This is a genomic window from Isoptericola sp. S6320L (assembly GCF_023015685.1).
GTDB lineage: Bacteria > Actinomycetota > Actinomycetes > Actinomycetales > Cellulomonadaceae > Isoptericola > Isoptericola halotolerans_A.
Genome location: NZ_JALKAT010000036.1, coordinates 1 through 41203 on the forward strand (window position 1 = coordinate 1; position 41203 = coordinate 41203).

Below are 41203 nucleotides of genomic sequence, written 5' to 3' on the forward strand. Positions count from 1 at the left end.
ACCGCACCGAACCCAACCAGCCCAGCACCGGCCCCGCGTAGTCGACGTCCTCCGCGACCAGGTGCCCGGCGCCCTCGAACCGGTGCACGCGGGCGTGCGGCAGCCGGCCGACTAGGTCGTCGAGGTAGCGGTCGGAGAAGATCGGGTCGCGCGGCCCCCACAGCAGCAGCACCGGCACCTGCAGCGCGGCGACGCCCGCCGCGATGCGGTCGAGCTCCGGCCGGCTCGGGTGCTCCGCCGTCGCCGGGATGTCCGCGACGAACCCCTCGATCCCCCCGCGGTCGGCAGCAGCCCGGTACGGCAGCCGGTAGGCGCCCGCCACGTCCGCGGGCAGGCGCGGGTGGGCCAGCGCGAGGGTGGTCTCGAGGAACGCCCGCGTGGTGCTGGTCCCCAGCCGGTGCACGGGCGGCGCCAGCGCGAGCCGCAACGCCGCCGGGATCGGCACGCCGTCGGGCTGGTGCACCGCCGTGTTGAGCAGCGCGACACCGGCCAGCAGGTCGGGGTGGTCCACGGCCCAGCCGAGGGAGACCACGCCGCCCCAGTCGTGCCCGAGCGTGACCACCGGGCCGTCCAGGCCGAGCGCGTCGGTGAAGGCGCCCAGGTCCGCCACCCGCTCCGGCAGCGACCGCGCCCGCCCGCTGCGGGCCGACAGCCCCATCTCGAGCTGGTCGACGGCGACGACCCGCCACGCGTCCGGCACGCCGCCGGGACGCTCCCCCGTCGCCGCGGCCTCCGTGACGGCCGTCTCGGTCGCGAGGTTCAGCAGGTCGCGCCACAGGTAGGACCACGTCGGGTTGCCGTGCACGGCCAGCACCGTGCCCACCGGCTCGATCCCCCGTGCGGCCAGCTCCGGCCCGTTGTCCAGGTAGTGCCACTCGGTCACCGGCCCGCGCGCGGCCGGACCACCGCCGTCGGACGCCGGAACGCCCGCCGGGGTGCCGCCGTCGGGCACGCGCAGCACGTGGCTGAACCGTGGATCGAGGCCGGGCAGGCCCGGCGGGACGGTGCCGGCGCCCGAGCTCACCACGCAAGCTCCATCATCGCCGTGTTGATGCCCGAGCCGACACCCATCAGCAGCACGCGGTCGCCCGCGGAGAGCGAGTCCTGCTGCTCGACCAGCGTGAGCGGCACGGACGCCGGCCCCACGTTGCCCAGGTGGCCGAACGTGGTCGGCACCGCCGACCGGTCCAGGCCCACGGCCTCCACGATCGCGTTGGTGTGCACGCGCGAGACCTGGTGGGTGATGTAGCGGTCCATCCCGCCCCAGCTCCAGTCCGCCGTCGCGTCCTTCCAGGCGTCGACCACCAGCTCCAGGCCACCCTCGAGCAGCCCCTGGGCGTCGGTGAACATCCCCTCCGTGCTGCCCACGCACAGCAGGTGGTGCTGCGTCGCGGCACGGGTCACGCCGCCCAGCACGCGGTGGCCCTCCGGGTGCTCGTCGGCCCGGCCCAGCACCGCCGCCGCGGAGCCCGAGCCGAGGGTCAGCGACGCGAACTCGGCCATGAAGTCCTCGCGCCCGACGTCGTCCCGCAGCAGCCGCTCGACCGTCACGTCCTGGATGTCGTCGGCGTCCTCGCCCGCCACCACCATCGCGTACCGCACCTGCCCCGACTCGATCATCCCCGCGGCGATGCTCATGCCGTTGATGAAGCCCAGGCAGGCGTTCGCGACGTCGAAGTTGACCGCCGAGCTCGGCAGCCCCAACCCGTGGTGCAGCCCGACCGCCACCGACGGCTCCAGGTGCTTGCGCGTCACGGACGTGTTGATGAGCAGGCCGACGTCGTCCGGCTCCACGCCCGCGCTGCCGAGCGCCTCGATCCCGGCCGCCACCGTCGCGGTGTTCGCGTCCTCGCCCGGGCCCCAGTTGCGCCGGGCCTCGACCCCCGCGACCCGCTCGAGCAGGCTGGTCGGGAGCTTGAGGCGCGACAGGGCGGGCGCCAGGCGCTCCTGCACGTCGGCCGAGGTCGTGACCCGCGACGGCAGCCGGCTCGTCACGGACAACAGCGCGACGTTGGCGAACCTGGTGGTGGCGTTTCCAGACACTCGAGCTCCAGACATCCGGCCGCGCAGTGCGCCGGAACGACGACGATTCGCCGGCTCCTGGGGCAGGACCCGGCGCGACGGGCATGTCGACACCCGCCCTTGAGGTTAAGACGCTCAGGCCCTCCTTGCCGTTCCGGCCGCACTGTGGATCTCGACACGTCACCCGGGCGGCGTCCCGGCGGACGGACGCCGGTGCCTACGCTGAGCGGGTGACCAGCCTCCCCCCGTTCGCCTCCGACAACTACGCCGGCACCCATCCCGAGGTCCTCGCCGCGGTGGCCGCCGCCAACGACGGGTTCGCCGTCGCCTACGGTGACGACCCGTGGACCGCCCGGCTCGACGCCCGCGTCGCCGAGGTGTTCGGGCCCGGCGCGCTCGCGTACCCGCTGATCAACGGCACGGGCGCCAACGTCGTCTCCCTCATGGCGCTGTCCGAGCGCTGGGGCGGCGTGGTCACCTCCGACGTCGCGCACGTCAACACCGACGAGAACGGCGCGCCCGAGCGGGTCGGCGGGCTCAAGATGCTGCCCTGCCCCTCCGTCGACGGGCGGATCGAGCCGTTCCACGTGGAACGGTGGGCCGGGCAGCGCCACGACGTGCACCGCGCCCACCCCGGCGTGCTGTCCCTGACGCAGTCCACCGAGCTCGGGACGGTTTACCCCGTCGAGGCGCTGCGGGCGCTCGTGGACACCGCGCACGGGCTCGGCATGGCCGTGCACGTCGACGGGTCGCGGCTCGCCAACGCCGCCGCCGCGCTCGGCTGCTCCCTGCGCGCGCTCACCACCGACCTCGGCGTCGACGTCGTCTCGCTCGGTGCCGCCAAGATCGGCGGCATGATCGGCGAGGCCGTCGTGGTGCTCGCGCCGCAGGACGCGCCCGTGGTGCCCGGCTCCGGGTACGACGGCGGAGCGTTGCGCGAGCGCGCGGCCGCTGCGGTCCCGTTCCTGCGCAAGTCGACGATGCAGCTGGCGTCCAAGACGCGGTTCGTCTCGGCACAGCTGCTCGCGCTGCTCGGGGAGCCGGGAGCGCCCGTGGGGGGCGGGGCGGCGGCCGCGCCGGTGACGCCGGGACCTGCCGGGGCGGGCGCCGGTCCTGTGGGTACGGGGGCGGGCGCCGGTCCCGCGGGCGCAGTAGCGGGCGCCGCCGCCGAGCCGCTGTGGTGGCGCAACGCGGTGCACGCCAACGCGATGGCCGCGCGGCTGCGGGCCGGCCTGGAGTCGGCGGGGGTGCTCGCCCCGGCACCTGCCGAGATCGGTGCGGCCGGGGCGGGTGCCGCGCCCGAGGGGGGTGCCGCCGTCGGCGGCGTGCGCATCACGCGGCCCGTCGAGGCGAACGCCGTGTTCGCGACGCTCCCCAGGGCGGCGGCGGACCGGGTGCGCGAGCAGGCACGGTTCTACGACTGGGCCCCGGGCGAGACGCCCGATCGCGTCGAGGTCCGCTGGATGTGCTCGTGGGACACGCCGCCCGAGGCGGTCGACGCGTTCGTCGCCGCCGTCGCCGACGCCCTCGCCCGGTGACTGATCAGCGCGAGTGGAGGCCAGTGCCGATTCGGCCGGGTCGCGAGGCTCGCGTTACCGTCGTGCTGACAGGCCGCGACGGGGCGGCCCGCCCGCATGACCAGTCCAGGAGCCGCCATGACCACCGAGCACACCACCGGGTTCACCGCCACCGCCACGACCCACGTCGCCGAGCCGCCGGAACGGGTCTGGAACGAGCTGATGCACCCCGGGGCCCGCTGGGTCCTCGGCGCCAACATCGAGACGGACTTCCGGCCCGGCAGCCCCATCACCTTCGAGGGGCACTTCTTCGGCCGCCCGTTCGCCGACAAGGGCCAGGTCATCGCCGCTGAGCGCCCGCACCTGCTGCACTTCACGCACTACTCGCCGCTGAGCGAGCTCCCCGACGTCCCCGAGAGCTACCACGAGGTCCGCATCACGCTCGTGGCCGACGACGGCGGCACCCAGGTCACGGTGGAGCAGCACAACATCGACACCGCCGACCACGCCCACCGCTCCGAGCAGCACTGGCGGGAGGCCCTGTCCACGCTCGCGCACCGGGACTCCGCGCCGACCTCGGGACCGTGATCCGGCGCCGGACCGTCACGCTCGTCGCGCTCACCTGCGCGGCCGTCACCGCCTGCAGCAGCCCGGGGAGCCAGCCCGCGCCGACGCCCGCCCCCGAGCGACCCGCGACGGGCAGCGCGGCCGGCCCCTCGCCGTCGGGCACCCCGGGTGCGCGGCCGTCGCCCGGCACGGAACCCACCACGGTGCCCGACGGCGGCACCCCGGACGCGGAGGATCCTGCGGCCGGGTGGAGCCTGGAGCGCAAGGTGGGCCAGCTGCTCATGGTGGGGACCCCCGCCGAGGCGGCGACGGTGGGCGACGCGACGCGGACGGCCATCGAGGAGCACCACGTGGGCAACGTGTTCCTGCACGGCCGCAGCGGGGCGGGCGTCGAGGCGGCGCGCGCCCTCGTGGAGTCGGCGACCGGCCTGGCACGCGACGCCGACGCGACGCCGATGCTCGTCGCGACCGATCAGGAGGGCGGATCGGTGCAGGTGCTGCGCGGGCCGGGATTCTCGGAGCTTCCGCCCGCGACGGAGCAGGCGACGTGGGATCCCGACCGGCTCGAGGACGAGGCGACCGCGTGGGGCGCCGAGCTCGCGGACGCGGGCATCAACCTCAACCTGGCGCCCGTGATGGACCTGGTGCCGGCGGACAACCAGTCGGCCAACGCCCCGATCGGCTACTTCTCGCGCAACTACGGCAACACCGCGCGCTCCGTGGTGCGCTCGGCGACCGCGTTCTCCGCCGGTATGCAGGCCTCCGGCGTGGAGCCCGTGATCAAGCACTTCCCCGGGCTGGGGTACGTCAGCCAGAACACGGACACCACCGAGCGCGTCACCGACGACACGGTGACCGCGGACTCGGCCTCGGTCGAGGTGTTCGCCGAGGGGATCGACGCCGGAGCCCGGTTCGTCATGCTCTCGAACGCCGTGTACACCCGGATCGACCCGGAGAACCCGGCGACGTTCTCGCCCGCGGTCGTGGATCTGCTGCGCGACGAGCTGGGATTCGACGGCGTCGTCGTCACCGACGACGTCTCGGCGGCCGCGGCGGTGGAGAACCTGGCCCCCGCCGAGCGAGCGGTGGAGGCGGTCGACGCCGGAGCGGACCTGATCCTGGCCTCCGCCGACCCGACGGTCGTGCCCGCGATGGCCGAGGCGCTGGTGGCCCGGGCCGAGGAGGACCGGGAGTTCGCCGCGACGGTGGACGCCGCCGTCGGGCGGGTGCTGGCCGCGAAGGCCGAGCTCCGCGGCTGACGCCCCGGACGAGCGCGCGGGCCCGGGGCAGGTGCGACGGTGCGCTCCTGCCCCGGGCCCGCTCGCCGGGCGTGTCCGGCGTCAGGTGGCCGGGCTCAGAGGCGCGGCGTCCCCACCGTTCGGCCGCCGACCACCGTGCTGCTCGGCGGCACGAGGACGCGGTACTTGTAGCGCTTGCCGGAGGAGAACTGGTAGGTCACCTGACCGTTCGACTTCAGCCGGACGATCTTCTTCGTCTTCCAGGTGCCGTTGGCCTTGTACTGGATCTTGACCTTCTTGCCGGCGTAGGGCTCCCAGGCCTTCGTGGCCGTGTACTGCTTGACCCCGACCTTGACGGTCTTGCGCTTGCCGTCGGCCCTGACCTGGATGACGTGGCCGTACTTGAGCTTGCCGGCGATCGCGGACTTCATCGTGAACTTGCCGCCCGAGACGCTGGTGTCGCGATAGGTCTCACCCTCGTACACGACGCGGACGTTCTTCACCTGGAACGTGCCGCGGCCCCAGGACGACTTCGCCTTGATGTAGCCCGTGAGGCTCTTGCCGCCGGAGTAGGCGTAGCCGAGGTCCACCTTCGAGGCGACCTTCTTGCTGCCCCGGTAGACGTCACCGTAGATGTCGGCCCAGCCCGTGAGGGTGCCGACCCTCGCCCTGGTGGTGAACTGGTAGTACTTGGTCTTCGCGGAGATGGCGGCGCCGTCGTAGCTGGGCTTGACCGACACCGAGGTGACGTCGATCGGCGAGCCGGCCGCGGCAGCCGGGGCCACCAGGGTGCCGAGCAGGAGAGACGCGGCCGCCACCGAGGTGGCGGCGAGCCGGAGAAGTGCGCGCATGGAGATCCTTCCAGAAGGTCGATTCCGATGTCGGCCCCGTGACGGGCGTCCCCCTGGGTGCGCGCGGTCGTGCAGGCAGGTCGCCGACCCACCGGAAGAACCTGGTCCCACGCGCAGCTCGGTCGACGGCGTCGGACCCGGCTCCTGGCGCATGCACCATCGGCGAGGCCTGCGGCCTGACGCGCAGGATCATAGACGGACGCGAGCACGCCGTCGGCCCACGTCCCACGCCTCGGCGCGTCGTGGCGGGGACCTGGCCGACGAGGCGCCGTCGGCCGGTCAGGCGCTGCTAGCTGTGGCCGCCCGCGGCGAGGAAGACCAGGCCGGCGCCCACGGCGCCCACGACCGTGCCGAAGCAGAGCAGGGCGCCCACGAGCCGGGCCGGCGACGGCCGCGCGATGACGACCGGACCCTTGGTCTCACGGGGCGTGCCGCTGCTGCGCTCCGGGGCTTCCGGCGTCTCCGACGTCCCGGCCACGAGACGCAGGCCGAGCGCGAAGAGTGCGGGGATTCCCGCCCCGATGAGGAGGCCCGCCACGACCACCTGGCCGAGGGCGCTCCACTCGACGAGACCGTTCATCACTGCTCTCCCTTGCCGCTGGTGCCCGGACCGCCCGGGGTCGTCGCCGAGATCACCGGGGTCATGGCCGAGGCGAGGCGCTCCTCGACGACGGGGCCGACCTGCGGCTCGCCGACCTCGCCCGTGGTCGCCACCGAGGTGCGCAGTCGGGCGCCCTTGGCCTCGTCCCACTCCTCGTTGACGTTGCTGTGGTCGACGGGCTTGCGCCGGGAGGCCACCCAGATGGCGATCGAGGTGCCGACCAGGAGCGCGAAGACCAGGAACGTGCCGAAGAACCCGCCGATGACGTGCTGGATCCAGTAGCAGACGGCGCCGACGATGCCGGCGGCCGGCAGCGTCAGGCCCCAGGCGGCGAGCATCCGGCCGGCGACGCCCCAGCGCACCTTCGCGCCGGGCATGCCGACGCCGGAGCCCAGGATCGACCCGGTGGCCACGTGGGTGGTGGACAACGAGAAGCCGAAGTGGCTCGAGAGCAGGATCACCGCGGCCGACGACGTCTCCGCGGCCATGCCCTGGCGGCTGTCGATCTCGACGAGGCCCTTGCCGAGGGTGCGGATGATCCGCCAGCCGCCCAGGTAGGTGCCCAGCGCCATGAAGAACGCGCAGGAGATGATCACCCAGAACGGCACGCTGGAGTCCGCGGGAACGGCACCCGCGGTGATGAGAGCCAGCAGGATGATGCCCATCGACTTCTGCGCGTCGTTGGTGCCGTGCGCGAGCGAGACGAGCGAGGCCGAGCCGACCTGGCCCCAGCGGAAGCCGCGCGAGGTGACGTCCTGCGAGACGCCGCGGGTCAACCGGGCCACGAGGAAGGTCCCCACCGAGGCGACGCCGATCGCGATGACCGGTGCCAGCAGCGCGGGCAGGAGGACCTTGGACAGCACGCCCGACCAGAGGACGCCGGCGGTGCCTGCGGCGGCCAGGACGGAGCCGATCACGCCGCCGACGAGCGCGTGCGACGAGCTCGACGGCAACCCGAGCAACCAGGTGAGCAGGTTCCAGACGATGCCGCCCACGAGTCCGGCGAACACCACCTCGAGGCTGATCGCGCCGGCGTCCACCAGGCCCTTGGCGATCGTCGCGGCGACCGCCAGGGACAGGAACGCGCCCGCCATGTTGAGCACGGCGGACAGCAGCACGGCCACCTTGGGCTTGAGCGCGCGGGTCGCGATGGAGGTGGCCATCGCGTTGCCGGTGTCATGGAAACCATTCGTGAAGTCGAAGGCCAGAGCGGTCACGACGACGAGCACGAGGAGGAGCGTCTCGGTCACGGGTCCCATGGTGGGGCCCGCGCTCGTCCGATTCGGTCCGTCAGGTGGCTTCCAGGTGAACTGTTCGGTGAGAGTTCACCTGATGTTCACCTGTGGTTCGAGTGCTCGAACCTGGCGCTCGAACGGCTCGGTCGGTCAGACGTGGTCGGCGAGCCCCAGCGTCTCCAGCGTCCAGGCGTGCTCGAACGCGATCTCCTCCCAGCGGGCGTAGCGCCCCGACACCCCGCCGTGGCCCGCGGACATCTCGATCTTGAGCAGCGCGGGCGCCCCGGCCGCCCGCAGGCGCGCCACCCACTTGGCCGGCTCGACGTACAGCACGCGCGTGTCGTGCAACGACGTGACCGCCAGGATCCGCGGGTAGTGCGAGGCGTCGTCGGGCACGTTCTCGTACGGCGAGTACGAGCGCATGTACGCGTACACCTCCGGGTCGGCGAGCGGGTTGCCCCACTCCTCCCACTCCACGACCGTCAGCGGCAGCGACGGGTCGAGGATCGAGGTGAGCGCGTCGACGAACGGCACCCCGGCGAGCACGCCCGCGAACATCTCCGGCGCCAGGTTCGCCACCGCGCCCATGAGGAGCCCGCCGGCGCTGCCGCCGTCGGCCACCATGCGCTCCGGCGTGGTCCACCCCGTGCCGACCAGGTGCTTCGCGCACGCCACGAAGTCGGTGAACGTGTTGCGCTTGCGGTCCAGCCGGCCGCCCTCGTACCAGGCGCGCCCCATCTCGCCGCCGCCTCGCACGTGCGCGACGGCGAACACGACACCGCGGTCGAGCAGCGACAGGCGGGGCACGCTGAAGTACGGGTCCATGCTGATCTCGTAGGCGCCGTAGCCGTAGAGCAGCAGCGGGGCCGGGTCCGCCCCGGTGCCCGCGGCGTCCAGCGTGACGGCGTCCCGCTTCCACACGAGCGAGATCGGCACGCGGGTGCCGTCCTCGGCCGTGGCCCACTCGCGGCTCTGGGCGTAGTCGCCCGGGTCGTAGCCGCCGAGGACCTCCTGCCGCTTGCGCACCACCCGCTCGCCGGTGGCCAGGTCGACGTCGTAGACCGTGGCCGGCGTGACGAACGACGTGCCGTGCACGCGCAGCGCCGGCGTCGCGAACTCGGGGTTGGCGCCCAGCGCCGCGGAGTGCAGCGGCTCGTCGAACTCGAGCTCGCGAGCGGTCCACGGGACGCCCGGCACGAGCCCGTCGAGCGCGACGACGGCGACCCGCGGCGTGGCGTCGCGGCGCACGCCCAGCACCACGTGCGTCGCGAACGCGTCCACGGACTCGAGGCGCACGTCCGGGTCGTGGGGCACGACGACGGCACCTGCCGCCGGGTCCGCCGGCCTGGCACCCGGTGCGGGCACGTCCGCGGCGACCAGCTCGAAGTTCTGCGCCCGCTCGTTGTGCAGGATCAGCAGCGCCGGGCCTCGACCCGGCAGCACGGCGGCCTCGACCGTGTACTCGACGCCCTCGCGGCGCTCCCACACGACCCGGAACTCCCCCGTCGGGTCGTCCGCCTCGAGGATCCAGGACTCGCTCGTGTTCTTGGAGCCCAGCTCGATCTGCAGGAACCGGTCGTCGCGCGAGAGCCCGACGCCGACCCAGAAGCGTTCGTCGGGCTCGGAGAAGACCATGACGTCGTCGCTCGCCGGGGAGCCGACCTCGTGCCGCCAGATCCGGTACGGCCGCCACGCGTCGTCGACGGTCGGGTAGAAGACGTAGCGCCCGTCCGGGCTGATGACCGCGCCGGGGAACGTCTGCTCGATCGTGTCCGGCAGGTCCGCGCCGGTCACCAGGTCCCGCACCCGCACGGTGTAGCGCTCGTCGCCCGTCGTGTCCACGGCGTACGCCAGGCGCGTCCCGTCCCCGGAGACCGCGAAGGAGCCGAGCGAGAAGAAGTCGTGGCCCTCGGCCTCCGCGTTCTGGTCCAGGAGGAGCTGCTCGCCGGCGGGCACCTCGCCCGGCGTGAGCGCCGGCGGGGTCCAGTCCTCCGGCCCGGAGACCGGCACGCGGGCGTTCAGGGGGTACTGCCTGCCCTCGACGGTGCGCACGTAGTACCAGTGGCCGCCCTGGCGGACCGGCACCGACAGGTCCGACTCCAGGGTGCGGTCCTTGATCTCCTGGAAGACCCGGTCGCGCAGGGGCGCCAGGTGCGCGAGCTGCGCCTGCGTCCAGGCGTTCTCGGCCTCCAGGTGGGTGATCACCTCCGGGTCGTCCTTGGCGCGCAGCCACTCGTACTCGTCGACGAACGTGTGGCCGTGGTGCGTGCGCTCCGCCGGACGGCGGTCGGCGACCGGTGCGCTCACGGCGGGACGGACGAGGTTCTCGGGGGCGGCGGGCTCGGTCTGGGCGGCGGTGGCGTCGTCGGGCACCCGGCCAGCCTACGGCGCGGCGCGGACAGCGGGGCTGGGCCTCCGCCGTCCGGCCCGGGCCGGACGATGGTCACGTCTCTGCAACGGTTTCCGCCCGTTGCACCGCCAGACCCGCACGTTGCCCCGATATCGCCCGTTCGCGTGATGCGCGTGTGACACGGGGGTGTCGTCCACGTCACAGTGCGCCGTTACACTTCCCGCACGTTCGTACCGCTCGCCGGTCAATGGGGGCTTCAGCATGCCTACATGGTCGAGGTCGGTGCGGCCGGTCCCGGGGTGACCCGGGGCATCTGACCATGACCCGACGGAGGACCCCGTCCGATGACAGCGGACCGACCCACCACCACGAGCCGATGGAGCCGCCTGCTCGCGGCGATCGCGCTCGTGCTCCTGCCGGCGATGCTCGTCGCACCACCAGCGACGGCGAGCACCGACGAGCCACCCTGCGAACCCGACAACGAGACAGCCTGCATAGCCGTCCTGGTGCTGAACGCGGACAACGACCGCATCAGCGACGTGGCGATCACCGTCGCCGGAGCCGGATTCACCGCGGACCTGACCACCAACGCCGACGGTCCCGCGACCGTCGCCGCCCCCGAGGTCGGTCAGTACACGGTCAGCATCGACCCGGCCACGCTGCCCGACGACCAGCAGCTCCCGGAGGGCGCCGAGACCGAGGTGACCGTCACCGCGCAGTCCGGCGGCACCGCTCGCGCCGCGTTCCGGGTCGGGCCCGGCGCCGAGGCGCCGGCCACCCCGTCGGGCGAGGCGTCCGACGGCGCCCCCGCGGACTCGACCACCACCGACGACGGCGACGGAGTGGCGGCAGCGCCCGAGGGCGACGCGTCCGAACGGGCGCTCACCTTCGCGCAGGTGTGGCAGCAGATCGGCTCCGGGCTCCGGTTCGGGCTGCTCCTCGCGCTCGCCTCCATCGGGCTGAACCTCGTGTTCGGCACGACCGGGCTGTCGAACTTCGCGCACGGCGAGCAGTTCGCGCTCGGTGCCGCGGTCGGCTTCATCACCATCAACCAGATGGGTATGTCGATCTGGGTCGGCGGGCTCCTGACCCTGGCGGTCTGCGCGCTGACCGGCCTCGCGCAGGACTCCGCGATCTGGCGCCCGCTGCGCAAGCGCAACGTGCCGGTGATGCAGCTGATGATCGTCTCCATCGGGCTCTCGATCACGCTGCAGTACGTCATCCAGCTGATGATCGGCGGCGGCTCCGAGCGGATCCTCTCCCGGAACCCGCAGCCGCTGACGATCGCCGGCATCACGCTCAGCACCGCGTCCTGGCTGTCGATGGTCGTCGCGCTCGTGTGCGTCCTCGGCATCGCGTGGTTCCTCACCCGCACCCGCATCGGTCGGGCGACGCGCGCCGTGTCGGACAACCCCGCCCTGGCCTCGGCCACCGGGATCGACCCCGACAGGATCATCCGCATCGTGTGGATCATGGCGACCGGTTTCGCCGCGCTGGCGGGCCTGATGTGGGGCGTGTCCTTCGGCTCCTTCAACTGGCAGCTCGGCGTCCAGCTCCTGCTGCTCATGTTCGCCGCGGTCACCCTCGGCGGACTCGGCACCGCGCTCGGCGCGTTCGTCGGGTCGCTGCTCATCGGACAGGTGGTCGAGCTGTCGAACCTGTTCATCCCCAGCGACCTGCGGTACGCCTCCGCGCTGGTGATCCTCATTCTCGTGCTCCTGTTCAGGCCGCAGGGCATTCTCGGCCGCCGCGAGCGGATCGGCTGAAGGGAGACGCATCATGGAAGAATTCCTCCGCATCCTCACGCAGTCGATGGGCGAGCTGCTCGCCCCGACGACCGCGGCCTACGCGATGGCCGCCATCGGCCTCAACCTGCACTTCGGGTACACGGGTCTGCTCAACATGGGCCAGGCAGGCTTCATGCTGCTCGGCGCCTACGGGTTCGGCATCACCCTCACCACGGGTGGTTCGTTCTGGCTGGCACTGCTGGTCGCGATCGCGGCCGGCGTGCTGTTCGCCCTCATCCTCGGTATGCCGACGCTGCAGCTCCGCGGCGACTATCTGGCCATCGTGACCATCTCCGCCGCGGAGATCGTCCGCTGGTTCGGCCGCTCCACCCTGTGGCAGGAGTGGACGGGCGGCGCGTCCGGCCTCCAGGGTCGCTACTACAAGGAACCGTTCCAGGAGCTCTCGTTCCTTCCTGAGGGCAGGTTCGCCCTGGGCCCGCTGGAGTACATCAACACCGGTTCCGACTCCTGGTGGACGCGCATCGTGGCCTGGGGCCTCGTCGCCCTCGTGCTCGTGTTCGTCTGGCTCATCACCCGCAGCCCGTGGGGCCGCGTGCTCAAGGGCATCCGCGAGGACGAGGACGCCGTGCGCGCGCTCGGCAAGAACGTCTACTCCTACAAGCTGCAGGCACTGGTCATCGGTGGTGCCATCGGCGCGCTCGGTGGCGTGATCTTCGCGCTGCCCGCGGCGATCGTGCCCGACTCGATGGGTCGCACCATGACGTTCTTCGTCTGGACGATCCTGCTGCTGGGTGGCGCGGCCACCGTGTTCGGGCCCGTGCTCGGATCGATGATCTTCTTCGCGGCCTACATGTTCATGCGCACCGGCATGCGGGCGCTGGCCGAGAACACCGGCGTCGGTGACGTCATCACGACCACCAACGTCGAGCAGATCGGCGGCATGCTCGTCGGTGTGACCCTGATGCTGCTGGTCATCTTCCGACCACAGGGCATCCTCGGGAACAAGAAGGAGCTGGCGTTCAATGTCCGTTGACGACACCACGACAGCTGCAGCCGAGGTGCTGCGCTCCGTCGAGCACGTCCCCGGCGCGGCCAAGCCGAACCCCCTCGTGGTGGCCGACCACGTCACCCGGAAGTTCGGCGGCATGACCGCCGTCGACGTCGACCACCTCGAGGTCCAGGAGGGCGTCATCACGGCCCTCATCGGGCCCAACGGCGCCGGCAAGACCACGCTGTTCAACCTGCTCACCGGGTTCGACCGCCCCAACACCGGCGAGTGGAGCTTCCAGGGCAAGTCGCTCAGCGGCAAGAGCGGCGCTGCCGTGGCGAAGGCCGGCATGGTCCGCACGTTCCAGCTGACCAAGGCGCTGTCGCGCCTGACGGTGCTGCAGAACATGCTGCTGGCCTCGCCGTCGAACCCCGGCGAGAAGCTCGCGCTCTCCTGGCTGCCGTTCCTGTGGAAGAAGCACGAGGCCGAGACCACCGCCAAGGCGATGGAGATCCTCGCCCGGTTCAAGCTCGACACCAAGGCCGCCGACTACGCGGGCTCCCTGTCGGGCGGTCAGCGCAAGCTGCTCGAGATGGCTCGCGCGCTGATGACCGACCCGACGATCATCATGCTCGACGAGCCCATGGCCGGCGTGAACCCGGCGCTCGTGCAGTCGCTCCTGGGACACGTCCAGGCGTTGCGCGACGAAGGCATGACCGTGCTCTTCGTGGAGCACGACATGCACGCGGTGCGCCACATCTCGGACTGGGTCGTCGTCATGGCCGAGGGCCGCATCGTGGCCGAGGGGCCGCCCGGCAGCGTGATGAAGGACCAGGCCGTGGTGGACGCCTACCTCGGCGCCCACCACGACACCGACCTCGGGGACGACGCCCTGCTGGACCCCGAGGTCCTGGCCCGGCTCGAGGCAGAGGAGGAGAAGCGATGAGCGCCACCACCACGGCTCCCGGCGAGAAGATGTCGGCTGCCGGCGTGCCCCAGAAGGACCTGCTCCTGCACGCCGACAACCTCGTCGCCGGCTACATCCCCGGCGTCAACATCCTCGACGGCTGCTCGCTCGAGGTCGCCAAGGGCGAGCTCGTCGGCATCATCGGCCCCAACGGCGCCGGCAAGTCGACGCTGCTGAAGGCCCTCTTCGGCCTGGTGAAGGTGTACTCCGGCACGGTGACGCTGGAGGGCAAGGACATCACCGGGATGAAGGCGAACCAGCTCGTCGCCAACGGCGTCGGGTTCGTCCCGCAGAACAACAACGTGTTCCCCTCGCTCACGGTCGAGGAGAACATGCGGATGGGGACGTACCTCAGGCCGAAGATCTTCGACGAGCGCTGGTCGTTCATCGGGGACCTCTTCCCCGTGCTGCACGACCGGCGCTCGCAGCGCGCGGGCGCCATGTCCGGCGGTGAGCGGCAGATGGTCGCCATGGCCCGCGCGCTCATGATGAACCCGTCGGTGCTGCTGCTCGACGAGCCGTCCGCAGGCCTGTCGCCCGTCCGCCAGGACGAGACGTTCCTGCGCACCCGGATGATCAACAAGGCCGGCGTCTCGGTGATCATGGTGGAGCAGAACGCCCGCCGCTGCCTGCAGATCTGCGACCGCGGTTACGTGCTCGACCAGGGCAAGGACGCGTACACCGGCACCGGCCGCGAGCTGCAGGCGGACCCCAAGGTCATCTCCCTGTACCTCGGCACGCTCGCCGAGGACGTGGACGACGCCGCGGTCGCTGCCGACGCCGCGGAGGCCGAAGCCGAGGCCCAGGCCGTGCCGGTGTCGGAAGCGGAGCCGGAGTCGGAGTCGGAGGCCCCGGCCGCCGACACCCCGACCCCGCCGAGGTAGTAGCGGCCACGCCGAGGTAGTAGCGGCCGCGCCGAGGTAGTGCGGCGCGACGGCGGACGTCCCGGGACACCGGGGCGTCCGCCGTCGTCGTTCCGCGGCCCGACGACGGCGCACCCGCGCGTGCGTTCTGCGCGGTTCGGCGTTCCCCGGTAGGCATTCGCCCGCCGAGGTAGTGCGGGCACCGCCGAGGTAGTACGTGCACCGGCGAGGTAGTCGGCCATCCGCCGACGTAGTCGGCCTCACGCTGCCCGACGGCGCCTCAGCGCAGCCCAGTAGGCCGCGCGCACGCGCGCTCCCAGCTCGTCGAGGTCTGCCAGGTCCTCCCAACGGACGCGGATCACGATCCAGCCCTCCTGCTCCAGCGCCCGCTGGCGCGCCAGCTCGGCCCGCCGCGCTGCCTCCGGATCGCCGTACTCACCGCCGCTGTACTTGACGTCGCCGTCGAACTCCACCGCGACCTTCAGGTCCTCCCAACCGAGATCCACGTAGTAGGTCCCCGACCTGGTCGGCGCTTCGATCTGGCACTCCGGCCGCGGGAGGCCGGCATCGACGGCGGCAAGCCGCGCGACCGACTCCCCGGGTGACCCTGCTCGGGGGTCGCACAGCTCGAGGATGCGCCGCGCCTGGACGATGCCGCGCTTTCCCTTGGAAGTGGACATGAGCAGGTCGACCTGGCGAGGGTCCGCCCCGCACCGGAACAGCGAGTCGCAGACCACCAGGGCGGCCGCCGTCGGGAGGGTACGGACGCAATCGACCAGTGTGCGCTCCTTCGTCGTCACCGGGACGCCGCTCACCCGGTCGCGGTCTCGCTGCGGCAGGCTCGTGTGGTGCCGTCGGACGATCGACGCCTCGTCGCTGTCGACGTGCGGGTTCACCGCGTGGGTGACATGCACCAGTCGCGGCACCCGGTACGTCCAGGCGCCGTGAAGCAGCGCGGCGGTCGAGTGGGAGAACCATGCTGACCCGCCACCGTGCGCCAGGACGCGCCGGACCTCCCGCATGATCGACTGCTCGTACTGCTCGTGGTCGCCACCTGCCGTGGCGTCGCAACTCTCGATGTAGAGCGAGCGCCCCAGGCGCTCGATCCGCCCCTGTGCGACGTGCCTCGACAACGCCTCGCCGTCGGTGTGCGTGATGTCCAGAGCAGGGGGCGGCGCCGGTGCCTCTGCCCGGTCCGCCGAGTGCATCGCACGCACCGGCGAGCCCGGGGCTCTCATCGTGGCCAAGATCCGGGTGATCCGCCGGATCGCTGCGGTGTGGATCTCTTCGCTCATGCGGCGAGGCTCGCGCGACACGGCCCACCGGCGTACCGCCGTCGGACCCTGAGGTGGACGGTGCAACCTGGGGGTGCGGTCGGAGCGACGTCTCGCCACGGCGCGACCGCAGCGCGGCCGCACTACCTCGGCGAGCGGGGCACTACCTCGGCGAGCGGGACGCTACCTCGGGGGACGACGACGGCGGCCCGGTCATCGCGTAGATGACCGGGCCGCCGTCGCACCTCGCCGACCCGGGGGTCAGCCGTGAAGCGTCACTCGATCGAGCCCTCGATCTCCCGGACGAAGGAGTACTCGTTCGAGTCGTCGTACTCGTAGATGCCGATGAACGCGGACGACGGGTCGTTCGCCTCGTTCAGCGGGCCGGTGCCGGACATGCCCTGGTAGTTGATCTCTTCACCGGCCTCGAGTGCGGCGACCGCGTCGGCGAAGGAGCTCACTTCCGTGCCACCCTCGGACCCGGAGACCGCACGGATGTTGTCGGCGATGGTCCGGCCGTCCGTCGCGCCGCCCTTGACCGCGGCCAGCGCGGCGAGCATCGTCGCGTCGTACGACTCTGCGGAGTAGGAGAAGTCGGCGAGCTCGCCGCCCTCGTTCTCCGAGTACCAGGTGGTGAGGCGCTCCTTGAAGTCGTCCTCGGCCTGGGCGCCGGGCAGCGTGCCCTGGACACCGGCCAGCGTGCCCTCGTCGAACTGGTCGCCGTAGTTGGACAGGTTGCCGTCGCAGAAGTACGTGGTCCCGTCGAACTCCCAGCCCTGCGCCACGAGCTCGTTGACGATCGCCACGGTCTCCTCGAAGGCGATGATGACGATCGCGTCCGGCTCGGTGGCCAGCGCAGCCGTCACCTGGGCACCGAAGTTGGTCTCACCGGGAGGGAACTCCTCGCCGCCACCGGTGGCGCCGTACACGACGGAGCCGCCGCCGGCCTCGATGGCCGACTGGGTGTGGTCGCGCAGGCCGGTGCCGTAGGCCTCGTTCTGCACGAGCATCGCGACGTCCATGTGGCCGCCGTCGAGGATCAGCGAACCGAGGGCGGCGCCCTGGACGGTGTCCGGCGGGGCGGTGCGGGCGAAGAAGTCGCCGTAGCCGGAGAGGTCGGCCGCCGTGTTGGCGGGCGAGATCTGCATGACCTCGGCCTCGGCGAACGTGTCGACGACCGACAGGGAGACGCCGGAGGATGCGGCACCGATGACGGCCGAGACGCCGTTGCTGATGAGGTCGGTCGCCGTCGAGCTGGCCACCGACGGGTCGGTGGTGTCGCCGGAGTCGCCCCACTCGACGGAGACGTCGTTGCCGAGCACGCCACCCGCCTCGTTGATGTCGGCGACGGCGAGGCCCACGCCGGCGATCTCGGGCGGGCCGAGGAACGCGAGGGTGCCCGTGACCGGCAGGATCGTGCCGATCGTCAGGGGCTCGGCGTCAGCCATCTCCTCGTCGGACATCTCGTCGGCGGTGGACTCGCCCTCCGGCTCCGTGTCGGAGCTGCAGGCCGCCAGGCCCAGGCTGAGGACTGCCGCAAAGGCGATGCCCTTGGCAGCCGTCATGCGTCGATTCATGTGCTTCCCCTTCGGGGTCGGACTTCCCTACGGCCACTCAATGCCGCATGTAGTGGCGCTGAACCTAACCCGATTGTGTGACGGCGATGTGTCAGATGCGCCACATCCGATGGATCGTGACGAACCTGTTATGTGCCTCACATCGTCGGGCCCGGCCACGGCGGTCGGCCCCCGTGCTCAGGCGCGGAACTGGGTGAAGTCCGCGGTCGCCGGGTCGGATCCGGTGCGACCGGCCACCCCGGAGTCGAGGCCCGACACGGCCGCCATCTGCTCCTCGTTCAGCTCGAACGAGAACACGTCGATGTTGGCGGCCTGACGCTCGGCGGAGAGCGACTTCGGGATGACGATCGTGCCCTGCTGGACGTGCCAGCGCAGCACCACCTGGGCAGGCGTCACGCCGAGCGCGGAGGCGGTCGACTGGACCGCGGAGGCCTCCAGGTCGGCGCCGCGGCCGAGCGGCGAGTAGGCCTCGACGGCGATCCCGTGCTTGCGGCACGCCGCCTGCACGTCGAGCTGCTGGAAGGTGGGGTGCACCTCGATCTGGTTCACCGCGGGGACGACGTCCGACTCGCTGACCAGGCGGTCCAGGTGCTCCGGCAGGAAGTTCGAGACACCGACGGCCCGCACCGCGCCGTCGGCCAGGAGCTTCTCGAACGCCCTCCAGGTCTCGACGTAGAGGTCCTTGCTCGGCACCGGCCAGTGGATCAGGTAGAGGTCGACGACGTCGAGCCCCAGCGCACGCCGCGAGTCCTCGAACGCCCGCAGCGCCGAGTCGTAGCCCTGGTCCCCGTTGCGGAGCTTCGTGGTGACGAACAGCTCCTCGCGCGGGAGGCCGGACGCCCGCAGGGCGGCACCCACACCGTCTTCGTTGTAGTAACCCGCGGCGGTGTCGACGTGGCGGTAACCCCGCTCCAGCGCCTGCTCCACGTTGGCCTGCGTGCCGTCGTCGGGCACCTGGAAGACTCCGAGGCCGACCTGCGGGACCGTGACACCGTTGTTCAGGGTGATACTGGGAACAGTCATGCACAACATTGTGTCTTGTGCTGGTGCGATGGCGCGCGCTCGCGTACGGTTGAGCCTGTTGCAGTGTGTTGCTCGTACCGGGACGGTCACCCGTCCTGCGTCGACGAGGTTGTGTCGTCAGGATTGACGCAGCCAGTCGGCGGACCTTGGTCTTTCAAGAGTTGACGACGAACACCGTGATGAGCGCCCCCGACAGTCGGGGTCGCCGACTCTTGAAGGAGTACCCCATGGCCACCGGAACTGTGAAGTGGTTCAACAGCGAAAAGGGCTACGGCTTCATCGCCCCCGAGGACGGCACCGCTGACGTGTTCGTTCACTTCTCCGCGATCCAGTCGCAGGGCTACCGCTCGCTGGAGGAGGAGCAGAAGGTCGAGTTCGACGTCACGCAGGGCCCGAAGGGCCCGCAGGCGGAGAACGTTCGCCCCGTCTGATCTCGCGTGTGACGGTCGCCTGACGGCGGCCCTCTCCTCGTGCGAACGGCCCGCACCCGTTGCCTCACGGCAGCAGGTGCGGGCCGTTTCTCGTCCCCGCCGAGGCCCGAGCCCGTCCGCCCGGCCGGGAACCCCGGCGTCGTACCGGTCGTTCCACCGACATGGGCTTCCTCGACCGACTCCTCGGCAGGTCACGCGACGAGCGTCCCGACATCCCCGGCATGACCGGAGGCGGGACCCCGCGGGGCTACCAGTCCCCCACCCAGGCCTACCAGGCCGGGTCCTCCCAGCAGCGGCCGACGACGGCACGCAGCACGACGCCGTCCGGCCCGGCCGCGTCGGGCCCGGCCACCGAACGTCACCCTGACGACGTGGCGATCGACCGCTACCGCTACCTGCTCCGCACCGCCCCGCCGGACGCCGTCGAGCAGGCGCACGCCGAAGCGTTCTCGCAGCTCACGCCGGAGCAGCGGCAGCGCGTGCTGGCCGAGGTCGGGGCGACGGTGCCGGCGTCGGAGCGCGCCACGTCCGACGACCCGCAGGCCCTGGCCCGGATGGCGACCCGCGCGGAGATGCGCCACCCGGGCACGCTCGAGAAGACCTTCCGCGGGCAGGGCGGCGCGGGAGCGCCCGGGTTCGGCGCGATGGTCGGTTCGAGCCTGCTCGGGACGGTGGCCGGCGTCGTCATCGGCTCCGCTGTCGCGAACGCGATGTTCGGCCCGATGTTCGGAGACCCCACGACACCTGTCGCCGAGGATGCGGCGGCCGGTGGCGACGCCGGGGCCGAGGGTGGCGACGCCGGGGCCGAGGGCGCGGATCCCGGTAACACCGAGGCCGGGGCGGACGCGGGTGGTGCCGAGGCGGCCGGTGACGAAGGGCTCTTCGGTGGCTTCTTCGGAGGCGATGGCGGCGGCCTCTTCGGAGGCGACGGCGGCGGGTTCGACGGCGGGTTCGACATCTGAACGGCAGCCGCACTACCTCGGCGTGCGCCGCACTATCTCGGCGTGCGCCGCACTACCTCGGCGCGTGACCCACTACCTCGGCGTCAGCCGTACTACCTGGGCGTGAGGAGGCGGAGGAACGCGCCGAGCTGTTCGAGATCCCGCACGGACGTCGGCAGGTAGTCCGTCAGCCGTGGTGAGCGGACCACGATCGCGCACCACTGCCCACGCGAGACGGCCACGTTGACCCGGTTCCGGCTCAGCAGGAACCCCATGCCGCGTGGCACGTCCTCCGGGGACGACGCCGCCATCGACAGGATCGCCACCGGCGCCTCCTGCCCCTGGAACTTGTCGACCGTGCCGACGGGGACGTCCTCGAGGCCGGCGGCCTCCAGCGCGCGCCGCACCACCCAGACCTGCGCGTTGTAGGCGGCGACCACGATGACGTCCGCCGGCCCGAGCTGCCGCTGCGCACCGCCCGCGGCCTCGACCCAGCTCCGCCCGAGGACGGCGCGCACCTGCCGCACCACCTCGTCCGCCTCCTCCCGGGAGGCCACCGCGCGACCCTCGTGGGCCACGAGCACCTCGTGCACCCCGGGCGCGATGCCCTCGAGGGATCGGCCGCGCGCGGTGGCGTGGGCGTGCAGCCGGCCGTCGTAGGCCAGGTCGGAGACGCCTTCGCACAGGTCCGGGTGCATCCGGCGCGAGGCCGGCAGGAAGTACCCGAGCCCCTCCGGGAGCGTCTCGTGCCCGTCGGCGAGCCATCCGAGCGCCGACCCCCCGACGGCGGGGTCGGGGTGAGTGCCCTGGGTGACCTGCGGGAGCTGTTGCGGGTCGCCGAGCAGCAGCAGCCGTGAGGCGGCGCGTGCCACCGCGACGGTGTTCGCGACGGCGAACTGGCCCGCCTCGTCGATCACCAGCAGGTCCAGCCCGGAGTCCGGCCAGCGCTCGTGCGCGAAGTCCCATGCCGTCCCGCCGACTACGCAGCCGTCTCCCGCCTCGCCGGCGGACGCAGAGAACCGCTCCAGCGGCTCCGGCGACATCGCCTGCCAGGGCACGTCGTCCGGGTCCCCCGACGACGACTTCTTGGCGACCTGCTCGGCCGGCACGCCCGCCCGGAGGACCCCGCGCAGCAGGTTGCCCACCACGGCGTGCGACTGCGCCACCACGCCGATGCGCCAGCCGCTGCGCACCAGCGCCGCGATGACGTGCGACGCCAGGTAGGTCTTGCCCGTCCCGGGCGGCCCCTGCACCGCGAGGTAGGACCGGTCGAGCCGGCGCACGGCCTCCTCGACCGCCGCCACGACGTCGGGCTCCCCGTCAGCGGCGAGCGCCGGCACCGGCAGGCCACCGGTGACCCGCGGGACCCGCCGCTGGAGCAGGTCGGTCATGGGGCCGGGCGGCAGCCGGTCGGCCATCGCCACGCCGTCCGCCTCCCCGGCCTGCCACGCCGCGAGGGCAACTTCTGCCGCCTCCGCGGTCGCAGCCTCCTGCGGCTTGGCCTGGACGAACCCGTTGACGGAGATCGCCGACGGCGCCTCCGCGTACGGCTCGTGTCCGCGGCCCACGGCCTCCCGCACGGTGAAGACGTCTCGCTCGCCGCCGTCGTCGGACACCCGGCGCACCGCGGTGATCTCGACCCTGCCGTGGCAGCCCCGCACCGCGCGCGGCCCGAGCTCCCCGACGGCGGCGGGCCCGGGCGCCTCGTACAGCAGGAACGCGCCGACGCCCACCCGCAGCTCCGAGCCCTCGACCGCCGGGCAGGTCAGCTCGAGCACGCGCGACGGCGTCCTGCGGCCGGGCTCGACCTCCCAGTCGCGCAGCACCCGGCACGCCGCCACCACCGATGCCGACCGGCGGCCCGGCCACTCGTCGGGCGGCAGCTCGAGCCGCGCGAAGTGCGCGTGCCAGAACGGCTTGCCCTCGCGCCGGTGGTACCCGACGCTCGCGCCGAGCAGGTTGAGCGCCCGGACGGCCGCGACGTCCCCGGGATCGTGCGGGTGCGCGTGCTCGACGGCGGCACGGACGTCGGCCTCGAGCCGGTCGCGGGCGGCACGGGCGTCGTCGACCGCGATCTCCTCCGGGACAGCGAGCGGGGCCGCCACCGGCACCTGGACCGGCCCCACCACGTCGTCGTGCGCGCGGCGCAGCCACTCGAGCAGCCGGAGGGTCGAGAGGCAGTCGTACCGGTTGTAGTCGAGGATCTCCGCCCGCCGAGCGGCGGCCTCGTCCCGGGCGCCCGCGGCGACGAGGTCGCAGTACTCCGCGTACTCCACCACGGAGGTGGCCGCGTCGGTGACCCCGGAGCGCGCCGCCTCGTCGCCCATGTAGAGCGGCTCGAGCTTCTTGATGGAGCGCGAGCGGTGGGAGATCCGCAGGCCGGCCCGCACCGTGGCGTACAGGTCCACGAGCACGCCGGCCCGCAGCAGCTCGTCGACCTCCTCCTCGTAGACGCCGTGCCGCGCGGCGATCGAGAGCAGGTGCGTCCGCTCGTAGGCGGCGTAGTGGTAGATGTGCATGTCCGGCCACCGGCGGCGACGCTCGGCCATGTCGTCCACGAACTCGACGAGCGCGCGGGCCTCCTCGGCCAGCGAGTCCGCCCACAGGGCGTGGAACGCCGGCTGACCCTCGGCGTCGAGGTCCCGGGTGACCCAGCCGAACAGGTAGTCGATGCCGGACGCCGCCGGGGCACCCGCGCCGTCCGACGGCGTCCACAGGGGGTCGCCCTCGAAGTCGAAGAAGACGTCGCCCTCGCTGGGCGGAGGCAGTCGCTCGACGGAGCGCGGGTCGGTCAACGCCCACCGCAGCTCGTCGGGGCCGTCGTCGGTCTCGATCTTCACCGACCCGTGCCCGGACTCGCTGCCGAGCTGCAGCCCGGCCTGGAACCGGAGCCCGGCGAACCGGTCGGCGCTCATCCCGTCCGGCGGCGACGTCGCCGCGGCGAGCGCCTCCATCGTGGTGATGCCGGCCTCCCCCAGCCGGGCACGCTGCGTCCCGTAGACCCCGGCGACGAGCAGGACGTCGGAGTGCGCCTCGGCCGCCGCCGCGCAGTCCGGGCACTGGCCCAGCCGACGGCAGGCCGTGTGGCCCGGCGCGTCCCACTCGACCGGGGCGTCGGCGGCCACGTGCCGTTCCACCACCTCGAGCAGCCGTTCGCGACGCGCCCGGAACACGGGCAGCACCTCGGCGAGCAGGTGGTCCGTGACCTCCCCGGTACCCAGGACCAGGTGGGCGTGCGGCGTCGGGTCGACGCCGGCCGCGAGAAGCTGGTCGGCGTAGGCCGCGAGCTGCAGCACGGCGCGGACCTTCTCACGCCGGGCCAGCTTGGTGTCCCACACCGCGTAGCGGGGCCCGCCGTCGCGCACGAGGAAGTCCGCCCGGCCGTGGAACCGGCCGTCGAAGAACGACGCCTGGAAGACGACGTCGGCGCCTCGCCCCAGGGCGGCGAGGGTGCGTGCGTGCGCGGCGACGAGCTCGTCGTGCTCCATGTGGCCCGGCGGCGCGATCGCCACCACACCACCAGGGCCGTCGCCCGACGCCCAGCCGAACCGGTCGACGAACTCGTCGAGCACGGCCCGCTCGTGCGACTCACCCAGCGCTGCCGTGCGTTCGAGCATCTCGTCGCGCTCGCGCCGTCGTCCGGGCGTACGACCGAGCACCTCGTCGAGGCGCCGCAGCAGCGCGTGCTCGCACTCCGCGGCGACCACGAGGTCGCTCGCCGAGTGCACGAGCCGCGGCTCCGCGGCCCCCGTCGGCGGTACCTCAGCGCCGTCGCCGTCGCTCAGCAGGAACATGTGTCAGGTCTACCAGTGGCCCCCGACATGGACCTCGGGCGGTCGCGTCCGCCATAGTAGGGGCCGCGCGATCTCGAAGGAGTCCCATGTCCGTGCGGTTCAACCCCCCTCCAGGCTGGCAGGTCCCTCCCGGGTTCCGGCCCGACGCCGGCTGGTCTCCCGACCCTTCCTGGCCCCCGGCACCGCCGGGCTGGGAGTACTGGATCGAGGAGCCGACGGCGGCCGCACCCGCTCCGTCGTTCGCCCCCGCCGCCTCCGCCACGCACGACGTCGGCGCGACGACCGTGATCGCGCCGGTCGCGACGGCGTCGCCGGCGTCCGCACCCGCACCCGCCGTTCGGCCCGCCGCACAGCCACCGGCGCCCGCCCCGGCCGCACCCACAGCGCCGCCGCCCGGCCCGCCCGCGGGAGGACCGCACCCGGTCGAGCACGCCACGACGCCGGTGCCGCCCCTCGGCACGCCCGCGCCCGGCCGTCCGGCCGGCAGCCCCGCGCCGACCCGGGGTGCCGGCGACGGTGCCACCGGGAGGCCGGCCCGCCGGCGGCGCCCACCGTCCCTGATGGTCGCGGGTGTGGCCGTGGCCTGCCTGGCGCTCGGGATCATCCTGGGCGTCATGTTCTCGATGGTGCAGACGTCGGACGCCCGGCAGGCGGTCGCCGACGCGACCCGGGAGGTCGAGGCGGCCGAGGTCGCCCAGGAACAGGTCGAGGCCGACCGCGCCGCGCTCGAGGAGCGCGCCTCCGCCCTCGACAGCCTCGAGAAGGACCTCCAGAAGCGCGAGACGGCGATCGCGGACCGCGACGCCGAGCTCACGAACCGGGAGAACCAGATCGCCGACGCCGAGCAGCAGGCTCAGGAGCAGCAGGCTCAGCAACAGCAACAGCAGCAGCAGGGCGGCGGCCAGTGGTGGTACTGGGACTGCAACGGCGCGCGAGACGCCGGTGCGGCCCCGATCCAGCAGGGCCAGCCCGGCTACCGCAACGGTCTGGACCCCAACGGCAACGGCGTCGCCTGCGAGGCCGGGGAGTAGCCGGTTCAGCCCGGTGGCAACCCGAGCGTCCGGAGCAGGTCGGGGACGGCGTCCGGGTCGACGTCGACCTCCAGCTCGTCGTGGATGGTCTGCCAGTCGGGGCACAGACTCTCCTGGAGCGCCCACTCGATCGACGTCTGGGCAGGCTCGATGCACGCGAGCACCCCAAAATCCTGGGGAGTCTGGAACTCCAGCTCGAACGGCCGCTCGCCGTCCCCGCAGGTCGCCCGCCCCTCGCGATCATCCTCGTGATGCGCCTGCTCGTGGTGATCTTCCGCGGCGCCGACGCACCTGCACCCTCGAAGTAGTACCTCCGGTACCCGAGATGTCCACGCGGGGATCCAGCACCGGAGGTACTACTTCGCGAGAGCCTATGGCTCGAGGCGCAGCGAGGAGACGATGGCGGCGACGTCCTCGTCAGGCAGGGCGGCTGCGTCAACGGACAGGCTGTACCCGTCCCCGCTGTCCGCGTCGCGCACCAGGATGACGAGGGTGAAGAGCTCCGTCCCGGGCTCAGGGTCCGGCACCCGCACGACGACGAAGTCCGCGCCCGGAACGTCTGCCGTGAAACGGCCACCAGACGATGCGGATGCTCCGGGAGCGGTCGGTGGCAACCAGCGCGACGCGTCCGCCCCCGCGACACCCTCCAGCAGCGGCTGGCCGGTCTGGCCTCCCAACCAGAGCGCGTCACCCTCCCAGAAGGGCGGGCCGTCGTCCTGCTCGTCCCACGACGGTGGCGCAGCGAAGCGTAGGCGTCCTAGCGTGTGCTCCACCCAGTCCTCGGGAACCTTCACCGACGGGAACGGCGGCAAGTAGTCGGTGACCACCTCGCCGGTGGCAGTCGGCCACTCGCCGTCGAGGCTCAACGACTCCAGAAGCCCTGTCAGCGTCGACAGGTCACCCTCCGCGTCCGCGAGGTAGAAGGACAGGATGTACCAGGTACCGTCGGCCACCTCGACGGAGATGTACGCGTCATTGCCCGTCGCTTCGAAGCGGATCTCGAGGTAGGCCCTCGCGGCGCCGTCCAGCGCGATCTCGTGGACGGTCGCAGGCAGCGGCTCCGACCGGATCGACCCCATCGGCTCCTCGCTGGTACTCACCTGGAGGCGGCCGTGCTCTGCTTCGGCTTCGGCGACAGGATGCGGGAACGTGATTCCTTCGATGTGCTGGTCCGGCTCCCACCATGGAGGCATCGCAAAGGTCAGCTCGCCGACGGAGTACTCGTTCCACCCCACTGGCACGCCGGTGGCCACGCCCGCCACGAGCCCGTCGATGTCCTGCTGCGTCAGCCGCCCGACCGGTTCGGGTGTCTGCTCCTCGACCAGGTGCGACTCATCGATCCGGAGGCTGGCGAGCAGGTCCTGGAGCAGTGCTGAGTCATCTCCGGTCAGGGCAAACCCCTCGTACTGCGTACCGTCCGGCGCCTGGACGTAGATGTCCACCATGCCGACGCTGTTCTCGGCTGTCCAGGCCCCCTCAGCTCCTGGTACGTCGAGCTCGGCAATGTCGGCACGCTCGTCGTCGAACCAGTACGGCGTGCCGACAGTTGCCCACATGCGGACCTCGCTCGGTTCCGCCCCGTCCGCCGTGCCCTCGGGCTCTGCTGCCCACACCCCGTCCGTGCCGCCGACCATTCCCCAGCCGGCTGGGACTCCGACGACGAGCGCCCCGACGCTCTCGTCGGTCCAGCCGTCGGGAAGGCTGGACGCCGGCTCCTCGGGCGCCGGGATCACCTCGTCCGGCACGGTCGTCTCGTCCACGCCGGGTCCGCCCACCTGCGGCCCCGGACCGACGAGCTGCTCCGGCAGCCACCATGCCCCACCGATCACCAGGGCGAGCGCCAGCGCGCCCACGCCGCCGGCTCGCACGACCCGCCCCGTCCGGACCCGCCGCACCGCCGTCGCCGCCACGGCCTCAGGGTCGAATCTTTCCGGCAGGTCGACCCGCGCGGCGGCGCCGCGCATCTCGTCGAGCTCGTTCATCGCACGTCCTCCCCCGTCGTCCCCATCACTCGGCGCAGCGCAGCCAGCCCGCGCGAGGCGGCGCTCTTCACCGCGCCGCACGAGATGCCCAGATCGTCAGCGGTCTGCTGCTCGCCGCGATCCAGCAGGTATCGCAGCACCACGACGCGTCGCTGCTGCGGGGGCAGGGCCTGCAGCGCCCGCACCAACCGGTCGCGTTCGACGACGGCCGCCCCGTGGTCCGGGGCGCTACGGGCCGCAGCGCCGGACGCTCCGGCGGTGCCGCCGTCGTCGGGCGTCGCGCGGAGCACCTCCTTCTTGGTGCGCCGCCATGCGTCGATGCGCGCGGTCGAGACAACCTTGCGTGCGTAGGCGAACGGGTCGGACTCGACGCGATGCCAGCGTCGGTACGTGCGTTCCAGCGCGGTCTGCATGAGGTCGTACGCGCGGTGCTCGTCGCCGCAGAGCACGTAGGCGATGCGGTACAACGCCCCGCTGCGATCTCGCGCGAACGCCGTGAACTGTTCGGCGGCGCTCGCCCCGGCAGCGAGGTAGTCCCCGCGTGGACCACCGCCCAGCTCAGCCGGGACACCGTCGGACCGGCGGCCACCGTCGGCACCGACGAAGGGGGCCCCGAGCGGGACCTCGATCATCTCGCCCACGTGTGCTCCTGCTTCCTGGGTTCCATGCACCCTAGACGCAGCAGGAGCCCCGGAGGTTGCCTGCGCGGGAGCCTCGGATCACACTCCGAACGCGAGCGTGTTCACGCCGACCGTCCCCAGCACGCCGAACACGACGCCCCACAGGATGATCGAGACGATCTGCCAGCCGATCACCGCGTTGCGCGAGGCCCCGAACGAGACCATGGCGGCGGCGGTGATCTGGCTGGGCAGCACCGTCTGGCCGAGCAGGCTCACGCCCGGCACCCCGAAGCGGTCGAACCGCTCGCGCAGCTTCGCGCGGCGCGGCGAGTCCGGCTTGTCCCGCCGCGCGACGGCGGCGGTCCGCACGCGGGAGGTCGTCAGCACGAAGATCAGCATGGAGATCACGTTGCCGACGATGGCGGCCGCGATCGCGACCACGGGGTTCACCCCGGCGAGGATGCCGAGCACGGAACCGCCGTAGGACTCGACGAACGGGATCGCCCCGGCCAGCATCACGCCGACCCACTGGAGCAGCGGAGGCAGGGACTCGGTGAAGGACTGCAGGTTCTCGATCATCAGGTGCTCCCAGGTCGTGGCGTGCGGACGTGATCCCATCTTCGGGGCGCTCTCGCGCGATGGGCAGTGCCTGGGTGCACCGGTTCACGTGGCCCCCTCACGGGCCTGCCATGACATCCGTCATCACGGCTCGCCCCGACGCCCGCGGGCCCGCGTCTTACCGTCTCCTGACGGCTGCCTGCCTGCGGTCTCCCGGCGCGCCCGTCGACCCGCCGCCGCCCTAGGCTGGGCGGATGGTCCGGGTCCTCGTGGTCGACGACGACGCCACCGTCGCCGACGTGGTGGTGGCCTACCTGGAGCGCGCCGGTCTGTCGGCCGAGCGCGCCGTGGACGGCCTCGACGCCCTCGCGGCCGCGACCACCCGCCCACCCGACGCCGTCGTGCTCGACCTGATGCTCCCCGGCCTGGACGGCATCGAGGTGTGCCGGCGGCTGCGCGCGGACCGCCCCGGGCTGCCGATCCTCATGCTGACCGCCCGCGGCGAGGAGGAGGACCGGATCGCCGGGCTCGAGGTCGGCGCCGACGACTACGTCACCAAGCCGTTCAGCCCCCGCGAGCTGACGCTGCGCGTGCAGTCCGTGCTGCGCCGCGCCGGCGCGCTCGCGCCGCACCCGGCCGGGCCCGGCAGCGCGCCCCCCGAGCCGCCGTCGGGCACCCTGCGCGACGGCGACCTGGAGCTGGACGTCGCCGCCCACCGGGTGCTGCGCCGCGGCGCGGAGCTGCCCGTCACCGCCCGCGAGTTCGACCTGCTCGCCTGGTTCCTCGCCCACCCGGGCCAGGTGCACGACCGCGAGACCCTGCTGCGCGAGGTGTGGGGCTGGGAGTTCGGGGACCGCTCTACCGTGACGGTGCACGTGCGCCGGCTGCGCGAGAAGGTCGAGGCGGACCCGTCCCGGCCGGTCCGGCTGGTGACCGTGTTCGGCGTCGGCTACCGCTGGGACACCGGCAGCACCGGGAGCACCGCATGACGCCGCTCGCCGGCGTCGCGCTCGCCGCCGGGGTGGCGGCGGCCGTGGGCGCTCTCGGTGCGGCGGCGGTCGTCGCGGTGGGACGACGCCGGCCCTCCGTCGCGGCGGTCCTGGCACCCCTGGTGGTGGTCGCCTCCGTCGCGGCCGGCGTGTACGCCAGCGCGCGGGCAATGTTCCTCTCGGAGGCCGACTCCGTAACCGTGCTGTGGCTGCTGCTCGCCACGGTCCCGGTGGCGCTCGGCGTCGGGGCGGCCCTCGCGGTGCGCACCCACCGGCTCACCGCCGAGCGCACGGCCGCGCTGGCCGCCCGCCGTCGGGACCGCGAGGTCGAGGAGCGGCGGCGCGAGCTCGTCGCCTGGGTCTCCCACGACCTGCGCACGCCGCTCGCCGCCGTCCGGGCGCTGGCCGAGGCGATGGAGGACGAGGTGACCTCCCCCGCCGACGCGGCCGCCGGGATCCTCGCGGAGAACGGCCGCATGAGCGACATGGTGGACGACCTCCTCGCGCTGTCGCGCCTGCAGTCCGGGACGCTCGAGCTCCGGCGCGAGCCGACGGACGTGGGCGACCTCGCGTCGGACACCCTGGCCGCGGCGGGGACGCTGGCGGGCGCCGCCGGCGTCCGGCTGACCGGCGAGGTCACCGAGCAGGTCGTCGCGGACGTGGACGCCCGCGAGGTGTCACGGGCCCTGGGGAACCTGGTCGGCAACGCCGTGCGGCACACCCCGCGCGGCGGCACGGTGTGCGTCCGGGTCTTGACGGGCGGGCCTGGCGAGGACGCCGTCGTCGTCCAGGTGACCGACGCCTGCGGGGGCATCCCCGACGCCGACCTGCCCCGCGTCTTCGAGGCCGGCTGGCGCGGCACCGCCGCCCGCACGCCCGGCGGGGGCGGCGCGGGGATCGGGCTTTCCATCGTGCGCTCCGTCGCCGAGGCGCACGGCGGCCGCGTGGACGTGGACAACGTCGTCCTGCCCGACGGCGGACGCGGCTGCCGCTTCACGCTCACGCTGCCGCGGTAGGCCGCGCCGCGCGCTACCCGACGACGACCTGCGCCGTCGTGCCGTCCGCGTAGGTGACCTCGGCGCTCGTCGCGAGCGCGGACCCGCCCGGTGCCCACACCGCCCACCAGCCGTCGGTGACGGAGGCCTCGACGGCCTCGCCGGTGGTCAGGGTCAGCTCGACGGCCGTGACGTCCTCGCCCACCTGGCCGAACGCGGACGTCAGCGCGCCCTCCGTGCCGTCCCCCTCGGACCACGAGGCCGTCCCGCTCTGCAGGGTCGTCAGCTCGCGCGCGTCCGGTGCGGGCAGGTCGACGCCGGCGGCGCTCGAGGTGACGACCATCGGGGGCTCGCCGTCGGTGCTCGTGACGAAGCACTCGGAGTAGGCACCGTCCCCGGCCAGCACCACGTAGGTGTAGTCGCCGCGCACGTCGGTCAGCACCGGCTCGACGGGCGACTCCTGCACCACGGGGCCGTCGGGGCCCTCGACGATCTCGGCGGCGCCGGTGCCGCACTGCTCGGCGCGCAGCTCCTGCTCCGCCGCGGGCAGCGCGGCGGGCACCGGCGTCCACGACGCGTACGCGGCCGGGGAGTCGAGGGTGACCGTGGTGACCACGACGGCGACCGCGACGGCGGCCGCGGCGCTCGCGACGGCGGCCGCGCGCCCCGGACGGCGAGCCCCCGGACGACGCTCTCCCGCGGGGGCGACACGCGACTGCGCGAGGATCTGCGCCAGGGCGTCGTCCTCGGCGCTGCCCGGGGCGTGCAGCTCACGCGCGGGGTCCAGCTCGGCGAGGTCGGCCAGCATCGGGGACCTCATCGCGCCTCCTGGAGCTTCTGCAGGACCTCGGCCGTCTCGCTGGGCACCTCGGAGAACGCGAGCAGACGCTTGCGGGCCCTGGTGAGGCGCACGGAGAACGTGGTGGGCCGGCAGCCGAGCACGCGGGCGGCCTCGACCGTCGTCAGCCCGTCCCAGGCGACCAGCGCGATGACCTCGCGGTCGCCGTCGGAGAGCAGCTCCCACGCCTGGCGCAGGTCCGCGCGGTCCGCGGCGACGTCGTCGGTCCCCTCCTGGGTCGGGGTGGGCTGCTGCTCGATGCGCACGGTGAGCGCGCGCCAGCGGCCGTGCGTGCGCAGGTGCGTCGCCAGGACGTTGCGCGCCACCCCGAAGAGCCAGGGGCGAGGATCGGCCGGGACGTCGTCGAGCCGACGCCACGCCACGAGGAACGCCTCGGAGACGACGTCGTCGACCAGCTCGGGCGCGACGCGGCGCGCCACGAACCGCGTGACCTGCTCGTGGTGATCGACCCACAGCCCGGTCAGCCGCTCCTGCGCCTCGGCGTCCTCCACGCTCCGCAACCTTCTTTCACCCATCACCCTGTCATTGCCGGCAGGGCTGCGATGCCTACACGGTAGGGCACGATCTGTTGCGGTGGAGGGCCCGGCCGGTACGCTCTCACCCAACTCGTGCACGCCGGACCACCACCCGTCAGCGTCTCCCGGGCCCGACGTCGAGGCGACGACGCCCCGGACGACGCCGGAGACGACGCGCTCGACGACGCCCGACAGGGCGAGGAGAACGACATGAGCCGATGCAGGACCGTCCACCGCCGCGCCGGCGTGCTCCTCGGCGCCGCCGCCCTCGTGCTGGGGCTGGCCCTCGCGCCGACGTCGGCACCCGCCGCCGTCGCTGCGAGCGAGAACCTGCCGGGCGTGCCGGAACCGGGCAGCCCCGACCACGTCTGGGAGTCCTGGGCGGCGGAGGAACGGGCGCAGGCCGAGGCCACCGACTGGGACGCGGACGCCGCGACGCGTGGCTGCGAGCTGCAGGAGGTGGAGATCTCCGACGAGGTCGACGTCGACTACAACCGCGCCATGGGCGCCCCCGACGACCTGGCCACCCACCGCGTGGACCTCGTGGAGGACTGCTCGTCCCCGGAGGCGGAGCGCCTCATGGGGACGGCCGAGGACGGCGCGGCCGACGCCCCGGCCGGCGACGTCCGGACCCTGGCGCTGTCGAGCGGCACGTCGTGCAGCAGCACCCACGGCCCCGGCACCGCCTGCGTGTACAAGAGCAGCGGGCGGATCTACGCCTCGTGGAAGTACCGGGGCTCCGGCAGCGTCTCGGGGTTCCTGCGGATCTACCAGATCTCGTCGTCCGCCTCCGGCTGCTACCGCGGCAGCACCTGGCTGACCGGCCCGTCCTCCACCTGGAGCAGCGGGATGACGCGCAGCATCTCCAAGACGAAGACCACCAGCACCGGGTACTCGGGCCACATCTGGAAGAAGGTCACGTTCGGGCACACCGACTGGGGATCGGCCTGCTCACGCCTCTGACGGGCGCTGCCGACCGGGGCCGCGGCCTCAGAGCACGTGCGCGAGGAACTCCTGCAGCCGCGGCTCGCTCGGCCGGTCCAGCACCTCGGCCGGGGGCCCCTGCTCGACGATCGCGCCGTCGTCCATGAACACCACGTGGTCGGCGACCTCCCGGGCGAACCCGATCTCGTGCGTCACCACGACCATCGTCATGCCCGACGCCGCGAGGTCCTGCATGACCGTGAGCACCTCGCCGACCAGCTCGGGGTCGAGCGCCGAGGTGGGCTCGTCGAACAGCATCAGCTCGGGGTCCATCGCCAGCGCCCGCGCGATCGCCACGCGCTGCTGCTGGCCGCCGGAGAGCTGCGCCGGGTAGTGGTCGACCCGGTCGGTCAGCCCCACCCGGTCGAGCAGCTCGAGCGCGCGGGTGCGTGCCGCGCGCTTCGACAGGCCGCGGACCTGCACCGGCGCCTCCATGACGTTCTCCAGCGCCGTCAGGTGCCCGAACAGGTGGAACCGCTGGAAGACCATCCCGATGCGGGACCGCTGGGCGGCGATCCGCGTGGGGTGCAGGCGGTGCAGCACGCCCTGCGCGTCCTCGCGGTAGCCGAGCAGCTCGCCGTCCACGTGCACCGAGCCGGCGGTGATCTGCTCCAGCTCGTTGAGGCAGCGCAGCAGCGTGGACTTGCCCGAGCCCGACGGTCCCAGGATCACCGTCACCGAGCCGCGCGGGACGGCGAGGTCGACGCCGCGGAGCACGTGCAGACCCTCGGCGCCGTGGCCGAACACCTTGTGCACGCCGCGGGCCTCGACCATAGGGGTCGCCTGGACGTCGCTCATGGGGTCACCTCGGCAAACGGGTCGTCACGGGTGGTGCCGGCCGCGCGGATCGCGGCCTGCCTGCTCGGCCGTCGGTTCCGCCGTCGGCCGCCGGGACCGCCGGCGACCCCGCGCCCGTAGTACCGCTCCAGGTAGTGCTGGCCGACCATGAGCACGGAGGTGATCAGCAGGTACCACAGGGCCGCCACGATGAGCAGCGGGATCGGCTCGAACGTGCGCGAGCCGATCGCGCTGGTGGCGTAGGTGATCTCCAGCGTGAACGGGACGGCGACCACCAGTGAGGTGGTCTTGAGCATCGAGATCGTCTCGTTGCCGGTGGGCGGCACGATGACGCGCATCGCCTGCGGCAGCACGATCCGCCGCAGGATCTTGCTCTCCGGCATGCCGAGGGCCCGGGCCGCCTCGGCCTGTCCGGCGTCGACCGACCCCAGCCCGGCCCGCACGATCTCCGCGAGGTAGGCGGCCTCGTTGAGGGCCAGCCCGACCAGGGCCGCCCAGAACGCCGTGATCACCGTGCGGGTGTCGAAGACCAGCAGCTCGGGGCCGAACGGCGCCCCGAGGCTCAGCCGCGGGTACAGCACCGAGATCAGGCCCCAGAACACGAGCTGGGTGTAGATGGGGGTGCCACGGAAGAACCAGATGTAGGTCCAGGCGACCCACCGCATCACGGGGTTGTCGCTGCGGCGCATCACGGCGAGCAGCACGGCCAGCACGACGGCGATGGCCATGGACCCGAAGGTCAGCACGAGGGTCCAGCCGACACCGCGCACCACGTTGACGTCGCGCAGGTACAGCCAGACGGTGTCCCACCGGAAGTTCGGGTTGGTGACCAGGGCGTTGACGACCATCGCGGCGAGCACGAGGACGATCGCCCCGGACACCCAGCGGCCAGGCCGGGGCACCGGCCGGGCGCGCAGCGCTTCGGGCAGCGCGGTCTGGGCGGGCACGTCAGACGCCGGGGTCGAGCTCGGCGGTGGCCAGCGCGCCGTCGGCGTTGCCCCACTCCTCGAGGATCGCCGTCAGCGTGCCGTCGTCCATGAGCTGCTGCAGCGCGGCCTGGACGGCCTCGGCCAGCTCGGTGTCGTCCTGCGCCACGACGACGCCGTACGGGGCGGCGTCGGTGATGTCGCCGAGCGTCTCGAGCTCGCCGTCCGCCTGGTCCACGGCGTACGCGGTGACGGGCGAGTCGGCATACATGGCCTGCACCTTGCCGCCCACGAGGTTCGTGGTCACGTCGGCCTGCGAGTCGTAGGGCAGCACCTCGACGGCCTCGGAGCCGGCGGCCTCGCAGTCGGCCGAGACCGTCTCGAGCTCGCCCTGCTGGACGGTGCCGGTCTGCACGCCGACGACGACGCCGCACAGGTCGGCCGGGTCGATGCCGTCCGGGTTGCCGGCCGCCACGGCGAGCTGGGAGCCCGCGTCGAAGTAGCTGACCATGTGCGCGACCTGCAGGCGCTCGGCATCGATCGTGAAGCCCGAGACGCCGACCTCGTACTTGGTGCCGACGGCGGGGATGATCGCGTCGAACGTGGACGGCTCCACCTGGGCCTCGAGCCCGAGCGTCGCGGCGACCGCGCCGGCGATGTCGACGTCGAACCCGACCGGGGTGACGCCGTCGGCCGCGACGAACTCCGCCGGTGCGTAGGAGAGCTCGGCGCCCACGGTCAGCACGCCGTCCTCGGCGACCTCCGCCGGGACCAGGGCGGCCAGCTCGGTGTCGGCCTCGACGCCGGAGACGTCGAAGCCCTGGACGGCGGCGCCGTCCTGCGCCGCGGCGTCGCCCGACGCGGACCCGAGGTCCTCCGAGGCGGTGGTGCAGCCGGTCAGCAGGGCGGCGCCGAGGACGCCGACAGCGAGCGCGGACAGGGACGTGACGGTGCGGGCGCGCATAACGGTCTCCGAAGGGTCGCGGGAGGGGACGACGCCGGGACCCGGTCGGGCGGTCGGCGTCTATGCAGGAGTATGCATACCTATTCCTACGGCGACCAAACCGGCGGGGCATGAGGTGCGTCACGCCGGACGCACGCGCGCGAAGATGCCGACGTCGGCCTCAACCGGCGCGCGCGGCGATGTTGTAGATCGTCTCGCCCGTCGGTTGTGTGCCAACGCTCACGGTGTCCATGACCAGAGGCTTCCGTTCCGACGCGGTGCCCACCTCCAGCAAGGGCGTAAAGATGTATACATCAGCGCCGGAGCACTCAACCTCGACGTCGGCCCGCAGCTCCTCACCTTCCAGCGTCACAGCTCCGGTGATCCCGATTCCTGTGGACTCGTTGTCAGCGACCGCCTGCGTAGGGTTGCTCTCGCCGGACGTCTTGAAGTGCTGGGTGAAAGTCCCGCACTCAGGGGCGGTGAGCGTGGCATCGCCTATTGCCTCAAACGCTCCCTGGCGGTAGGGCCTGATGCGGACGTCGCCCACGTCAAACGACCGTCGATCCCCGTCGATGCCCATCACAACCTCCGAAAATGAGGTCTCCGAGTCAACGGGGATCGTCATGCTGAGGTTTCCTAGCTGACGCTGCCCCAACCCTTCGAACTCGCCGGCCGTGCCTCGATGGATCTCGAGGTGGTCAATGTCGACCTCGGGACGACCGGCGAGCTCTACCCACTCCGTCGACTCCCAGATCGCGTCGTCCGGGGGCGCGACGAAGAGCAGGTTCAGCGGGAATCCGCCGTCGTCGCTTTCGATGACATCCGCTGCGGTGGTGGCGAACGCGACGGATCCGCCGTCATCCACAGGCTGCGGTGCGATCTCGTCCTGACCGGGTACCGAGCACGCGCAGACCAACGAGGCTGCTGCCACGAAGAGAAGGGTCGCCACGGATGTTCTCACCGCGCCAGGCTTTGATGACATAGGCGTACTTCTACTTGTACGTGACAGTCAGGTACTGCTCTCCACGCACCGGCGAGTAGAGGTACGAGTACTTCCACTTGGAGTAGGACGTGCCGACGTACGTTCTCGACTTGACGTAGTAGCGCCGGTAGTCAGACTTCAGCGTCAACTTCGAGTACCGCTTCTTGTTTGCGGGAATCGTCCCGCCAACCGACCAGGTCGCCGTGTAGGACGCCGTCACACCGAGCGTTCCGGAGACGGACTTGGCGGAGACGCCGATCGAGGACGTCAGGCTCGCGCCTACGGTCGTCGACCTGGACCAGTTGTAGCTGCCTGCCTTGGCCCAGGTACCCGTGAGGTGTCGCACGAACTTCTTGTTGATGTAGACCGGGCCGGACACCTTTCGGGTCTGCCGCCCCGCTCCACCGACGCACGCGATGCATCCAGGGATGCTAGCGGGTGAAGCCTCCACCGTGGCGGTGGATTGCGTGCGGACGGGGTCCGCAGCAGCCGAGCCGGCGGCGCCCGTGCCGAACACCAGAGCCGCGGCAAGAATTACCGCAGCGCCTCGCTTGACACCATTCATCTCGCATCTCCTTGTGTAGTTGTCTCGGTCAGGAGACACGAGGACCGGCGTCCTCCAGAAGCTGAGATTAATGGCACCTCGACAGAGGGGCCACCGGAACTCGAGAGCTCTACGTGTCGTGCTCGATGATCCCCGCGTCCTGGCGGTGGTCGTCCAGGCCGCCCGGCGGGAGGTCGTCGCGCTCGGGACGGGCGCGCAGCGCGACGATGCTGACGATCAGGCCTCCCCAGATGATGATCATGGCCACGGCCATCATGAGGATCGCTTCGGTGGTCATCGGACGGCACCCTTCTGCTCGGCGGCCGAATCGACCGGGTATGACGGCCACGCGGTGAACTCCTCACGGCTCCGCCAGCGCGGAAGGGTGAACACGATCGCACCTAGGAGCAGCAGCGCCACCGACCCCCAGCCCGCGTACAGCAGGTACGTGGTGTCGTATCCCTCGTACGGCTCGTTGATCCGGGTGACGATGTACTGCGCGAGCATGACGATCAGCATCACCGGAACGATGGCACCGACGCAGACGTACCACCAACGACCGACCGGCATGGTCGAGACCGCGTTGAGGTGGTACCGCAGCTCCGGACCCTTGCGGTAGAGCCAGATCACGAACACGCACATGAAGATCGCCGAGGCGACGATGCCGATGTTGTTGACGAAGGCGTCCACGGTATCCAGGAGGACAAGGCCCGTCGTGGTACTGAAGCCGAACACGGAAACCGTGCCGAGCACGACGCCCAGCCCGATCGTCGCGGCATTTCGGGACAGCGCGAACTTCTCCTGCAGGGCGGCCGAGACCACCTGCAGGATCGACACCAGAGACGTGAACCCGGCCATCACCAGTGACCCGAAGAAGAGCGCGCCGAAGAACGCGCCGGCAGGCATCTCCGAGACGATGGCCGGGAAGGTCACAAAGGCCAGGCCGACGCCGGCGATGCTCAGGTCTGCCACCGCCGTTCCTGACTCGGCCGCCAGGAAGCCGATAGCCGCGAATACCCCGAGACCGGCGAGCAGCTCGAACCCGGAGTTCGAGAACGCCACGACCAGTCCCGGTCCGGTCATGTTCGAGCGGCGACGGCGGTACGAGGCGTAGGTGATCATGATGCCGAACGCCACCGAGAGCGAGAAGAAGATCTGGCCGTAGGCGGCGATCCACACGTCAGGATCGCCAAGTGCGCCCCAGTCCGGCGTGAACAGCAGGTTGAGGCCGTCGACGGCGCCGTCCAAGGTCAGCGCACGCACCACGAGTGCGGCGAAGGCGACGATCAGCAGCGGGATGAAGACGACGTTGGCACGCTGCACTCCCTTGACCACGCCGGCCGCCAGAACGGCGATGACGACCAGCCAGACGAGCACCAGCGGGATGAGCACGGCGGCGACGAAGTCGAACGTGAGCACGGTGTCCACACCCGCACCCTTGGGCAGCTGCAAGTGTTCTCCGAAGAAGAACCCCTCCGGGTCGTCGCCCCAGTCCAGGCCGAACGAGTAGACGAAGAAGCTCGCGGCCCAGGCGACCACGGCGGCGTAGTAGACGGCGATGAGCACGCAGATCATCACCTGGAACCAGCCGAGGCTCTCCAGCCACCCCTTCACCCGGCGGAACGCCTGCGGCGCGCCCCCGCGGAACCGGTGGCCCAGCGCGTAGTCCAGGAAGAGGATCGGGATGCCCGCCGTCAGCAGGGCGACGAGATACGGGACCATGAAGGCGCCCCCGCCGTTCTCGTACGCCACGCCGGGGAAGCGCCAGATGTTGCCCAGCCCCACCGCCGAACCGATCGCCGACAGGATGAAGCCGACCTGCCCGGTGAACTGCTCGCGTGGTGCCGCAGTCGTGTTGTCAGTGCTCACGAGTCCCACAGCCTCCGCGTCGATCGCCCTCGAGTCAAACCACGTCACCTGCGATCATGCGCGATGCCGCACGCACAGGCAACGTGTCGGCACTCCGGCCGTCAGCCGAGCAACCGGCCGAGGTAGCCGCCCTGCAGCCGCCCGCCCGGGTCGAACCGCTCGGTCAGCGCCTTGAAGTCCCCGAACCGCGGGTAGAGGGCACCGAGCTCGGCCGGGTCGATCGCGAAGACCTTGCCCCAGTGCGGCCGGGCGCCCAGCGGCAGCAGGAGGTCCTCGATCGCGGGCAGCACCGCCGCCACCTCGGCGCCGCGCGGGTGCCAGGTGAAGTGCAGCGCCACGGAGTCCTCGTCGAACGGGCTGAGCCACAGGTCGTCAGGGGCGACGGTGCGGATCTCGCAGGTCTGCAGCAGCGGCGCGACCCGGGGCACCAGCCCGAGCATGCCCTCGATCGCCGCGACCGCGTGGCGCCGCGGCAGCAGGTACTCGGTCTGCAGCTCGGCACCGGACGACGGCGTGAACTCGAGCCGGAAGTGGCTCAGCCGCTCGTGCCACGGCCCCGGCACGCCGAGCTGTTCGGTGCAGGCGGCGGCGTCGACGCCGGGCAGCGGGTGCACCGGTTCCGTCGCCCACCGCAGGCCCGGCACCGCCGCGGGGCGCTCGCCCACGGTGCCCGCGGGCACCAGCGACTTGAACAGCACGTGGCGCACCGCCGCCGCCTCCCAGCTGGTGAAGAGGCTGACGGAGTAGGCGGCGCCGCTCACGGCGTCGAAGCTGCCGAGGACCGTCTCCCACGGCACGTCGACGGCCACGTCCTGGCGGACGTCGAAGCTCGGCATGGTCTCCAGCTCGACCCGGGTGACGATCCCCAGCGCACCGAGCGAGACGACGGCGCCCGGGAACACCTCGGGGTCGTCGGCCCGGCTGACCCGGCGCAGCTCGCCCGCGGTGGTCATGATCTCGAGCGCCACGACGGGGCCGGCGAGCGACTGGTTGCTGTCGCCGGACCCGTGCGTCCCGGTGGCGACGGCCCCGGCCACGGAGATGTGCGGCAGCGAGGCCAGGCTGCCCAGGCCACGGCCCTGGAGCTGCAGCGCGCGCGAGACCTCCCCGTAGCGCAGCCCGGCGTTGACCGAGACGACGCCGGTGGCGGGGTCGAGGTCGACGGCCGGGCGTCCGTCGTCGAGCCGGTCCACCTGGACGTGCGTACCGGGTGTGTCGGCGATGTCGTTGAACGAGTGCCGCGACCCGAGCGGTCGCACCGGGCCCGCGGCGGCGAGCACCGTCGCGAGCTCGTCGAGGGTGGACGGGCGCGCCAGGGTGTGCGCCGCGTAGTCGAGGTTGCCTGCCCAGTTCTGCACCCGCCTAGCCTGCCACGGCTGCGTCCAGGTACGCCGCGAGCGCCGTCGCCGCCTGCCGGACGGCGGCACGCTCGGACGGCTCCGGGTCGCGCTGCCACTGCACCTCGACCTCGCCGTCGTGCGGGGGCCGGGCGGGCCAGCGCCAGCGGGCGGCCAGCAGCCCGTCCACGGCGACGGTGTGGACGAACGCGCCGATGCGGCCGGGTTCGGGCGCTCGCGGGTCGCCGAGCACGCCGCGCGTCTCCCGGTAGGAGGCCAGGACCTCGTCGTACCCGCACAGCAGGTCCACCACGGGGCCCGACGGCGGCGCCGCGGCGGGGAGCGCCACGTCCTGCTGCGGGACGGTCGGGCGGGTGGCGGCGTCGTGCAGCTCCGGCGTGCTGACGAGCGCCGCGCCGTCGAGGCCGTCGCGCCCCGGGACCAGGACGGCCTCACCGGTGTCGAGGAGGACGGCGAGCCCGGCGCGCAGCTCGGCGAGCGTGAGCCCGCACCACTGCCCGAGGTCCTTGGCCGTCGCGTAGGCACGGCCGGGCAGGTACCGCCGCCACAGCTCCAGCACGGCGGCCTCGCGGTCGAACCGTCCGCCGAGGGGCCCGTACCCGTGCGGGACGCGCTCGTCGAAGGTCACGTACGTGTGCTGACCCTGCGCCGTCGGGCCGCTGACGACCACGCACCGCAGCTCGGCGTGCATGAGCACGTGCGTGACCACGATGCCGGGGGCGTCGTCGGCGACCAGCCCACGCGCGACCAGCGCCGCGGCGAGCTCGGGGCGGGTGCGCGCCCCGAGGGCGACCTCGTCGGCCACGGCGTCGATCGCCGCCGTCGGGTCGCCGATCCCCCACTGCTTCTCCGTGGAGGCCATGGTGCGCGCCACGCGGGGTGCGGTGAGCTCGAGGAGCCAGCGGGCGTCGTCGGGCCGCACGAGGTGCCAGGTCGGGCGCAGGACGTGGGTGCGCAGGAACGCGCCCTCGTCGAGCGCCCGGAGCGCCGCGGGCTCCGTGACCTGCGGGGCCTCGCCGGTGCGCGCGCCGGGCGCCAGGCGGCGGCTGAGCCCCCAGAGCGTCGGGCGCAGCTCCTGCCCCTGCACGGCGAGCAGGTGCCCGACGGCGGACGGCAGGTCGGGCAGGTCCGGCTCGCGCAGGCGCTGGGCCCGCAGACGGGCGGCGCGGACCGTGACGGCGTCGACGCTCATGCCGGCATGCTGCCACCCGACCCCGACATCCCGCCGCTGTGGTGGGCGCGATCTCTGGGCCGGAGATG

The 41203-nt window shown here is 72.5% G+C and carries 38 protein-coding genes; 13 read left to right on the forward strand and 25 right to left on the reverse strand.

The features are described 5' to 3' along the window. Both MWU57_RS15395 and MWU57_RS15400 read right to left on the reverse strand, forming a co-directional pair. The coding region (locus tag MWU57_RS15395) for an alpha/beta fold hydrolase (RefSeq protein ID WP_246910345.1) at positions 1-1027 on the reverse strand (1027 nt) is incomplete at its 3' end. Further along, positions 1021-2058, reverse strand: a complete 1038-nt coding sequence (locus MWU57_RS15400) for a 3-oxoacyl-ACP synthase III (RefSeq protein WP_106265936.1) — start codon at positions 2056-2058, stop codon at positions 1021-1023. The genes MWU57_RS15400 and MWU57_RS15395, both read right to left, overlap by 7 nt. A gap of 194 nt (positions 2059-2252) precedes the next feature. Between MWU57_RS15400 and MWU57_RS15405 the strand changes: the two genes are divergently transcribed. The 3 genes from MWU57_RS15405 (at position 2253) to MWU57_RS15415 (ending at position 5365) form a co-directional block, all read left to right on the forward strand. Then, positions 2253-3560: a low specificity L-threonine aldolase gene (locus MWU57_RS15405; RefSeq protein ID WP_246910349.1), complete on the forward strand. Its 1308-nt coding sequence runs from the start codon at positions 2253-2255 to the stop codon at positions 3558-3560. Positions 3561-3677: 117 nt separating this feature from the next. After that, positions 3678-4127 (forward strand): SRPBCC domain-containing protein, encoded by a 450-nt coding sequence (locus MWU57_RS15410; protein ID WP_246910352.1) that lies wholly within the window; start codon positions 3678-3680, stop codon positions 4125-4127. Beyond that, the gene (locus MWU57_RS15415; protein WP_246910355.1) at positions 4124-5365 is read left to right on the forward strand and encodes a glycoside hydrolase family 3 N-terminal domain-containing protein; all 1242 of its coding nucleotides are present in this window, start codon (positions 4124-4126) and stop codon (positions 5363-5365) included. Before MWU57_RS15410 ends, MWU57_RS15415 begins: the two co-directional genes overlap by 4 nt. A gap of 95 nt (positions 5366-5460) precedes the next feature. On the opposite strand, the gene MWU57_RS15420 is transcribed toward MWU57_RS15415, so the two are convergent. The 4 genes from MWU57_RS15420 to MWU57_RS15435 all read right to left on the reverse strand — a co-directional run bounded on the left by MWU57_RS15420 (position 5461) and on the right by MWU57_RS15435 (position 10338). Further along, positions 5461-6195: a hypothetical protein gene (locus MWU57_RS15420; RefSeq protein WP_106265491.1), complete on the reverse strand. Its 735-nt coding sequence runs from the start codon at positions 6193-6195 to the stop codon at positions 5461-5463. Positions 6196-6484: 289 nt separating this feature from the next. Next, positions 6485-6775: a hypothetical protein gene (locus MWU57_RS15425; protein ID WP_246910357.1), complete on the reverse strand. Its 291-nt coding sequence runs from the start codon at positions 6773-6775 to the stop codon at positions 6485-6487. Then, on the reverse strand, positions 6775-8055 hold the full coding sequence (locus MWU57_RS15430; protein ID WP_106265495.1) for an inorganic phosphate transporter: 1281 nt from the start codon (positions 8053-8055) through the stop codon (positions 6775-6777). The genes MWU57_RS15425 and MWU57_RS15430 overlap by 1 nt, the downstream gene beginning before the upstream one ends. A gap of 126 nt (positions 8056-8181) precedes the next feature. Beyond that, positions 8182-10338, reverse strand: coding sequence for a S9 family peptidase (locus MWU57_RS15435; RefSeq protein WP_246910405.1), 2157 nt, complete (start codon positions 10336-10338; stop codon positions 8182-8184). 387 nt (positions 10339-10725) lie between these two features. Between MWU57_RS15435 and MWU57_RS15440 the strand changes: the two genes are divergently transcribed. Genes MWU57_RS15440 through MWU57_RS15455 form a run of 4 tightly spaced genes read left to right on the forward strand, consistent with a single transcriptional unit; the run spans position 10726 to position 14968 of the window. After that, positions 10726-12147 carry a branched-chain amino acid ABC transporter permease gene (locus MWU57_RS15440; protein ID WP_246910359.1) on the forward strand — a complete coding sequence of 474 codons (1422 nt, stop codon included), beginning with the start codon at positions 10726-10728 and terminating at the stop codon, positions 12145-12147. A gap of 13 nt (positions 12148-12160) precedes the next feature. Next, positions 12161-13162: a branched-chain amino acid ABC transporter permease gene (locus MWU57_RS15445; protein WP_106265501.1), complete on the forward strand. Its 1002-nt coding sequence runs from the start codon at positions 12161-12163 to the stop codon at positions 13160-13162. Next, on the forward strand, positions 13152-14063 hold the full coding sequence (locus MWU57_RS15450; protein WP_246910361.1) for an ABC transporter ATP-binding protein: 912 nt from the start codon (positions 13152-13154) through the stop codon (positions 14061-14063). The genes MWU57_RS15445 and MWU57_RS15450 overlap by 11 nt, the downstream gene beginning before the upstream one ends. A 29-nt stretch (positions 14064-14092) precedes the next feature. Beyond that, on the forward strand, positions 14093-14968 hold the full coding sequence (locus tag MWU57_RS15455) for an ABC transporter ATP-binding protein (RefSeq protein ID WP_374108570.1): 876 nt from the start codon (positions 14093-14095) through the stop codon (positions 14966-14968). Between the two features lie 239 nt (positions 14969-15207). On the opposite strand, the gene MWU57_RS15460 is transcribed toward MWU57_RS15455, so the two are convergent. The 3 genes from MWU57_RS15460 to MWU57_RS15470 form a co-directional block, all read right to left on the reverse strand. Then, the gene (locus MWU57_RS15460) at positions 15208-16242 is read right to left on the reverse strand and encodes a hypothetical protein (RefSeq protein WP_246910365.1); all 1035 of its coding nucleotides are present in this window, start codon (positions 16240-16242) and stop codon (positions 15208-15210) included. Positions 16243-16496: 254 nt separating this feature from the next. Then, positions 16497-17798, reverse strand: coding sequence for an ABC transporter substrate-binding protein (locus MWU57_RS15465; protein ID WP_106265508.1), 1302 nt, complete (start codon positions 17796-17798; stop codon positions 16497-16499). Positions 17799-17975: 177 nt separating this feature from the next. Then, entirely contained in the window at positions 17976-18821 is an 846-nt protein-coding gene (locus MWU57_RS15470) for an aldo/keto reductase (RefSeq protein ID WP_246910367.1), read from the reverse strand. Between the two features lie 227 nt (positions 18822-19048). Here MWU57_RS15470 and MWU57_RS15475 point away from each other — a divergent pair, with 227 nt between their 5' ends. Further along, complete coding sequence (locus MWU57_RS15475; RefSeq protein ID WP_106265512.1) at positions 19049-19252, forward strand: cold-shock protein; 204 nt, start codon at positions 19049-19051, stop codon at positions 19250-19252. Positions 19253-19473: 221 nt separating this feature from the next. Further along, complete coding sequence (locus MWU57_RS15480) at positions 19474-20214, forward strand: hypothetical protein (RefSeq protein ID WP_246910370.1); 741 nt, start codon at positions 19474-19476, stop codon at positions 20212-20214. Between the two features lie 92 nt (positions 20215-20306). On the opposite strand, the gene MWU57_RS15485 is transcribed toward MWU57_RS15480, so the two are convergent. Continuing rightward, positions 20307-23987 (reverse strand): TM0106 family RecB-like putative nuclease, encoded by a 3681-nt coding sequence (locus tag MWU57_RS15485; protein WP_246910372.1) that lies wholly within the window; start codon positions 23985-23987, stop codon positions 20307-20309. Positions 23988-24073: 86 nt separating this feature from the next. Between MWU57_RS15485 and MWU57_RS15490 the strand changes: the two genes are divergently transcribed. Beyond that, positions 24074-25018, forward strand: coding sequence for an excalibur calcium-binding domain-containing protein (locus MWU57_RS15490; protein ID WP_246910374.1), 945 nt, complete (start codon positions 24074-24076; stop codon positions 25016-25018). A 5-nt stretch (positions 25019-25023) separates the two neighbouring features. Here MWU57_RS15490 and MWU57_RS15495 read toward each other — a convergent pair whose 3' ends face one another. The 4 genes from MWU57_RS15495 to MWU57_RS15510 form a co-directional block, all read right to left on the reverse strand. Further along, on the reverse strand, positions 25024-25182 hold the full coding sequence (locus tag MWU57_RS15495; RefSeq protein ID WP_246910376.1) for a hypothetical protein: 159 nt from the start codon (positions 25180-25182) through the stop codon (positions 25024-25026). Between the two features lie 207 nt (positions 25183-25389). Beyond that, entirely contained in the window at positions 25390-27000 is a 1611-nt protein-coding gene (locus tag MWU57_RS15500) for a hypothetical protein (RefSeq protein ID WP_246910378.1), read from the reverse strand. Continuing rightward, positions 26997-27632, reverse strand: coding sequence for a SigE family RNA polymerase sigma factor (locus MWU57_RS15505; RefSeq protein WP_246910409.1), 636 nt, complete (start codon positions 27630-27632; stop codon positions 26997-26999). The genes MWU57_RS15500 and MWU57_RS15505 overlap by 4 nt, the downstream gene beginning before the upstream one ends. An 87-nt stretch (positions 27633-27719) precedes the next feature. Continuing rightward, a complete protein-coding gene (locus tag MWU57_RS15510) occupies positions 27720-28199 on the reverse strand; it encodes a hypothetical protein (RefSeq protein ID WP_246910380.1) in 480 nt (159 codons plus the stop codon). A gap of 233 nt (positions 28200-28432) precedes the next feature. On the opposite strand from MWU57_RS15510, the gene MWU57_RS15515 reads away from it, so the two are divergent. Both MWU57_RS15515 and MWU57_RS15520 read left to right on the forward strand, forming a co-directional pair. Further along, positions 28433-29167, forward strand: coding sequence for a response regulator transcription factor (locus MWU57_RS15515; RefSeq protein WP_246910382.1), 735 nt, complete (start codon positions 28433-28435; stop codon positions 29165-29167). Then, the gene (locus MWU57_RS15520; RefSeq protein ID WP_246910384.1) at positions 29164-30183 is read left to right on the forward strand and encodes a sensor histidine kinase KdpD; all 1020 of its coding nucleotides are present in this window, start codon (positions 29164-29166) and stop codon (positions 30181-30183) included. Before MWU57_RS15515 ends, MWU57_RS15520 begins: the two co-directional genes overlap by 4 nt. Before the next feature lie 13 nt (positions 30184-30196). Here the strand turns inward: MWU57_RS15520 and MWU57_RS15525 are convergent, their stop codons facing one another. After that, on the reverse strand, positions 30197-30982 hold the full coding sequence (locus MWU57_RS15525; RefSeq protein ID WP_125206459.1) for a hypothetical protein: 786 nt from the start codon (positions 30980-30982) through the stop codon (positions 30197-30199). Further along, on the reverse strand, positions 30979-31512 hold the full coding sequence (locus tag MWU57_RS15530) for an RNA polymerase sigma factor (RefSeq protein WP_165799913.1): 534 nt from the start codon (positions 31510-31512) through the stop codon (positions 30979-30981). Before MWU57_RS15530 ends, MWU57_RS15525 begins: the two co-directional genes overlap by 4 nt. 234 nt (positions 31513-31746) lie before the next feature. Here MWU57_RS15530 and MWU57_RS15535 point away from each other — a divergent pair, with 234 nt between their 5' ends. After that, positions 31747-32499 carry a hypothetical protein gene (locus MWU57_RS15535; protein WP_165799912.1) on the forward strand — a complete coding sequence of 251 codons (753 nt, stop codon included), beginning with the start codon at positions 31747-31749 and terminating at the stop codon, positions 32497-32499. Between the two features lie 27 nt (positions 32500-32526). Here MWU57_RS15535 and MWU57_RS15540 read toward each other — a convergent pair whose 3' ends face one another. The 9 genes from MWU57_RS15540 to MWU57_RS15580 form a co-directional block, all read right to left on the reverse strand. Then, positions 32527-33318 carry an amino acid ABC transporter ATP-binding protein gene (locus MWU57_RS15540; RefSeq protein ID WP_281495815.1) on the reverse strand — a complete coding sequence of 264 codons (792 nt, stop codon included), beginning with the start codon at positions 33316-33318 and terminating at the stop codon, positions 32527-32529. Then, positions 33315-34265 carry an amino acid ABC transporter permease gene (locus MWU57_RS15545; RefSeq protein WP_246910386.1) on the reverse strand — a complete coding sequence of 317 codons (951 nt, stop codon included), beginning with the start codon at positions 34263-34265 and terminating at the stop codon, positions 33315-33317. The genes MWU57_RS15540 and MWU57_RS15545 overlap by 4 nt, the downstream gene beginning before the upstream one ends. Position 34266: 1 nt before the next feature. Continuing rightward, positions 34267-35208: an ABC transporter substrate-binding protein gene (locus tag MWU57_RS15550; RefSeq protein ID WP_246910388.1), complete on the reverse strand. Its 942-nt coding sequence runs from the start codon at positions 35206-35208 to the stop codon at positions 34267-34269. Between the two features lie 160 nt (positions 35209-35368). Continuing rightward, the gene (locus tag MWU57_RS15555) at positions 35369-36139 is read right to left on the reverse strand and encodes a hypothetical protein (protein ID WP_246910390.1); all 771 of its coding nucleotides are present in this window, start codon (positions 36137-36139) and stop codon (positions 35369-35371) included. Positions 36140-36182: 43 nt separating this feature from the next. Beyond that, positions 36183-36737, reverse strand: a complete 555-nt coding sequence (locus MWU57_RS15560; RefSeq protein WP_246910392.1) for a hypothetical protein — start codon at positions 36735-36737, stop codon at positions 36183-36185. Positions 36738-36846: 109 nt separating this feature from the next. Then, entirely contained in the window at positions 36847-37014 is a 168-nt protein-coding gene (locus MWU57_RS15565; RefSeq protein ID WP_246910394.1) for a methionine/alanine import family NSS transporter small subunit, read from the reverse strand. After that, positions 37011-38585: a sodium-dependent transporter gene (locus MWU57_RS15570; protein WP_246910397.1), complete on the reverse strand. Its 1575-nt coding sequence runs from the start codon at positions 38583-38585 to the stop codon at positions 37011-37013. The genes MWU57_RS15565 and MWU57_RS15570 overlap by 4 nt, the downstream gene beginning before the upstream one ends. Before the next feature lie 101 nt (positions 38586-38686). After that, entirely contained in the window at positions 38687-39943 is a 1257-nt protein-coding gene (locus MWU57_RS15575; RefSeq protein WP_246910400.1) for an FAD-binding protein, read from the reverse strand. Between the two features lie 4 nt (positions 39944-39947). Then, complete coding sequence (locus MWU57_RS15580; RefSeq protein ID WP_246910402.1) at positions 39948-41135, reverse strand: winged helix DNA-binding domain-containing protein; 1188 nt, start codon at positions 41133-41135, stop codon at positions 39948-39950. Positions 41136-41203: the final 68 nt, after the last annotated feature.

Bases quoted from the DNA above. Each gene is read 5' to 3' on its own strand.
- MWU57_RS15560 (WP_246910392.1), bottom strand. From the start codon at position 36,737: ATGAATGGTGTCAAGCGAGGCGCTGCGGTAATTCTTGCCGCGGCTCTG.
- MWU57_RS15490 (WP_246910374.1), top strand. From the start codon at position 24,074: ATGTCCGTGCGGTTCAACCCCCCTCCAGGCTGGCAGGTCCCTCCCGGG.
- MWU57_RS15525 (WP_125206459.1), bottom strand. From the start codon at position 30,982: ATGAGGTCCCCGATGCTGGCCGACCTCGCCGAGCTGGACCCCGCGCGT.
- MWU57_RS15565 (WP_246910394.1), bottom strand. From the start codon at position 37,014: ATGACCACCGAAGCGATCCTCATGATGGCCGTGGCCATGATCATCATC.
- MWU57_RS15475 (WP_106265512.1), top strand. From the start codon at position 19,049: ATGGCCACCGGAACTGTGAAGTGGTTCAACAGCGAAAAGGGCTACGGC.
- MWU57_RS15410 (WP_246910352.1), top strand. From the start codon at position 3,678: ATGACCACCGAGCACACCACCGGGTTCACCGCCACCGCCACGACCCAC.
- MWU57_RS15400 (WP_106265936.1), bottom strand. From the start codon at position 2,058: ATGTCTGGAGCTCGAGTGTCTGGAAACGCCACCACCAGGTTCGCCAAC.
- MWU57_RS15500 (WP_246910378.1), bottom strand. From the start codon at position 27,000: ATGAACGAGCTCGACGAGATGCGCGGCGCCGCCGCGCGGGTCGACCTG.
- MWU57_RS15540 (WP_281495815.1), bottom strand. From the start codon at position 33,318: ATGAGCGACGTCCAGGCGACCCCTATGGTCGAGGCCCGCGGCGTGCAC.
- MWU57_RS15455 (WP_374108570.1), top strand. From the start codon at position 14,093: ATGTCGGCTGCCGGCGTGCCCCAGAAGGACCTGCTCCTGCACGCCGAC.
- MWU57_RS15480 (WP_246910370.1), top strand. From the start codon at position 19,474: ATGACCGGAGGCGGGACCCCGCGGGGCTACCAGTCCCCCACCCAGGCC.
- MWU57_RS15550 (WP_246910388.1), bottom strand. From the start codon at position 35,208: ATGCGCGCCCGCACCGTCACGTCCCTGTCCGCGCTCGCTGTCGGCGTC.
- MWU57_RS15465 (WP_106265508.1), bottom strand. From the start codon at position 17,798: ATGAATCGACGCATGACGGCTGCCAAGGGCATCGCCTTTGCGGCAGTC.
- MWU57_RS15535 (WP_165799912.1), top strand. From the start codon at position 31,747: ATGAGCCGATGCAGGACCGTCCACCGCCGCGCCGGCGTGCTCCTCGGC.
- MWU57_RS15440 (WP_246910359.1), top strand. From the start codon at position 10,726: ATGACAGCGGACCGACCCACCACCACGAGCCGATGGAGCCGCCTGCTC.
- MWU57_RS15485 (WP_246910372.1), bottom strand. From the start codon at position 23,987: ATGTTCCTGCTGAGCGACGGCGACGGCGCTGAGGTACCGCCGACGGGG.
- MWU57_RS15450 (WP_246910361.1), top strand. From the start codon at position 13,152: ATGTCCGTTGACGACACCACGACAGCTGCAGCCGAGGTGCTGCGCTCC.
- MWU57_RS15515 (WP_246910382.1), top strand. From the start codon at position 28,433: ATGGTCCGGGTCCTCGTGGTCGACGACGACGCCACCGTCGCCGACGTG.
- MWU57_RS15425 (WP_246910357.1), bottom strand. From the start codon at position 6,775: ATGAACGGTCTCGTCGAGTGGAGCGCCCTCGGCCAGGTGGTCGTGGCG.
- MWU57_RS15470 (WP_246910367.1), bottom strand. From the start codon at position 18,821: ATGACTGTTCCCAGTATCACCCTGAACAACGGTGTCACGGTCCCGCAG.
- MWU57_RS15520 (WP_246910384.1), top strand. From the start codon at position 29,164: ATGACGCCGCTCGCCGGCGTCGCGCTCGCCGCCGGGGTGGCGGCGGCC.
- MWU57_RS15580 (WP_246910402.1), bottom strand. From the start codon at position 41,135: ATGAGCGTCGACGCCGTCACGGTCCGCGCCGCCCGTCTGCGGGCCCAG.
- MWU57_RS15445 (WP_106265501.1), top strand. From the start codon at position 12,161: ATGGAAGAATTCCTCCGCATCCTCACGCAGTCGATGGGCGAGCTGCTC.
- MWU57_RS15510 (WP_246910380.1), bottom strand. From the start codon at position 28,199: ATGATCGAGAACCTGCAGTCCTTCACCGAGTCCCTGCCTCCGCTGCTC.
- MWU57_RS15420 (WP_106265491.1), bottom strand. From the start codon at position 6,195: ATGCGCGCACTTCTCCGGCTCGCCGCCACCTCGGTGGCGGCCGCGTCT.
- MWU57_RS15505 (WP_246910409.1), bottom strand. From the start codon at position 27,632: ATGATCGAGGTCCCGCTCGGGGCCCCCTTCGTCGGTGCCGACGGTGGC.
- MWU57_RS15460 (WP_246910365.1), bottom strand. From the start codon at position 16,242: ATGAGCGAAGAGATCCACACCGCAGCGATCCGGCGGATCACCCGGATC.
- MWU57_RS15430 (WP_106265495.1), bottom strand. From the start codon at position 8,055: ATGGGACCCGTGACCGAGACGCTCCTCCTCGTGCTCGTCGTCGTGACC.